Annotated in this window: 54 protein-coding genes and 1 pseudogene (1 of these 55 cut by a window edge); 29 read left to right on the forward strand and 26 right to left on the reverse strand. The window is 61.3% G+C overall.

From position 1 onward, the window contains the following. Positions 1–370, forward strand: partial view of a transporter substrate-binding domain-containing protein gene (locus tag NBG89_RS00850; RefSeq protein WP_431321314.1) — the 3' end only. 506 nt of this gene lie to the left of the window's left edge; the window shows 370 of its 876 coding nt (coding positions 507–876); its start codon lies off the left edge, out of view; it ends in the stop codon at positions 368–370. Here the strand turns inward: NBG89_RS00850 and NBG89_RS00855 are convergent. The 5 genes from NBG89_RS00855 to NBG89_RS00875 all read right to left on the reverse strand — a co-directional run bounded on the left by NBG89_RS00855 (position 367) and on the right by NBG89_RS00875 (position 3,483). Then, positions 367–780: a tellurite resistance TerB family protein gene (locus NBG89_RS00855; protein ID WP_088691275.1), complete on the reverse strand. Its 414-nt coding sequence runs from the start codon at positions 778–780 to the stop codon at positions 367–369. The two genes, NBG89_RS00850 and NBG89_RS00855, sit on opposite strands and share 4 nt — an antisense overlap. A 52-nt stretch (positions 781–832) precedes the next feature. Further along, positions 833–1,570 (reverse strand): thermonuclease family protein, encoded by a 738-nt coding sequence (locus NBG89_RS00860; RefSeq protein WP_431321315.1) that lies wholly within the window; start codon positions 1,568–1,570, stop codon positions 833–835. 11 nt (positions 1,571–1,581) lie between these two features. After that, a complete protein-coding gene (locus NBG89_RS00865) occupies positions 1,582–2,247 on the reverse strand; it encodes a S24 family peptidase (RefSeq protein WP_183752876.1) in 666 nt (221 codons plus the stop codon). A 100-nt stretch (positions 2,248–2,347) separates the two neighbouring features. Further along, positions 2,348–2,995, reverse strand: coding sequence for a response regulator (locus tag NBG89_RS00870; protein WP_431321316.1), 648 nt, complete (start codon positions 2,993–2,995; stop codon positions 2,348–2,350). An 89-nt stretch (positions 2,996–3,084) separates the two neighbouring features. Beyond that, positions 3,085–3,483 carry a hypothetical protein gene (locus NBG89_RS00875; protein ID WP_431321317.1) on the reverse strand — a complete coding sequence of 133 codons (399 nt, stop codon included), beginning with the start codon at positions 3,481–3,483 and terminating at the stop codon, positions 3,085–3,087. A gap of 48 nt (positions 3,484–3,531) precedes the next feature. On the opposite strand from NBG89_RS00875, the gene NBG89_RS00880 reads away from it, so the two are divergent. Both NBG89_RS00880 and NBG89_RS00885 read left to right on the forward strand, forming a co-directional pair. Further along, positions 3,532–3,945, forward strand: coding sequence for a DUF952 domain-containing protein (locus NBG89_RS00880; protein ID WP_431321318.1), 414 nt, complete (start codon positions 3,532–3,534; stop codon positions 3,943–3,945). Further along, entirely contained in the window at positions 3,942–5,030 is a 1,089-nt protein-coding gene (locus NBG89_RS00885) for a quinone-dependent dihydroorotate dehydrogenase (RefSeq protein ID WP_431321319.1), read from the forward strand. Before NBG89_RS00880 ends, NBG89_RS00885 begins: the two co-directional genes overlap by 4 nt. Here the strand turns inward: NBG89_RS00885 and NBG89_RS00890 are convergent. Genes NBG89_RS00890 through NBG89_RS00900 form a run of 3 tightly spaced genes read right to left on the reverse strand, consistent with a single transcriptional unit; the run spans position 5,006 to position 7,149 of the window. After that, positions 5,006–6,352 (reverse strand): MATE family efflux transporter, encoded by a 1,347-nt coding sequence (locus NBG89_RS00890; protein ID WP_431321320.1) that lies wholly within the window; start codon positions 6,350–6,352, stop codon positions 5,006–5,008. The genes NBG89_RS00885 and NBG89_RS00890 overlap by 25 nt on opposite strands. Positions 6,353–6,383: 31 nt before the next feature. Beyond that, entirely contained in the window at positions 6,384–6,881 is a 498-nt protein-coding gene (locus tag NBG89_RS00895; RefSeq protein WP_431321321.1) for a CAP domain-containing protein, read from the reverse strand. Position 6,882: 1 nt separating this feature from the next. Further along, positions 6,883–7,149: a DUF6460 domain-containing protein gene (locus NBG89_RS00900; RefSeq protein WP_431321322.1), complete on the reverse strand. Its 267-nt coding sequence runs from the start codon at positions 7,147–7,149 to the stop codon at positions 6,883–6,885. A gap of 146 nt (positions 7,150–7,295) precedes the next feature. On the opposite strand from NBG89_RS00900, the gene NBG89_RS00905 reads away from it, so the two are divergent. Next, on the forward strand, positions 7,296–8,228 hold the full coding sequence (locus NBG89_RS00905; protein WP_431321323.1) for a methyltransferase: 933 nt from the start codon (positions 7,296–7,298) through the stop codon (positions 8,226–8,228). Between the two features lie 210 nt (positions 8,229–8,438). Next, positions 8,439–9,074 (forward strand): YitT family protein, encoded by a 636-nt coding sequence (locus NBG89_RS00910; protein ID WP_088691284.1) that lies wholly within the window; start codon positions 8,439–8,441, stop codon positions 9,072–9,074. A gap of 45 nt (positions 9,075–9,119) precedes the next feature. Here the strand turns inward: NBG89_RS00910 and NBG89_RS00915 are convergent, their stop codons facing one another. Further along, positions 9,120–9,581, reverse strand: a complete 462-nt coding sequence (locus NBG89_RS00915; RefSeq protein ID WP_088691285.1) for a carboxymuconolactone decarboxylase family protein — start codon at positions 9,579–9,581, stop codon at positions 9,120–9,122. Between the two features lie 27 nt (positions 9,582–9,608). Continuing rightward, positions 9,609–10,109, reverse strand: coding sequence for an RrF2 family transcriptional regulator (locus NBG89_RS00920; RefSeq protein WP_431321324.1), 501 nt, complete (start codon positions 10,107–10,109; stop codon positions 9,609–9,611). Positions 10,110–10,284: 175 nt separating this feature from the next. Between NBG89_RS00920 and NBG89_RS00925 the strand changes: the two genes are divergently transcribed. The 4 genes from NBG89_RS00925 to pdeM all read left to right on the forward strand — a co-directional run bounded on the left by NBG89_RS00925 (position 10,285) and on the right by pdeM (position 15,759). Then, positions 10,285–11,040 (forward strand): ABC transporter substrate-binding protein, encoded by a 756-nt coding sequence (locus tag NBG89_RS00925; protein ID WP_431321325.1) that lies wholly within the window; start codon positions 10,285–10,287, stop codon positions 11,038–11,040. A gap of 63 nt (positions 11,041–11,103) precedes the next feature. Continuing rightward, positions 11,104–12,354, forward strand: a complete 1,251-nt coding sequence (locus NBG89_RS00930) for an NAD(P)/FAD-dependent oxidoreductase (RefSeq protein WP_431321326.1) — start codon at positions 11,104–11,106, stop codon at positions 12,352–12,354. A 50-nt stretch (positions 12,355–12,404) separates the two neighbouring features. Further along, a complete protein-coding gene (locus NBG89_RS00935; protein ID WP_431321327.1) occupies positions 12,405–14,915 on the forward strand; it encodes a ligase-associated DNA damage response DEXH box helicase in 2,511 nt (836 codons plus the stop codon). Between the two features lie 118 nt (positions 14,916–15,033). Continuing rightward, positions 15,034–15,759 carry a ligase-associated DNA damage response endonuclease PdeM gene (gene pdeM, locus NBG89_RS00940; protein WP_431322750.1) on the forward strand — a complete coding sequence of 242 codons (726 nt, stop codon included), beginning with the start codon at positions 15,034–15,036 and terminating at the stop codon, positions 15,757–15,759. 29 nt (positions 15,760–15,788) lie between these two features. On the opposite strand, the gene NBG89_RS00945 is transcribed toward pdeM, so the two are convergent. From NBG89_RS00945 to NBG89_RS00955, 3 genes are all read right to left on the reverse strand, one after another. Beyond that, a complete protein-coding gene (locus NBG89_RS00945; RefSeq protein WP_431321328.1) occupies positions 15,789–16,019 on the reverse strand; it encodes a hypothetical protein in 231 nt (76 codons plus the stop codon). A 149-nt stretch (positions 16,020–16,168) separates the two neighbouring features. Next, positions 16,169–16,750, reverse strand: a complete 582-nt coding sequence (locus tag NBG89_RS00950) for a transglycosylase SLT domain-containing protein (RefSeq protein WP_088691292.1) — start codon at positions 16,748–16,750, stop codon at positions 16,169–16,171. A gap of 106 nt (positions 16,751–16,856) precedes the next feature. Next, entirely contained in the window at positions 16,857–17,321 is a 465-nt protein-coding gene (locus NBG89_RS00955) for a GNAT family N-acetyltransferase (RefSeq protein WP_431321329.1), read from the reverse strand. A gap of 175 nt (positions 17,322–17,496) precedes the next feature. On the opposite strand from NBG89_RS00955, the gene NBG89_RS00960 reads away from it, so the two are divergent. Continuing rightward, positions 17,497–18,564 carry a cyclic nucleotide-gated ion channel gene (locus NBG89_RS00960; RefSeq protein WP_431321330.1) on the forward strand — a complete coding sequence of 356 codons (1,068 nt, stop codon included), beginning with the start codon at positions 17,497–17,499 and terminating at the stop codon, positions 18,562–18,564. Between the two features lie 42 nt (positions 18,565–18,606). On the opposite strand, the gene NBG89_RS00965 is transcribed toward NBG89_RS00960, so the two are convergent. Then, positions 18,607–19,170: a dihydrofolate reductase family protein gene (locus tag NBG89_RS00965; RefSeq protein WP_431321331.1), complete on the reverse strand. Its 564-nt coding sequence runs from the start codon at positions 19,168–19,170 to the stop codon at positions 18,607–18,609. 94 nt (positions 19,171–19,264) lie between these two features. Here NBG89_RS00965 and NBG89_RS00970 point away from each other — a divergent pair, with 94 nt between their 5' ends. Further along, positions 19,265–19,771: a winged helix-turn-helix transcriptional regulator gene (locus NBG89_RS00970; protein ID WP_431321332.1), complete on the forward strand. Its 507-nt coding sequence runs from the start codon at positions 19,265–19,267 to the stop codon at positions 19,769–19,771. Here the strand turns inward: NBG89_RS00970 and NBG89_RS00975 are convergent, their stop codons facing one another. Together NBG89_RS00975 and NBG89_RS00980 are read right to left on the reverse strand one after the other, a co-directional pair. After that, the gene (locus NBG89_RS00975; RefSeq protein WP_431321333.1) at positions 19,772–20,578 is read right to left on the reverse strand and encodes a TIGR02186 family protein; all 807 of its coding nucleotides are present in this window, start codon (positions 20,576–20,578) and stop codon (positions 19,772–19,774) included. Further along, a complete protein-coding gene (locus NBG89_RS00980) occupies positions 20,578–21,498 on the reverse strand; it encodes a sulfite exporter TauE/SafE family protein (protein WP_431321334.1) in 921 nt (306 codons plus the stop codon). Before NBG89_RS00980 ends, NBG89_RS00975 begins: the two co-directional genes overlap by 1 nt. Before the next feature lie 262 nt (positions 21,499–21,760). Here NBG89_RS00980 and NBG89_RS00985 point away from each other — a divergent pair, with 262 nt between their 5' ends. Further along, complete coding sequence (locus NBG89_RS00985) at positions 21,761–22,372, forward strand: DUF922 domain-containing Zn-dependent protease (protein WP_431321335.1); 612 nt, start codon at positions 21,761–21,763, stop codon at positions 22,370–22,372. Positions 22,373–22,395: 23 nt separating this feature from the next. Here NBG89_RS00985 and NBG89_RS00990 read toward each other — a convergent pair whose 3' ends face one another. After that, positions 22,396–23,031 (reverse strand): TerC family protein, encoded by a 636-nt coding sequence (locus NBG89_RS00990; protein WP_088691300.1) that lies wholly within the window; start codon positions 23,029–23,031, stop codon positions 22,396–22,398. A 281-nt stretch (positions 23,032–23,312) separates the two neighbouring features. On the opposite strand from NBG89_RS00990, the gene NBG89_RS00995 reads away from it, so the two are divergent. The 5 genes from NBG89_RS00995 to NBG89_RS01015 all read left to right on the forward strand — a co-directional run bounded on the left by NBG89_RS00995 (position 23,313) and on the right by NBG89_RS01015 (position 28,962). Then, the gene (locus tag NBG89_RS00995; RefSeq protein WP_431321336.1) at positions 23,313–24,935 is read left to right on the forward strand and encodes an ABC-F family ATP-binding cassette domain-containing protein; all 1,623 of its coding nucleotides are present in this window, start codon (positions 23,313–23,315) and stop codon (positions 24,933–24,935) included. A 362-nt stretch (positions 24,936–25,297) separates the two neighbouring features. Beyond that, positions 25,298–26,707, forward strand: coding sequence for a DUF1254 domain-containing protein (locus NBG89_RS01000; protein ID WP_431321337.1), 1,410 nt, complete (start codon positions 25,298–25,300; stop codon positions 26,705–26,707). 70 nt (positions 26,708–26,777) lie between these two features. Continuing rightward, a complete protein-coding gene (locus NBG89_RS01005; RefSeq protein ID WP_088691302.1) occupies positions 26,778–27,251 on the forward strand; it encodes a VOC family protein in 474 nt (157 codons plus the stop codon). Between the two features lie 34 nt (positions 27,252–27,285). Then, a complete protein-coding gene (locus NBG89_RS01010) occupies positions 27,286–28,401 on the forward strand; it encodes a flavin-containing monooxygenase (RefSeq protein ID WP_431321338.1) in 1,116 nt (371 codons plus the stop codon). A gap of 132 nt (positions 28,402–28,533) precedes the next feature. Continuing rightward, positions 28,534–28,962 carry a plastocyanin/azurin family copper-binding protein gene (locus tag NBG89_RS01015; protein WP_431321339.1) on the forward strand — a complete coding sequence of 143 codons (429 nt, stop codon included), beginning with the start codon at positions 28,534–28,536 and terminating at the stop codon, positions 28,960–28,962. Positions 28,963–29,031: 69 nt separating this feature from the next. Here the strand turns inward: NBG89_RS01015 and NBG89_RS01020 are convergent, their stop codons facing one another. From NBG89_RS01020 to NBG89_RS01035, 4 genes are read right to left on the reverse strand one after another with little or no spacing between them, the layout of a single operon-like run. After that, positions 29,032–31,248 (reverse strand): 3-hydroxyacyl-CoA dehydrogenase NAD-binding domain-containing protein, encoded by a 2,217-nt coding sequence (locus NBG89_RS01020; protein WP_431321340.1) that lies wholly within the window; start codon positions 31,246–31,248, stop codon positions 29,032–29,034. Between the two features lie 34 nt (positions 31,249–31,282). Next, positions 31,283–31,498 carry a hypothetical protein gene (locus NBG89_RS01025; protein ID WP_431321341.1) on the reverse strand — a complete coding sequence of 72 codons (216 nt, stop codon included), beginning with the start codon at positions 31,496–31,498 and terminating at the stop codon, positions 31,283–31,285. 10 nt (positions 31,499–31,508) lie between these two features. Continuing rightward, positions 31,509–32,717, reverse strand: coding sequence for an acetyl-CoA C-acetyltransferase (locus tag NBG89_RS01030; RefSeq protein ID WP_431321342.1), 1,209 nt, complete (start codon positions 32,715–32,717; stop codon positions 31,509–31,511). A gap of 36 nt (positions 32,718–32,753) precedes the next feature. Further along, a complete protein-coding gene (locus NBG89_RS01035) occupies positions 32,754–34,550 on the reverse strand; it encodes an acyl-CoA dehydrogenase C-terminal domain-containing protein (RefSeq protein ID WP_431321343.1) in 1,797 nt (598 codons plus the stop codon). 140 nt (positions 34,551–34,690) lie between these two features. On the opposite strand from NBG89_RS01035, the pseudogene NBG89_RS01040 reads away from it, so the two are divergent. Together NBG89_RS01040 and NBG89_RS01045 are read left to right on the forward strand one after the other, a co-directional pair. Then, positions 34,691–34,918, forward strand: a pseudogene (locus tag NBG89_RS01040) (VOC family protein); the annotation flags it as partial. Between the two features lie 148 nt (positions 34,919–35,066). After that, positions 35,067–35,438, forward strand: a complete 372-nt coding sequence (locus tag NBG89_RS01045) for a hypothetical protein (RefSeq protein ID WP_431321344.1) — start codon at positions 35,067–35,069, stop codon at positions 35,436–35,438. Between the two features lie 30 nt (positions 35,439–35,468). Here NBG89_RS01045 and NBG89_RS01050 read toward each other — a convergent pair whose 3' ends face one another. Continuing rightward, positions 35,469–36,752 (reverse strand): cystathionine gamma-synthase family protein, encoded by a 1,284-nt coding sequence (locus NBG89_RS01050; RefSeq protein ID WP_431321345.1) that lies wholly within the window; start codon positions 36,750–36,752, stop codon positions 35,469–35,471. A gap of 120 nt (positions 36,753–36,872) precedes the next feature. On the opposite strand from NBG89_RS01050, the gene NBG89_RS01055 reads away from it, so the two are divergent. From NBG89_RS01055 to NBG89_RS01085, 7 genes are all read left to right on the forward strand, one after another. Further along, positions 36,873–37,331 (forward strand): Lrp/AsnC family transcriptional regulator, encoded by a 459-nt coding sequence (locus NBG89_RS01055; RefSeq protein ID WP_431321346.1) that lies wholly within the window; start codon positions 36,873–36,875, stop codon positions 37,329–37,331. A 302-nt stretch (positions 37,332–37,633) separates the two neighbouring features. Further along, positions 37,634–40,066, forward strand: a complete 2,433-nt coding sequence (locus NBG89_RS01060) for an arylsulfatase (protein WP_431321347.1) — start codon at positions 37,634–37,636, stop codon at positions 40,064–40,066. After that, complete coding sequence (locus NBG89_RS01065; RefSeq protein ID WP_431321348.1) at positions 40,063–40,722, forward strand: hypothetical protein; 660 nt, start codon at positions 40,063–40,065, stop codon at positions 40,720–40,722. Before NBG89_RS01060 ends, NBG89_RS01065 begins: the two co-directional genes overlap by 4 nt. Before the next feature lie 47 nt (positions 40,723–40,769). Beyond that, complete coding sequence (locus NBG89_RS01070; RefSeq protein ID WP_431321349.1) at positions 40,770–41,117, forward strand: hypothetical protein; 348 nt, start codon at positions 40,770–40,772, stop codon at positions 41,115–41,117. Between the two features lie 141 nt (positions 41,118–41,258). Further along, a complete protein-coding gene (locus NBG89_RS01075) occupies positions 41,259–41,960 on the forward strand; it encodes an SDR family NAD(P)-dependent oxidoreductase (RefSeq protein WP_431321350.1) in 702 nt (233 codons plus the stop codon). 333 nt (positions 41,961–42,293) lie between these two features. After that, a complete protein-coding gene (locus NBG89_RS01080) occupies positions 42,294–46,043 on the forward strand; it encodes a peptidoglycan-binding protein (protein ID WP_431321351.1) in 3,750 nt (1,249 codons plus the stop codon). Between the two features lie 308 nt (positions 46,044–46,351). Further along, entirely contained in the window at positions 46,352–46,567 is a 216-nt protein-coding gene (locus NBG89_RS01085) for a hypothetical protein (RefSeq protein ID WP_431321352.1), read from the forward strand. 125 nt (positions 46,568–46,692) lie between these two features. Here the strand turns inward: NBG89_RS01085 and NBG89_RS01090 are convergent, their stop codons facing one another. Beyond that, positions 46,693–47,193 carry a MarR family winged helix-turn-helix transcriptional regulator gene (locus tag NBG89_RS01090; protein WP_431321353.1) on the reverse strand — a complete coding sequence of 167 codons (501 nt, stop codon included), beginning with the start codon at positions 47,191–47,193 and terminating at the stop codon, positions 46,693–46,695. Between the two features lie 53 nt (positions 47,194–47,246). On the opposite strand from NBG89_RS01090, the gene NBG89_RS01095 reads away from it, so the two are divergent. After that, a complete protein-coding gene (locus tag NBG89_RS01095) occupies positions 47,247–47,651 on the forward strand; it encodes a GFA family protein (RefSeq protein WP_431321354.1) in 405 nt (134 codons plus the stop codon). Positions 47,652–47,726: 75 nt separating this feature from the next. On the opposite strand, the gene NBG89_RS01100 is transcribed toward NBG89_RS01095, so the two are convergent. Next, positions 47,727–51,230: a hybrid sensor histidine kinase/response regulator gene (locus NBG89_RS01100; protein ID WP_431321355.1), complete on the reverse strand. Its 3,504-nt coding sequence runs from the start codon at positions 51,228–51,230 to the stop codon at positions 47,727–47,729. Positions 51,231–51,446: 216 nt separating this feature from the next. Here NBG89_RS01100 and mscL point away from each other — a divergent pair, with 216 nt between their 5' ends. Continuing rightward, positions 51,447–51,887 (forward strand): large conductance mechanosensitive channel protein MscL, encoded by a 441-nt coding sequence (gene mscL, locus NBG89_RS01105; protein WP_431321356.1) that lies wholly within the window; start codon positions 51,447–51,449, stop codon positions 51,885–51,887. A 122-nt stretch (positions 51,888–52,009) separates the two neighbouring features. Then, on the forward strand, positions 52,010–53,176 hold the full coding sequence (locus NBG89_RS01110) for a pyridoxal phosphate-dependent aminotransferase (RefSeq protein ID WP_431321357.1): 1,167 nt from the start codon (positions 52,010–52,012) through the stop codon (positions 53,174–53,176). Between the two features lie 136 nt (positions 53,177–53,312). Here NBG89_RS01110 and glf read toward each other — a convergent pair whose 3' ends face one another. After that, positions 53,313–54,470 (reverse strand): UDP-galactopyranose mutase, encoded by a 1,158-nt coding sequence (gene glf / locus NBG89_RS01115; protein WP_431322751.1) that lies wholly within the window; start codon positions 54,468–54,470, stop codon positions 53,313–53,315. 46 nt (positions 54,471–54,516) lie between these two features. Further along, positions 54,517–55,770, reverse strand: a complete 1,254-nt coding sequence (locus NBG89_RS01120; protein WP_431321358.1) for a hypothetical protein — start codon at positions 55,768–55,770, stop codon at positions 54,517–54,519. Positions 55,771–55,774 lie beyond the last annotated feature (4 nt).

The raw sequence follows: 55,774 nt of genomic DNA on the forward strand, positions 1-55,774 counted from the left end.
TTCGGTTGGCGTGGTCAAGGCGACGGCGCACGAAGCCATGCTGTCTGCCTATTTCCCGAAAGTGAAGGCCGTACCCTTCGACAGCAAGGATGCCCTTTTGGCGGCATTGAGAGACGGCAAGGTGGATGCCGCCTTCGCCGATTCTCTCCAGCTTTCGTTCTGGGTTTCGTCGCAGGCTTCGACGAAATGCTGCGCGCTGTTTGACGGGCCTTATCTCTCCGAGCAGTTTCTTGGCGAAGGCATGACGATCATGCTGCGCGAGAAGGACGATGTGCTGACGGCCGCGCTGGACCACGCCCTGGCAGCGCTCTCGCGCAGCGGCCGGCTGCAGGAAATCTATCTGCGCTATTTCCCTTACGGCTTGTATTAGCCCTTGCGGAAGCGTGCGATCGCACTGCGCTCGATGGCGGCGCAGGTCAACTTGTCGAGACCGAGGCGGTCACGCAGCAGGCTGAGAAGCCGTAGTTCTTCCGCCTTTACCGAGAGGTCGGCCGAGGCAACTTCGACAGCGAGCGCATAGGCCGTGTCGTAAAGGCGCGAAGGAAGGGTGTCCTTGACGATTTCAAGCACGATGTCGAGTCCCTCGGAGCCGGCCAGCAGTGCGGCGCAATCGCGCGCAACCGAAATCAGCTTCTCGTCGTCGAAATCACGGAAGACCGGCAGGAAACCGATCAGTTGGCCGATACGTTCCATCTCGCGATCGTTCATCGTGCTGTCGACGGCGGATGCCATAACCATCACGTAGATCAGTGCGTCATGGGCGGAAAGCGGCTTGCTCATATCTCGATGTCCCTCTGGAATGAGCCAAGAGTCTAGGAACTGACCGGCGACATTACAAGCCGTCGGGCGGCAGATCGGCGGGCAGATTCTCAAGGGTGCCGGTTTCCGCGACGCTGCGAGGGTCATCACCATAGATGCCCTTGCCTGCCTGTCTTGCCGTCTCGCCCGCCTCGGTAAGCGCTGATCCTTTTTCTGCCTCTGCCCAGCCGCTTTCGACCAGCCACCGCGAAATGTCCTGCGTGCCGATCCGGCAGGCGGTCGTCACGGTGCCGGTCCAATCGGCGCCGTCGAGATCGCAGCGGACGGTTCTCAAGCGCAGAAACAGTCGCACATTGGTTTTTGCCAGCATCCCGCATGGCCATTCCCGGCCCTTGCTGTCGGTGCATGTCTTGTCCGCCACCGTGGGGGTGATGCCGGCAAGCCGTAGGCGGCGGTCGCCAAAGGCAAGGACGCCGGCGCTTTCGGCGATCGGACGAACGAGGTCCACGCCTCTGTTTTCGGCAGCCTTCGCCGGTCGCTGCGGCTTCACCGCCGCGATGCGTTCAAGTGGCTTGCCGTTGATAACAGCAGGATAGAACTGGCTGGCATCGTCCACGCGCCGGGCATGCATGCTGGCCTCGGGATTTGTCGTCGGCTGAGCAACTGGCGCGGGCGGCGGCGCGTGGATTTCCGTCGGAGCTGCTGTTTCCACCGGATCAATGGCCGAGCCAAGCCTTTGTCCGCCCGCCGCGATCAGACCGGCGACCGTTCCGATTCCTGCAATAGCCGTCAGAATGGCCGCAGGACGCATGGAATATCTTCCTACTGACTGGCCCAGATGATGCGGGCGATCCAATCGACGTCGGAAAGCTCGATCGTCCGGTTCGGATGTTCTGGATTGAGCGACATCAATTCGATCGATCGCGGGCTCTGGCGCAACAGCACCTTGGCCATGACCTCGCCTTCGCGGGTCTTGACGACGACGCGATCGTTGCGGCGAACCTGCGCGCCAGGCTCGACGATCAGCACGTCGCCGTCGCGGTAGAGCGGCATCATGCTCTCGCCCTGCACCTCGAGCGCGTAGACGCCCGCTTTCTGCGATGGCGCCGCGGGAAATTCCACGACATCCCAGCCTTGCCCGGCCGGAAAACCGCCATCATCAAAGAAACCGCCGGCGCCGGCCTGCGCAAAGCCGAGCAGTGGGATCGAGCTGCCCTGTGGCGGGAAGGCGCCGTCCGGAAGGCTGGAAAAACTGCCGGCCGGGCGCATGAAGGTCAGGAACTGCTCCATGCTGGCGCCCGTTGCATCCAGCACCTTGGCGATCGATTCCGTCGACGGCCAGCGCAACCGCCCATCGGCAGAAAGCCGCTTGGACTTGTTGAAGGAGGTTGGATCGAGCCCCGCCCGCCGGGCAAGACCGGATGGCGTCAGGTCATGCCGTTCGGCAAGCCTGTCGATCGCGCCCCAGATCTGCTCGTGTGACAGCATGTCGCCTGATTCCTGCGCGCCTGCGCCATCCTTCAACCACGAAATATTAACCGCAAGCCCTGTGGGAGTAAAGAGAAGAAAGGAATAAAATCCTGTCTCGTCAGGCGACCATGGCCATGTTGATTTTGCCGAGCTGGATCACCGCCTGCGTACGGCTATCGACATTGAGCTTGAGGAGGATCGCCGAAACATGCGCCTTGATCGTTGCCTCGGAAACGCCGAGCTCATAGGCGATCTGCTTGTTGAGAAGGCCTTCCGCCAGCATTGTCAGCACACGGCTCTGCTGCGGCGTCAGCGTATGCAGCCGGTGGATCAGGTCGGCGACGTCAGGGTCCTGCTCCTGTCCGCCGCGGTAGCTTTCGGGTGTGGCGATGTCGCCGGCGAGAACCGTCTGGATGCCATGGCGAATATCGTCGATCCCCGAGGATTTGGAGATGAAGCCCGATGCGCCGAGTTCCAGCGCGCGGCGGATCGTGGTGGTATCGTCAGTAGCAGAAATGATGACGATCGGCAGCCCGACAAATTCGGAGCGCAGCGCCATCAAACCGGAAAAGCCGCTGACACCTGGCATCGAAAGATCAAGCAGCATCAGGTCTGCTTCAGGGTGCTTCCCGGCGGCCATCCGTGCCGCAGCAAAATCGCCGGCCTCGACGATAACAGGGTGGCCTTCCATGCCGATCACCGCCTGGCGCAGCGCATCCCGGAAAAGCGGATGGTCGTCGGCAATGATGATTGTCTGTTCCTGCATCGATAACTCCCTCCCAAGAGCTCGATTGCCGCATCATGCCGCGCGCTGCCACGCGATACATGCCGCCATTCTGATATGACTATACCAAATCATGTCTTTTGCGGAAGGGCGTTGCGCTCCTCTTCGCTTTGGAATTCCTTGACTATCCCCATGAAGCTGCGCATCCAGCGCTCCATGATGCCGATCGAGCGATCGATTTCGGCATCCGAGGGCAGCGCCTTGTTGACGATGCTTTTGTTCTCCAGCGCCGTGACGCGGGCTGAAAGCCGGTCGAGTTCCTGCTCGTAGGCCGCCCGCTCATCGGCTGCCATCCGGCAGACGAGCGCGCCATCCTTCTCCTCGCAAAGTGACATGGCACCGGTCTGCTTGTCGAGACGCACGAAGTGATCGCCGCTGCGCTCCAGCTGGAAGCGCGACGCGTCGGTTTCGGCCGCATGAACGCTAAGCGGCAGGAGAAGCGCAAAAAGGCCGATTGCGATATTGTTCATGGTTTCCTCCGGAAATCTCGGTGGCCACCGCATTTTTCACGGCGAGGCGTGGACATCGCCGCCGCTTTGCGGCAAAGCCCGGGAAAGACCAGCCATTCTGAGGCCATCATGACCCTGACACCCACGCTTTACAAGATCGTGACGGAAACGCGTTGGCAGGAGGCAAGGGCGGCCGGCGTTTTTCGCGGCGCTCCGATCGACCTTACGGACGGCTACATCCACTTCTCGACCGCCACGCAGGTCAAGCAGACGGCGGCGCTATATTTCGCTGGCCAGACGGGGCTTCTGCTCGTTGCCGTCGATAGCAGCAAGTTCGGCGACGAGCTCGTTTTCGAACCCTCGCGCGGCGGTGCTCTCTTTCCGCATCTCTATGCCGAACTGCCGCTTTCGGCCGTGTTGTGGGAGGCGCCGCTGCCGCTCGATGTCGCCGGCCAGCACATCTTTCCGGACCTTCAGCCATGATCGATCTTTTCAAGCTCGCCGCCCGCAAGGGCCTGTTCCTCTTCGACCCCGAAACGGCGCACGGCATGTCGATTGCCGCATTGAAGGCGGGTGCTGTGCCTGCCTGCCGGATCGCGCCCGATCCGCGCCTGGGACAGAGCGTTGCCGGGCTCGATTTCATCAACCCGATCGGCATGGCGGCCGGTTACGACAAGAACGCCGAGGTGCCGGAGGCGTTGCTGAAGATCGGCTTCGGCTTCACCGAGATCGGCACCGTGACGCCGAAGCCGCAGTCCGGCAATCCGCGCCCGCGCATCTTCCGGCTGGTCGAGGATGAAGGCGTCATCAATCGCCTCGGCTTCAACAACGAGGGCCACGATGCCGCCTTGGCGCGTCTGTCGGCCATTCGCGGCAACGGTATGATCGGCGTCAACATCGGCGCCAACAAGGACAGCGAAGACCGCATCGGCGACTACGTCCTCGGCATTCGCCGCTTCTATTCCGTCGCCCGCTATTTCACCGCCAACATCTCATCGCCGAACACGCCGGGCCTGCGCGATCTGCAGGCGCGGGAAAGCCTCGCCCTGCTCTTGTCGGCAGTGCTTGCCGCCCGCGACGCCGAAGCCGAGAAGGCAGGCAGAAAGATCCCGGTCTTCTTGAAGATCGCCCCCGATCTGACGGAAGAGGGGCTGGACGATATCGCCGCCGAAGCGCTGTCGCATGCCCTGGACGGCTTGATCGTCTCGAACACGACGCTCTCCCGCGAAGGCCTCAGGGACCAGCATCAGGCGAAGGAGGCGGGCGGGCTTTCCGGCAAGCCGCTGTTCGACAAATCGACCGCCGTTCTTGCCAAGATGCGCAAGCGTGTCGGTCCGGCTCTACCGATCATCGGCGTCGGCGGTGTATCGTCCGCCGAAACGGCGCTCGAGAAGATCAAGGCCGGCGCCGATCTTGTGCAGCTCTATTCCTGCATGGTGTACGAGGGGCCGGGCCTGCCGGGCGCGATCGTTCGCGGCCTCTCGAAGCTGCTCGATCGCGAGCAGGTGAGATCCATCCGCGACCTTAGGGATACGAGGACGGATTATTGGGCGGCACGGAACGTCTGATCGGCCCGCGGCCGCACGAGCATCGCCAGGAAGACGCCGCGAAACAGCAGGAAGCCGTTCATCGCCAGCCATAGGCCATGGTTTCCGAACAGCGGCACGAAGACGGCCAGCGCTATCAGGTAGCCGGCAAACGACATGAGCATCCAGTTGCGCATGTCGGTCGACCATGTTGCGCCGATGAATACGCCGTCCATCAGGAAGGCGAGCGCCCCGGTAAGCCCGGTGACAGCGGCCCAAGGCAGATAGGTTTCGGCCGCCTGCTGCACCTCCGGTGACGTGGTCAGCACGGAGATCAGCCATGGACCGGCCAGCAGGAAGAATACCGAAATGATGCCGGCGAGCCCGAAAGACCAGAGCGCCGTCAGTTTCAGGCCGCGGTCGAACGCCGGCCGGTAGCGCGCGCCGATCGCCCGACCGGTGATCTGCTCGGCCGCGTTGGCAAGTCCGTCGAGATAATATCCGGAGAGCAGGAAGAAGTTCATCAGCAGGGCGTTGGCGGCCAGCGTGACCGCTCCGAAGCTCGTGCCGATCCGCGTCATGAGCGTGAAAGCAGCAAGCAGCACGAATGTGCGGATCAGGATGTCGCGGTTTAGCGCGAAAAGCTCGGCCAGGCGATGCCGCGAGAAGATCTCCGTGCGTGTCGGGCGATGCGCGCGATCGAAGCCGCGAAGGACGATCAGAAGGCCGACGACAGCACCGGCCGTCTCGCCGACCATTGTGCCCCAGGCGACGCCCGCCACACCCCAGTCAAGCCAGAGGCCGAGGTAGATCGCCAGTATGATGTTGATGCCGTTGATGATCGTCTGCAGCAATAGGCCGACGGTGCCCTGGCCGCGGCCGAGCACGAAGCCGAGGATCGCGTAATTGGCAAGCGCTGCCGGGCCGGCGAGGATGCGGATGGAGAAATAGGTGCTGGTGGCGGCCGCAACGGCGCTCTCCGGTCCCATCAGCTTTAGCCCGGCCGCGAGCAGCAGTGGCGACAGACAGAGAAGCGCTATTCCGCAACCAAGCGCCGAGATCAGCGCTCGCCAGAAGACGCCCTGCTCGGCGTGTCGGTCGTGCCGCCCGAAAGCCTGCGCCGTCAGACCCGTCGTTGAGGCGCGCAGGAAGTTGAAGCTGCCGAGGATCAGGTCGAAGAGCATGGCGCCGATCGCAAGCCCCGCCAACGCATCCGGCTGACCCATATGGCCGACGACGCCCGTGTCCACGAGGCCAAGGAGCGGTGTCGTCATGAAGCCGAGCGTCATCGGGATTGCGATCGATAGCACCAGCCGGTGCGTGACGTCGAATGCCAGCCTGTTCTCGTGACCGTGAGTATCCATGTCTGCCCCTGAGAGGCGAGGCGGAATCGCCTCAGCCGGAAAGCACCATGGCCCAGTAGGGGACGTTTCTGGAAGTGGAATTGCGCGCCACCGCAACGCCCAGGCCATTGTAGCGACCGAGCATGTTTTCCAGGTGGTGCGGGGAGTTGATCCAGGCAGTCACCACGGAGGGAACCGACTGCTGGCCGGCTGCGATGTTTTCCGCAGCTGGCATCTGCACACCGCTTGCCTTGACGCGCGGTGCAAAGCCGTCGCCGATGCCCATCACGTGCTTCATTTTGCCGGCCGATGCCATGCGCTTGGCCTGGAACATCGCCGCGTCCTTGGCCGCGGGATCCGCCGAAAGCGGCGGCAGTCCATTCTTGGCGCGCAACTGGTTGACCAGTGGCAATGCGTCGGCCGTTTCGTCTTCGCCGTCCGAAGGCGTGGAAGCGAACTTGGGCGCCGTGGTGCAGCTTGCAACACCAGCGACTAGCACGAGGCCGGAAATGTGCAGCAGCCCGCGCCGCGAGAGGATGAGAGAGGTCATATTATCGCCGATAGCTGAAGAGACGGATGACGAGGAAGACGGGGATCACGACGGTCGCGCCGAGCAGCAGATAATCACCGACGCGTCCCAGCGCGGCAAAGCCGCGATGCCAGACTTCCAGAACGAAATTGCGGAAGCCGTAGATGAAATCCAGCGGCGCCCAGCCGAACACGGCCATGATGAAGCCGACGATCAGCGATACGACCAAAAGCTTGACCAATGTGCGGCCGAGGGAATCGCCGAGAAACTTGTTCATCTGATCGGACATGCGCCATCTCCTGTTTATCCCTGAAATACGGGCGCGAACTGTCGCTCGCAAGCCTTTTTCAGGTCTGGCGTTCCCGCCTCTGAAATAGGACTTGAGTTTTTTTGTGGCCGCAGCCAAATGCGGACCGATCCCAACAGGTCTTCAACATGCAGCCCAACCAGTTCACTTCAGGCGACGTGATCGCCGACCGCCGCGCCGACTATGCCAAGATGCTCGACGAAAGCGGCGAGCCGGATGCGGCCGCCGAATTGATGGAACAGGCGCTGGAGCTGGCGCCGCGTTGGGCTGCCGGCTGGTATCGGCTGGGGGGCTACCGCGAGAAGGCAGGCAACAAGGTGGGCGCGATCGAAGCCTACCGGCAAACCTTGGAGGTCAGTCCGGACGATATTTTCGGCGCTGAACTCAAGCTCGCTTTGCTTGGCGATGTCGAGGCGCCGGACCAGCCACCAAGCAGCTACGTCGAACGCCTCTTCGACGACTATGCCGATCGATTCGAGACTTCATTGGTGGAGAAACTGGATTACAGCGTTCCAGCCAAGCTTGCGGCACTCGTTGCGACGACCGGCAGGAGCTATGCGCTGGCCGTGGACCTTGGTTGCGGCACCGGCCTGCTGGGGCCGCAAATCCGTGATCGCGTTGCGCGCCTCGAGGGGTTTGACCTATCGCAGAACATGCTTGCCAAGGCCGTCGAGAAGCACGTCTACGATCATCTGGCACAAGCCGACCTGTCGCTGGCTCCTGAGGCGACGGGCCTCTTTGCCGAGGGCACGATGCATCGTGCCGCCCTCGTCACCGCCGCTGACGTGTTGATGTATCTCGGCAATCTCGAGAGTGTGTTCGAGGCGGTTTCAGCACTTGCTTTGCCGGGTGCCGATTTCGCTTTTTCCGTCGAGGACGCGGGCGAGGGGGATGGTTTCCACCTCGCGCAGTCATTGCGCTACGCCCATTCCGAAGCTTATGTCCGCGCGCTCTGCGCCCACCATGGCTTTGGGGTCATCGCCGTCAGCAAGACGGCCATTCGCAAAGATGGCGCAAACATCATTTCAGGCATTCTGTTCCTTACGCGCAAGGCGACATAGCGGAACGATTCTTGCGAAGTGATAATAGGTCAGCATTACTTACGTATTTCGCTTGATTGCACGGCAAAAACCACTGATAATGCTGGCTAATTCACTAGGAATGTCCTCAGGAGTTTGAGGCGTCCGACATCATTCATCAAGCACGTTTCGTTACGCTCGGGTCTTGCTCGGGCGCATTTGAACATGTCTGCCGTTTGGGGATCAATAGCAATGGCACAACTTTTCAACGCCCTCGGCTTCTGGAACACCAGCGCCAGCCGCCATACCCCGATCGAAGACGTTCAGGGGATTTTCTCTGGCAGCCTCGTTGCGGCGCTCGGGCTTTATGTTCTGGCCAGCGCAGGTCTTTTGACCGGCAGCACCGCCGGTATCGCGTTCCTGCTGCATTACGCCTTCGGGGTAAACTTCGGGCTTGCCTTCTTCCTGCTTAACCTGCCGTTCTTTTATCTCTCATGGACGCGGCTTGGCGTGGCCTTCACGATCAAGACCTTCATCGCAATCGGCCTGACATCTCTGATGACCAGCCTGCAGCCGAAGGTCATGGACATTTCCGCCATCCATCCGGCCTGGGCAGCGCTTCTCGGTGGGCTGTTGCTGGGCTTCGGCCTTCTGGCGCTCTACCGCCACCGTGCCAGCCTCGGCGGAGTCGGCATTCTCGGCATCTACATGCAGGAGCGCTTCGGTATCCGTGCCGGCCTCGTGCAGATGGCGATTGACCTCTGCGTACTGGCCGCCGCCTTCTTCGTCGCCACACCGCCGGTGGTCTTCTATTCCGTGCTCGGCGCGGTGGTGCTCAACCTCTTCGTGGCTATCAACCACCGCGCCGATCGCTATATCGCGCTGTAAAATACACTCCCTCTCCCCGTGGGACGGGGAGAGGGGCTGCGATTGTCACGCAGCCTGTGCCGGCTTGTCGATCGGGTGCTGCGAGCGGAAGCCGACGGCGAGCCGGTTCCAGATATTGATCGTGCCGATGGCGACCGTGATCTTGGTGATCTCTTCTTCGGTGAAGTGGGCCTTCAGGGCTTCGAAATCGGCGTCCGGCGCGCCGGTTTCAGCAATGCGGGTGACGGCATCGACCCAGCCGAGCAGGGCGCGTTCCCTGGCGTCGTAGACCGGGGATTCCCGCCAGACGCACATCAGGTTGATCCACTGTTCGCTAAGCCCGTCGTGCCGGGCTTCCTTGACATGCATGTCGACGCAATAGGCGCAGCCATTGATCTGCGAGGCGCGCAGCTTGATCAGGTGGATGAAGCGGCGCTCGAGGCCTGATCCTTGAACATACTGCTCCAGTGCGGCGACAGCCTTGTAAGCGTCCGGCGATGCCTTGGCGAAGTTGAAACGTGCTTGCATGATTCATTCTCCTTTTGGGTTCGGGGCTCAGCGAGCCGTTCTGCGTTCATTCATTTCAAGGAAGGCGCAGCCGCGGGCGGCGATCCCGCCGTCGTCATCAGCAGCGAGCTGCGCCAGGATGTCGGCGATGCTGGTCTTGGCAAGTTCGGCGCGGTAGGCGCGCTCGGCCTTCAGCATCGCCGCGCTGATCTGGCATGGTTTCGTGAAATAGCGCCCCGGCAGCTGGTTTGGCCCGCGCTGGCGGATCTCGCTGCAACGAAACGCCGGCTCCGGCCCTTCAACGGCAAGGACGATGTCCAGGAGGCTGATCTCTTCTGTCGGCTTCGCCAGCTTGTATCCGCCCTTCGGCCCGGGAACCGTGTTTACGATGCCGGCACCGGAGAGTGCCTGCAGGTGCTTCAAAAGATAGCTCGTCGAAACACCGTGAAACTCCGCCAGCGCGGCGGCTGAAAGCACGCCGCCTTCTGACAGACCGGCCAGCATCGCGACGCTGTGTATCGCCTGCTCGACGCCATCACCCAGTTTCATTGAACCACCTTTTCAATTCGTGGATAAAAAATATCCATGATTGTGAGCTATGTCAAGCAGGTATATGCAAGGGATCGAATGCAAGGTGTGTTGCACGCGTCTGGGGTTGTGAAGCGGCAAGGATTCGCTAAAGTCGAAGTTGTTGGGCAAAAACAATTCCAATAAGGGAACCGCAATGAGAAAGACCATTTTTCTGACGGCCGCTGCCTTGCTTGCGGCGACACACCTCGCATCCGCCGAGGACACGATCCGCATCGCAACCGAGGGTGCCTATCCTCCCTTCAACTACGTCGAATCCGACGGCAGCCTGAAGGGCCTCGACGTCGACATGGCCAATGCGCTCTGTGAGGAGATGAAGGCCAAGTGCACGATCGTCGCGCAAGATTGGGACGGTATCATCCCGGGGCTTCTGGCCAAGAAGTATGATGCCATCATCGCGTCGATGAGCATTACCGACGAGCGCAAGAAGCAGATCGACTTCACGAACAAGTACTACACGACGCCGCTTGCGATCGCCGTGCCGAAGGATAGTCCGCTCAAGGGCGTCACGGTCGACGACATGAAGGGCAAGGTCGTCGGCGCGCAGGCTTCGACCACGCAGGCCGACTATGCCAACGACGTCTACGCCAAGGGTGGCGCTGAAGCGAAGATGTATCCGACGCAGGACGAAGCCGTAGCCGACCTCCAGAACGGCCGTATGGACGCGCTGATCTCCGACAAGTTCGTGGTGGTCGACTGGCTGAACAAGGCCGGCAAGGATTGCTGCAAGCTGCTCGGCGATGTCCCTGGTACGGAAACGCAGGCTGGTATCGGCATCCGCCAGGGCGAAACAGAGCTGAAGGAGCGCTTCAACAAGGCGATCGACGCGCTTGTCGCCAATGGCAAGTATCAGCAGATCACCAAGAAATACTTCCCCTTCGACATCTATTGATCGCTCGTCGATCCAATCGCGCGGAGGCCGAAAGCCTCCGCGCCCTTTGACCAAGTCCATCCGATGAAAACAGATATTCTCGTTCTTGGTGCCGGCATTGTCGGCGTCAGCGCGGCCATTCATTTGCAGGATCGCGGCCGCTCCGTCGTGCTTGCCGATCGCGGCGAGCCGGGTGGCGGCACCAGCTACGGCAATGCCGGGCTGATCGAGCGTTCCTCCGTCGTTCCCTACGCCTTCCCACGGCAGCTCGGCACCATTGCCAAGTATGCGCTGAACGGCTCGTCGGATGTCCGCTACGATCCGACCTACCTTCCGCGCATCGCCGCATGGCTGGCGCGCTACTGGTGGCATTCCTCGCCGACCAATCTGGAGAAGGCGACGCGGGCCCTGCTGCCGTTGATAGAAGCCAGCGTCACCGAGCACGACAAGCTGATTGGCCGCGCCGGCGCATCGGACCTCATCCATGCACGCGGTTGGGTGTCGTTCTACAAAAATCCAGGCCGTTTCGAGGCCGCGCGTGCGGAGGCCGAAAGCCTCTCCGCTCATGGTCTGGCGATCCGCATTCTCGACGCCCGCGAGTTTCTGGCGCTGGAGCCCGCTTTCGCCGCGAGCGGCCGCATCGCCGGCGGCGTCCACTGGCTCGACCCGAAGACCGTGACCGACCCGCAGGCGCTGACGGCAGCTTATGCGAACCTCTTCACGACTGCCGGCGGCACGGTCGTCCGAGCCGACGCCTCCGCTCTTCGCCAGGAGAAGAACGGCTGGTCGATTACGACCGATGAAGGCGAGGTCATCGAAGCCGCCGAGGTCGTCATCGCGCTTGGACCGCAATCCGGTCTGATCTTCCGCAAGCTCGGCTACCCCTTACCGCTGGCGGTCAAGCGCGGCTACCACCGGCACTATGCGCAGCGCGAGGGCCAGCCACTCGGCCATTCCGTGGTCGACGAGGAAGCCGGCTACGTGCTGGCGCCGATGGCGCGTGGCATCCGGCTGACGACGGGCATCGAATTCGCCGCGCCCGATGCGCCGCCAAATACCATCCAGCTCCGTCGTGATGAGAAACATGCCCGCGCTCTGTTCCCGCTCGGCGAGCCGGTAGAGGTGACGCCCTGGCTGGGCCTGCGTCCCTGCCTGCCTGACATGCGCCCGGTGATCGGCCCGGCGCCGCGCCATCGCGGCCTCTGGTTCAATTTCGGCCACGCCCATCACGGCCTGACGCTTGGCCCGGCAAGTGGCAGGCTGCTGGCGGAACAGATGGCCGGCAATGACACGTTTGCCGATCCCAAGCCTTTCCATCCGCATCGCTTCCTCTAGTTCGCCACCCGCCATTCTATTTCGGCAACGCGTGCACTACCTTTAGCGCCGTGGACCAGATCGATTCCGAAGCCCGTATTGTCCTGCCTCCGCCTTTCACCCGCTGGTTCGCGGACAAGGGATGGCGCCCGCGTGCCCATCAGCTGGAATTGCTGGCACGCGCAGAGGCAGGCGACAGCACGCTGCTGATCGCGCCAACCGGCGCCGGCAAGACGCTCGCCGGCTTCCTGCCGTCACTGACCGATCTGACGCGCCGCGGCAGGATCCCCCCGGGCTCCGCCTTCACCGGTATCCACACGCTCTACATCTCGCCACTGAAGGCGCTTGCCGTCGACATCGAGCGAAACCTGATGAAGCCGGTGGAGGAAATGGGCCTGCCGGTGACGGTCGAAAACCGCACCGGCGATACGCCCGTTGCCAAGCGCCAGCGCCAGAGATTGAGCCCGCCCGACATTCTGCTGACCACCCCCGAGCAAGTGGCCTTGCTGCTCGCCAGCCGCGAGGCCGAGCGCTTCTTCAAGGACCTCAAATACGTCGTTTTCGACGAGCTGCATTCGCTCGTTACCTCGAAGCGCGGCCACATGCTCTCGCTCGGCCTCGCCCGTCTGCGCCGCTTGGCGCCAGCCCTGCAGACGATCGGCCTTTCGGCCACAGTCTCCGACCCGATGGACCTGCAGAAATGGCTCGTCGCGCAGCAGGAAGGCGAAGACCATCATGCCGGACTGGTCATCGTCGAAGGCGGCGCCAAGCCCGACATTTCGATCCTGTCGACCGAGGAGCACATCCCCTGGTCCGGACATTCGGCGAAATACGCGATCCCCGATGTCTACAAGCAACTCCTCGATCACCGCACGACGCTGCTCTTCGTCAACACCCGGTCTCAGGCCGAGATGCTGTTTCAGGAACTCTGGACGGTGAACGAGGAAAACCTGCCGATCGCGCTGCATCACGGCTCGCTCGATGTCGGCCAGCGACGCAAGGTGGAGGCCGCGATGGCGGCAAACCGTCTGCGCGCTGTCGTCGCTACCTCGACGCTCGACCTCGGCATCGATTGGGGCGATGTCGATCTGGTCGTCCATGTCGGCGCGCCGAAGGGCGCCTCCCGGCTTGCCCAGCGCATCGGCCGCGCCAACCACCGTATGGACGAGCCCTCGAAGGCGATCCTCGTGCCCGCCAATCGCTTCGAGGTGATGGAATGCCAGGCGGCGCTCGACGCGAACTATATCGGCGCGCAGGACACGCCGCCGGTCGGCAAGGGAGCGCTGGATGCACTGGCGCAACATGTGCTTGGCATGGCCTGCGCCGAACCGTTCGACATGCTTGAGCTCTACGACGAGGTCACCAGCGCCTCGCCATACGCCGATCTCTCCTGGGAAACCTTCGAGCGCGTCGTCGATTTTGTTGCGACGGGCGGCTATGCGTTGCGCACCTATGAGCGCTATGCCCGCATCCGCAAGACCAAGGAAGGACGCTGGCGCGTTTCCAATCCGCAAGTCGCGCAGCAATACCGGCTGAATCTCGGCACCATCGTCGAAAGCCCGATGCTCAACCTGCGCATGGTCAAACGCGGCGAAGGCGGCCGGATCGGTCGGGGCGGCGCGACGCTGGGCAAGGTCGAGGAATATTTCCTCGAACAGCTCTCACCCGGCGACACCTTCATCTTCGCCGGCAAGGTGCTGCGTTTCGAGGGCATCCGCGAGAACGAGGCGCTTGCCTCGCAGGCCTTCTCGATGGATCCGAAAATTCCATCCTATGCCGGCGGCAAGTTTCCGCTTTCCACCTATCTGGCGGACCAAGTGCGTTCGATGATCGCCGATCCCGATCGCTGGCGCCGCCTGCCGGACCAGGTGCGCGACTGGCTGGCGATCCAGCAGGAAAAGTCGATACTGCCGAAGCGCGACGAGTTGCTGATCGAAACCTTCCCGCGCGGCAGCCGCTGCTACATGGTCATTTATCCCTTCGAGGGGCGCCTGGCGCACCAGACGCTCGGCATGCTGCTGACGCGGCGGCTCGAGCGGGCCGGCGCCAAGCCTCTCGGCTTCGTCGCGACGGACTATTCGCTCGGCATCTGGGGCTTCGAAGACATCGGGCTGATGATCCGCAACGGCCGGCTCAGCCTCGCCGATCTCTTCGATGAGGACATGCTGGGCGACGATCTCGAGAGCTGGCTTGAGGAATCCTTCCTTTTGAAGCGCACCTTCCGCAATTGCGCCGTGATTGCAGGCTTGATCGAGCGCCGTCACCCAGGCAAGGAAAAGACCGGGCGACAGGTCACAGTCTCAGCCGATCTGATCTATGATGTGCTCAGAACTCACGAGCCGGATCACATCCTCCTGCAGGCGACGCGGCAGGATGCGGCAACCGGGCTTTTGGATATTTCCCGGCTTGGCGATATGCTCAGGCGAATCAAAGGCCACATCACGCATCGTGCGCTCGACCACATCTCGCCGCTGGCGGTGCCGGTCATGCTGGAGATCGGCAAAGAGCCGGTGCATGGCGAGGCCCACGATGCGGTGCTGGCGGAAGCAGCAGATGACTTGATCGCGGAAGCGATGGCGTGAAGACGATTTAACGGCGAAAGCCGGCGTGACACTGGGTTTGCGTTTGGATCCTCGGGCAATCGAACAAAAGGAACCGACGGCAACACACCACCCGCACACTGGAAAGATACGAGACGTGATGAACCGCTTGGCGCTCGCGCGTGAACTGAACGGACTGGCCGCGCTACCGGGCGTCGAGACCTCCGTCCATGGCGTCGCTGCTGTTTGCGATCCGCTCGGCGCGCTCTACATGCCCGATGCCGGCATTCTCGTCGTTTCCGATTTGCATCTGGAGAAGGGCGCGGCGTTCGCCCGCCGCGGCATGATGTTGCCGCCCTACGACACGCTGGCAACACTGACCGTGCTTTCGGCCGTCATCGCCCGCTACGACCCGAAGCTGGTGGTGTCGCTCGGCGATAATTTCCACGACCGCGTCGGTTCGACGTATCTGCCCGAGGCGTTCCGAAGCCTGATTGCCGAAATGGCGCGCGGTCGCGAATGGATCTGGATCAACGGCAACCACGATCCGGATGGCACAGTCGATCTGCCGGGCACATCTGCCGATGAAATGCATTATGGCGGCCTGACCTTCCGCCACGAGCCGAAGGGCGGCCTGCAGAAAGGCGAGATCGCGGGACACCTGCATCCTGCCGCAACCGTGCGCCGCCGCGAAAAATCGGTCCGCCGCCCGTGCTTTGCCACCGACGGCGCCCGCTTGCTGATGCCTGCGTTCGGCGTCATGACCGGTGGCCTCGACCTTCGCCACAAGGCGATGAAAGGTCTGTTCGATCACACCGCGCTGATTGCCCATCTCCTCGGGCGGGACCGGATCTACTCCGTCAGATTTTGCAACCTCGTGGGCTAAACACCCATAGGCTGCCGGCCGTCTTCACCTCAGTCACCGAAATAGTAGAGAGGCTGGCGCGTCAGCTCGCCGCGGCCGAGATGGCCGTACACATCGTTTCCCAGGATCCAGAACGAAATCGCCTGGGTCTTCAGGCTGAAGATATAGTCGCCGGAGATCCAGTGGTCCGCCTTGCTGCCAGAAAGCGCATAGAGATAGTCGCCAACCTCATACATGACGGCTTGGTGCGAGCTGTAGTCGTATAAGTAGCGCTCGGCCATCTATTCTCCTGATTCTATGTCAGAAGGAATCCCACGATAAGTCTTATAGTGTCAAACAATACTGTCGCTATGTGCCGATCAACCCAATTTTGTTTCGTACTGGGCATTCACATACGACTTTTACTAGGTTTCAGTTCGCTCCGAAGAGTTCAGTTGCATTCCTGCAACTGCCGCTGATAGGTCACTGCCATGTTGTTGAACCGCTGCGCCGTCTTCTGCAGTTGCGCATTCGAGCGCCAGTCGCCGCGCATGTAGCCTTTCGGGCCGGAATAGTAGGCGAGGTAGAGGTTGTAGGCATCGTTCAGCGGGATGCCCGTCAACTGGCTGTTTTGTGAATGGTACCAGCCGATGAAATCGATCGCATCGGCGAAGTTGGTGCGGCGCGCCGCCCAGCTGCCGGTGGCGGATTGATAGTGATCCCAGGTGCCGTCGAGCGCCTGCGAATAGCCGTAGGCGGTGGACGGGCGCGTCCAGGGAATAAAGCCGAACAGCTTGGTGCGCGGCGGTCGCGCATAAGGCTGGAAGCCGGACTCGGTGTACATAGTCGCCATCAGGATCGGAACCGGAACCCCATATTTGCGCTCGGTCTTTTCCGCCGCGTGCTGCCAGCTCGTGAAAAGCCCGTCGCGCTGGTCGAAAACGGCGCAGATGTTTCGGGTCTGTTTGGGAGCCGTCGCGCAGCCGGCAACAAGTGCCAGAAGCACGAGAACGGGGAGGGCACGGATACGCATTACAAGGAACCTCTCGTTTCCGAGAGATTACTAACTCGTAAATATTAACGAGCGGTTTTTAGTCGATGCGAGTTGCCCCAGCAAATGGCGACAGGGGCCAGTCGATTTATGAGAGCGGCTTTTCCATCCGGAAATTGGCCAGCGTCTGTCCGCGCTTCTCGACGCTTTGTCGTGCCAACACGACCAAACCTCGCCGTTCGAAGAAGGGCCTGGCCGTCAGGCTTGCTTCGGTAAAGATGCGTTTGAGGCCGAGTTTCTGAGCTTCTGCCTCTATCCTTTGCAGCAGCGTACGCGCCGCACCGATCCCTTGATGGTCGGGGTGAACGAACATCATGTCCAGATGCCCGTCGGGCTCCAGGTCGGCAAAGCCAATCGGCAGATCCTGCACTTCGGCAATCCAGGTTGGCCGGCTTGCCCGGCGCTCCGCCCATACCTGTCGGTCGTCTACCTTAGCCCAGGCTTCGATCTGCGCCGGCGTGTAGTCCCGGGATGCAACCTCGAGGATCGCGCGGAGGAAAATCTCCACCGTATTATCGCAGTCTGCCGGCACATAGCGTCGCAAAGTCAGCATCGTCGCAAGCATCCGTTTCGCTTTCTGGATGATCTACACTCTTAGGGAAATGCTGTAACGCGATTCAGGTTGCCAAATTGCTTGGCGCGGAGGACACAGGGCAGTCCCTGTGTCCCTTGCGTGTGGCCCGAAGGCATCTATTGTCGACCAATGCCTGGGCGGTTGGGAGTATGTGATGTCGGCAGTGCCTTTCTCGAAAATTTCGACGCCGCTCAATGCGCTGCTCGCTACAATCGGTCTCTTGGTCGTTGCCGCATTGACGACGCAGGGCCTTGCTGAACAGGAGAGGCTCGCCTTTGAGTTGCTACTTGCGGCAATTTGGCTGGCCTATGTCCTTCAATTGAGCGGCACATTGCTTTCACGGCGACACCGCCTGTCGGACGGGATGCCAGCCCTTGTGATTGATTTGCTCGCGGTTCTGGTTCCGGCTGCTGCATTCTTGTTCGTCGGGTCCCGTGATCGAAACCTCTTTTGCGCCATTTGGCTTCTCAAGCCATTGCGGGATTCGACCTTCTTCAGGCTGCTGGCAAAGGTGGTCGCGAACGAATCGCGCAATTTGCTTGGCGTGACATCGGTGTTCGGTATCGTTCTCTTTGGCGCTGCGTTGGCCGGTTATGTCATCGAGCGAGACGTCCAACCGGATAAGTTCGGCAGCATCCCGCAGGCGATGTGGTGGGCGGTCGTGACGCTGTCGACGACCGGCTACGGCGACGAGATCCCGCAGAGCCTCGCAGGTCGAGTTCTGGCCGGATTGGTGATGATGAGCGGGATCGGCATTTTTGCGCTTTGGGCCGGCATCCTCGCCACCGGCTTCTACGAAGAGGTTCGCCGCCAGGACTTCGTTCGCAACTGGCAATTGGTCGCCGCCGTGCCCCTGTTCCAGAAGCTTGGCTCCGCGGCACTGATCGAGATCGTTCGGGCGTTGCGACCGCGCATTGTCCCCGCCGGTGCTGTGATCTGTCGCAAGGGCGATGTTGGCGATCAGATGTTTTTCATCGTTGAGGGGCGGGTCAGTGTGGCGACACCCGACCATCCGGTGGAACTCGGTGCCGGAAGCTTTTTCGGCGAGATGGCGCTCATCAGTGGCGAACCGCGCTCAGCGACGGTCAGCGCAGCAACGGAGGTGTCGCTGCTGTCGCTCTACGCGGTGGACTTCCAGATGCTGTCGAGCAGTAGTCCGGAGATCGCGGAGATCATCCGCAAGACGGCGCTGGAGCGACGGGGCGGGATGCCGAAGGATTGATTCAAGCCTGGGATGGCTGCGGCATTGCCGCAGCCGGCGGGGTTACGCCTTGGCCGGCTCATAGCGCAGGATAACTGCGCCAGCCGCGGTCGTCGCGCTGTCGAGTAGCTTCAGTGGAAGCCGCTGCTTGGCCGGTTTGAAATGCGGATTGCCGCCGCCGAGGATGATAGGCACAAGGCAGATGCGGATTTCATCCACCAGTCCTTCCTTCAGGAGTGAATCCGCCAGTTCGGCGCTGCCGAAAATGAAGATCGACTTGCCGGTTTCGGCCTTCAGCTTCTTGAGTTCCGAGACGGGTTCACTCACGACGCGGGTATTGTTCCAGTCGGCTGTCGTCATCGACCTCGAGACGGCTATCTTGGCAATGCCGTTCATATAGGTCTTGATCTTCTCGCCTTCCTCGTCCGTGGCCGTCGGCCAATAGGCGGCCATGCCCTCATATGTCTTGCGGCCGAAGACGAGCAGGTCGCCCTCTTCGCCAAGACGCTCGAAGTACTGTTGCAGTTCGGGACCCCAGACAAGAGTGTGAAAATCGATATCCCAAGGCTTCGTGCCTTCGAAATAGCCGTCAAGCGTCATCAGATTCCAAACGATAAGCTTTCTCATCTCCTCGTCCTCTCTCGAAACTGATTGCAATTAGCAACTGGTTGAAAGCTAGATCGACCGGTGGCAAAATGCAAGCAGTTTTTGGAAGGTGCTAATGGACGACGCTCACCGCTCCGGCTGCCCGATCAATCTGACGCTCGAGGTTCTCGGCGATCGCTGGAGCTTGATTATTATTCGCGACATCATGTTCGGCAATCGACGCTATTTCCGCGAACTGCTGCAGAATTCGGAGGAGAGGATTGCCTCGAACATTCTGGCCGATCGCTTGCGTCGCTTGGTCGACAGAGGATTGCTGACCCGTGAGGACGATCCAAGCCATAAGCAGAAGGCAATCTACAGTCTGACCGAAATGGCGATCCAGCTGGTGCCGATCTTCGCGCATATGGGGGCCTGGGGCAGACGACATCTCCCAGTTTCCGAGGAGCTTTCCATCCGGGCCGAGCTTCTGGAGACCGGAGGTGCAGAGCTCTGGGACGCTTTCATGGATGAGTTGCGCGCCAAGCATCTAGGCAAGAAGCTGGCCGCTGGAACGCCGTCCGTGCTCGCACGCCTGACCGAAGCCTATCTCGATGTCGTGGCCCGCAAGGCGAAATCGGCCTGATCAATCCTTGCGGAACACCACGCTGGCGCCCCAGCCGGTGATCAGCGCCAGGAAGACAGAGAGCAGGCCGTAGGCGATCGGCTGCGCGTGCGCCGCGTCGGTAATCATTTGCTCGATCCCGGTCTTGATAACGCGCAGCGGAACCGACTTCTCAGTGACGAAGCTACCACTCTTGAAGAGATAGGCGCGTACGGTGTGCACCCCGTTCGGAATGTTTGCCGGTAGTCGCAGACTTGCCTTGAAGAGGCTGGAACTGACGAAACGCACACCGCTCGGGTCGCGATCGTAGAGCCCCCCGTTTTCCTGCAGCCGGCGAAAGGCCTGCCGAAACTCGCCGAGATTGCTGGCATTGCCGACGAAGCCGACCGGTGTCAGCGGAATATGGTCGATTCCGATCCCCATGTCCGTCAGGTCGAGCGGCGTGGTGATATCATCCAGCATGCGCGAACTCGACATCGAATAGGAGTGCGGCACAGCCTCAAAGGTCATCGAGCGCGTGTTGACCCAGATGCCGAACACGCGCTCTTTCCGGCGCACCGTAGCATTTTCCCGTGGCCCCTCAAGAACAACGACCACATCATACTGGCCGATCGCCAAGAGCAGGCTGTCGGTGTTGGTCACGGCTCCAAAGATCGTCAGATCCGCGCCGCGGAAATCCGAGGTGATGGCGATTTCGCTGGTGGACGTGCCGATCTCAAGCCCTTCGGCGGTCGCTTGCGTGGCTTGGCCCGGGAGCAGCATCTGCGCGGTCGCGACACCGGGTAGCATCGTGGCGCAAAACAGCAGGGCGGCGAGGAAGCGGCGCATCAATTCGCTCCCATGACCACGGAATAGACGTCCGCCGGCGTTACGACGAGCGCAACGGCAAGGCGAAGGCCAACAGCGAGTACGAGAAGCCCTAGCAGCGCACGCAGTTGCTCGCCGCGCAGCTTCTGTCCCACACGCACGCCATATTGTGCGCCGACCACGCCGGCAATCATCAGGATGAACGCGAGCACAATATCGACCGAGAAGTTGGTGGCGGCTTGTACGACCGTTGTATAGGCGGTCACGAAGATGATCTGGAACAGCGATGTACCAACAACCACATTCGTCGGGATACGCAGGAGATAGATCATCGCCGGCACCATGATGAAGCCGCCGCCGACGCCCATGACCGACGTCAGGATGCCGATGCCGAAGCCAAGGGCAACGACAGGGATCACGCTCAGGAAGATCTTCGACTTCTTGAACCGCATCTTGAGCGGTAGCTTGTGCACCCAATGATGATGGCCGGGGCGTCGTGGTGTCGGCGGCACGTTCTTCGCCGCCCGGCGCATGGCATTGATGCTTTCGAGCAGCATGAGCCCGCCAACCGTGCCGAGAAAGATGACGTAGAGCAGCGAGATGATGAGATCGAGCTGGCCGATTTGCCTGAGCAGCGAGAAGATCCAGATGCCGACCGTCGCGCCAGTCAGACCGCCGATGAGCAGCACGGTTCCGAGTTTCACGTCGAGCGTTCCGCGCCGGAAATGCGTGATGGCACCCGATATGGAGGAGGCGACAACCTGGTTGGCGCCGGTGGCGACGGCTACGACCGGTGGGATGTTGTAGAAGATCAGCAGTGGCGTGATCAGGAAGCCGCCGCCGACACCGAACATTCCGGAGAGAAAGCCGACGGCTGCCCCCATGCCGAGAATGATGAAGATGTTCACCGACAATTCTGCGATAGGCAGATAGATTGTCACAGCAGACCCCGATCTATGAACTGCCCCCGCAGGCAGGCGTTCCTACATCCCGTTCGAATGGCGCATCATACAGTGAAATCGTTGCCAGAGGATTTCGATACGCGACGTGCAATCCGCTCGATAGTGTGATCACTCTCGAATATTCAGGCTTTTTTTGGGTTTTATGACAGACCGTTAGATGGACGAGCTTCGCAGGATCCGTCGCTATGCTTGATCCGTTGCGGTTGAACGTGACGCACCTGCCGACTAGGGTCGACACGGCATGATCCAGGGGATTCGCGTGAAGGCAGGGTTGGTTCGTTGGTTGTTGGCGGCTTGTGTCCTGCAGCCGATCGCAGCAAGGGCGGAATGGCAACCGGTTGAACAGGTGCAGACCTATGCGGTGACCGGCAGTTCCGGTGCGGCGCTCTACAATTCCATCGGCGAGCGCGGTCCCGAGCTCGGCGGCGGTCGCGCGGTGGCGCATACGACGTTTAAGCTGACTTGGACCAGAAAATACGAGCGCCGGGGAAACGCCTGCGTACTTGCCGTGGCGCGGCCGAAGCTGATTATCACCTATACATTGCCGAAGCCCGCCACAAAGCTTCCCATGGCAACGCAGGCAAGCTGGGCGACTTTCATTGCCGGAATTGAAACGCATGAGCGGGTGCACGGCGACTATATCAAGGAAATGGTCAGGGACATCGAGGCGATGAGCATCGGTTTTTCCGCCGACGATGACCCTGACTGCAGCAAGATCCGGGTCGAACTGACGAAGCGGCTTGGCGAACTTTCCGCGCGACAGCGACAGCAGGGGCGCGATTTCGACAAGCTGGAGATGAGCGAGGGTGGCAATATCCGCCGTCTCGTCCTGCAGCTGGTGAACGGCCCCTGAGGGCCGTTCGAACCTAGGCCGGATCAGCCCAAGGCGGCAGCAGCGACCGGAGCCAGGTGCGGCCAGACTTCCAGGGTGCCGCGATAGATCATGTTCAGCGCCACATAGATGATGATGGCCAGACCAAGATAAGCGATCCAGTGGTAGCGGTTGAGCAGGCGTGCGATGAAGTTCGCCGCGATACCCATCATGGCGATCGACAGGATCAGGCCGATGACAAGGATCGTCGGGTGCTCGCGGGCGGCCCCTGCGACTGCAAGCACGTTGTCGAGCGACATCGACACGTCGGCGATGACGATCTGGCTGGCTGCCTGGAAGAAGGTCTTCTTCGGTGCCGCCGCGCCGCCCTCGGCACCATCTGCTTCGCCGCTGCTGCCGTTGCGCAGATCGCGCCACATCTTCCAGCAGACCCAGAGCAGCAGAATACCACCGGCAAGCAGCAGGCCGATGATCTCGAGAAGCTGAACGGTGACGCTGGCAAGCGCGATACGCAATACCGTGGCAGCAAGAATACCGACGAGAATCGCCTTCTTGCGCTGGTCGGCCGGCAACCCGGCCGCGGCAAGGCCGATGACGACGGCGTTGTCGCCGGCGAGCACGAGGTCGATGAGAACGACCTGCAGAAGCGCCAGCAAGCCGGCCGAAGTGAAGATTTCCATGATGTGACAATCCCTGACATATGCAAAACGCCCCCCGGCGTGCTGACAACGCATAAATGATCGCTGATCGGCTGATCAAGTGGCGCGGGCGCATTATGGAAAAGTTCTGCCGGCCGTTGCAGTTCCGTCCAGCCGACAAACGACCTTCATTTTGCTGACCTAAGCTTCTTTGCATGGGCCGGGATTGGCCATGACGCGGCGAACGTGCTAGCGAGAGCCGCAAAACGCCCCCGGCCCGCATGATCGAGGGGCATGGCAACGCTTTCGGACTCCACGCAGACATGATTCGTATCGAGAATATCAGCAAGCAAAACAGCCACCGGATCCTCTTTATCGAGGCATCCGCGGCCCTCAATAAAGGCGAGAAGATCGGTCTCGTCGGCCCGAACGGCGCCGGCAAGACGACGCTCTTTCGCATGATCACGGGGCAGGAGCAGCCCGACGAAGGCCAGGTCGCCGCCGAAAAGGGTGTGACGATCGGCTACTTCAATCAGGATGTCGGCGAGATGGAGGGCCGCAGCGCCGTGGCCGAGGTCATGGAAGGCGCCGGCCCCGTCAGCGTCGTCGCAGCGGAGCTGCGTGAGCTCGAAGCGGAAATGATCGACCCCGACAAACTCGACGAGATGGACCGGATCATCGAGCGCTACGGCGAAGTCCAGGCGCGCTACGAGGAGTTGGACGGTTATGCGCTCGAGGGCCGTGCGCGCGAAGTTTTGGCCGGCCTGAGCTTCACGCAGGAAATGATGGATGGCGATGTCGGTGCGCTGTCGGGCGGCTGGAAGATGCGCGTGGCACTCGCGCGCATTCTGCTGATGCGCCCTGATGTCATGCTGCTCGACGAACCGAGCAACCACCTGGATCTCGAGAGCCTGATCTGGCTGGAGGATTTCCTGAAGACCTACGACGGCGCGTTGCTGATGACCTCGCACGACCGCGAGTTCATGAACCGTATCGTCAGCAAGATCATCGAGATCGACGCCGGCTCGCTGAACAGCTACTCCGGCGATTACGGGTTCTACGAACAGCAGCGAGCGCAGAACGAGAAGCAGCAGCAGGCGCAGTTCGAGCGCCAGCAGGCGATGCTTGCAAAGGAGATCAAGTTCATCGAGCGATTCAAGGCGCGGGCCTCGCACGCATCGCAGGTTCAGAGCCGTGTCAAGAAGCTCGAGAAGATCGACCGGGTCGAGCCGCCGAAGCGCCGCCAGACCGTCGCCTTCGACTTCCTGCCGGCCCCACGCTCCGGCGAGGACGTCATCAATCTGAAAAACGTTCACAAGAAGTACGGCAGCCGGACCATCTACGAAGGTCTGGACTTCATGGTCCGCCGCAAGGAGCGCTGGTGCATCATGGGCATCAACGGCGCCGGCAAGTCGACCCTGTTGAAGCTGGTCGCGGGTTCCGCCGAACCCGATCAGGGCAGCGTCGCGCTTGGCGCCAGCGTCAAGATGGGTTATTTCGCGCAGCATGCCATGGATCTGCTCGATGGCGAGCGGACGGTCTTGGAATGGCTGGAGGATTCCTTCCCTCAGGCAGGGCAGGCGCCGCTGCGCGCACTTGCCGGATGCTTCGGCTTCTCCGGCGACGACGTCGAAAAGAAGTGCCGCGTGTTGTCGGGTGGCGAAAAAGCGCGGCTGGTCATGGCCAAGATGCTCTTCGATCCGCCAAACTTGCTCGTCCTCGACGAGCCGACCAACCATCTGGATCTCGATACCAAGGAAATGCTGATCAAGGCGCTGTCGCAATATGAGGGCACGATGCTGTTCGTCTCGCACGACCGGCATTTCCTCGCGGCGCTCTCCAACCGCGTGCTGGAGCTGACGCCTGACGGCATCCATCAGTATGGCGGTGGCTATACGGAATATGTCGAGCGCACCGGTTACGAGGCACCCGGCCTGCGGGGCTGAGGAGAACGTAGCGACCGCCGGCCTGTGGGTTCGATACAAAGCAGATGCCTCGCCGGGATGCCGTCCTTTGAGGTCGGCCCGGCTATCCCTCGCCGCCTCGGCCAAGCGGCGCTCCAGATCACGGTATTTCGCCGTGAATGATCTGGCGCCGGTCCTCGTTGGAGCGCGGAAGGCGGGAATAGAGGTGATAGCCGGATCGTGCTGCATCTGTGCCGTCGCCAGCTTGCCCTGGCATGCGCGGCCGCGGCAGCAGGCGGGGATGGCGGCCGCCTTTTGCGGGCCGATTTACCGTAACGTACTTCCGATTTGCGTTTCTCAGGCATTCACTCCCCAAAGCGCATCAGGATCGGAGGAATGCCATCATGAGGTTCATCGCTTTACTGTGCACATTGCTCCTCGCGGGCCCCGCGCTTTCTGCGGACAAGGCGATGCGGCAGACATTTGACCAGGAAATAGAGCGCAAGGCGGTCCAGGCCGTCGTATGGGGAATACCGGCAGTCAACTACGATCTGATGCGGCAGGAAATGCTTGCCAAGACACCAGGGAAGGTCGGACAGGTCATCTACTGGGGGCGTCCGCTGGATTGGAGAAATCAGACGCTGACGCCCAATCCGGACGCCCTGTACTTCATGGTTTTCTTCAGCACGAAGGATGGCCCTGTCGTTCTCGATCTGCCACCGGCCGAGGAAAAGGCCTCCTTCAATGGCAACATCGTTACCGCATGGCAGTTGCCGCTCGAGGATGCCGGCCTGCTTGGATACGACAAGGGCAAGGGCGGCAAGTTCGTCGTCCTGCCTCCAGGCTACAAGGAAAAGCTGCCGGACGGGTTCATTCCACTGCAGTCCGAAGTCTACGGCGGCTACATGCTGTTTCGTTCGAACCTCGCAAGCCATGACGATGCCGATGTCCAGGCCTCCATCGACTACGGAAGGAAGCTTAGGGTCTATCCCCTGTCGACCGCAGGCAATCCGCCGGAGACCGTCTTCTCCGACGTCAAGGATACCGTGTTCGACTCCACGATCAGATGGGACGAGAGCTTTTTCGACAATCTGAATCGTGTCATCCAGGAGGAACCGTGGATCGCCCGCGACCGCGTGATGATCGACCAGCTGAAGTCCCTCGGAATCGAGAAAGGCAAACCATTTGAGCCGGATCAGCACACGAAATCCTTGTTGACCAAGGGCATCAAGGAGGCCGAGACGCTGCTGGAAGCAAAATACGATGCCGGCCTGCCGCCGTTCTTTACCGAAAAGAGCCGATGGACTTTCCCGGCCTATCCGGATCTTATCACAGCCGCGCAATCCAACTTCGATGCGCCGGACGCCTATCCGGTCGACCATCGCGGCGTCGCCTACAGCTACGCCTATATCGGCATCAAGAGGTTGGGGGCCGGCCAATTCTATTCGATCTCGATCTGCGACAAGAACGGCGACGCCTTCGACGGCAGCAGGACCTATCACCTGAATATACCCGCGAATGTTCCCGTTCAGCAGTATTGGTCGGTGACGGCCTATGACCGGCAGACGCACGCGCTGATCAAGAATGTCGCACGTGCCAGCCGCTCATCGCAGATTCCCGATCTAGTGAAGAACAGCGATGGTTCCGTCGATCTCTACTTCGCTGCCAAGGCCCCGAAGGGCAAGGACGCCAACTGGGTGCCGACCGATCCGAAGCGGTCGTTCGAACTGATGTTCCGCGCCTATGGTCCGACGAAGGAGTTCTTCGACAAGAAATGGATTCTACCCGATGTGGTCAAAATCACCGCGCCCTAGGTGGAGAAAGGTGGCTTGCCGCTTATGTCAAGGAAGGGAACAGCAAGCGAAGAGCGAAAGGACTCGCGCAATGGCCAAGAACACGATCTGCCTGTGGTACGACAAGGACGCCGAGGCTGCAGCCCGGTTCTACGCGGAAACTTTTCCCGACAGCGCGGTGGGTGCCGTCATTCGCGCGCCCGGAGATTATCCCGACGGCAAGCAGGGAGATGTGCTGGTGGTCGAATTCACCGTTGCCGGCATTCCCTGTATCGGCCTGAACGGAGGGCCTGTGTTCAAGCACAACGAGGCCTTCTCGTTTCAGATCGCCACCGACAACCAGGAGGAAACCGACCGCTATTGGAACGCGATCGTCGGCAACGGCGGTCAGGAAAGCGAGTGCGGCTGGTGCAAGGACAGATGGGGTCTGTCCTGGCAGATCACCCCACGGGTGCTGACCGAAGCGCTGGCGATCGGCGGTGACGAGGCAAAACGCGCCTTCGATGCGATGATGACCATGAGGAAGATCGACGTCGCGGCGATCGAGGCGGCGCGGCGTGGCTAGCCCATAGTATAATTCGCGCAGCTTCGAGATCTCCATGACGGATGCAGAGACGATCATCATCGGAGCCGGACCGGCGGGATTGGCCTGCGCCGCGGCGCTGCACGCGCGGGGTCGCTCGTTTCTGGTGCTCGAAAAGGGCGATACGTTGGCAGCGTCCTGGCATCACCACTACGACCGCCTTCGTCTGCACACCCACAAGATGCACTCGGCGCTGCCGGGAATGCCGATGCCGCGGCGGTTTCCGAGGTACCCGTCGCGGCTGCAGGTCATCGAGTATCTCGAAACCTACAGCTCGTCGAACGACATCGAGGTCAGATTTGGCGTGCGCGCGACGGCGATCCGAAAGGACAACATGTGGACCGTGGAGAGTTCCGATGGACCATTCGAGGCAAGCAACATCATCATTGCGACCGGCCTCGCGAACGCGCCGATACGACCGACCTGGGAAGGGCAGGGCCGGTTTGCCGGCAAGCTTCTACACTCCTCGGAGTTCAGGAATGCTGCGGAGCTTGCGGCCGGGCACGTCCTCGTCGTCGGTTTTGGCAACTCGGCCGGCGAGATCGCGCTCGAATGTGCCGAGGATGGCCTTGATGTCGCGATGTCCGTGCGCGGCCCGGTCAATGTCGTGCCGCTCGAGCTGTTTGGTGTGACGAGCGCCAGTATCGCCATCGCCGAGCAGTTCCTTCCCTATCGGCTGGTCGATGCGGTAAACGCGCCGATCCTCCGCCTGCGGTTCGGTGATCTCGGGAAATTCGGGCTGGTGCGGGCAAAAGGCGGGCCACTGGCCGGTATCATCGAAAGGGGCCGCACGCCTCTGATCAATATCGGAACGATCGAGCGGATCCGGTCGGGGGACATCAAGGTGTTCCCCGCAATCACGAAATCCGAGGATCGGCGCGTGCATTTCGCCGACGGCCGATCCGGCATGTTCGACGCGATCGTCCTGGCGACCGGCTACCGGCCGGCGCTCGAGGCGCTTCTGCCCGATTTCGCGCAGCGATTTGGCGGCGCCGACGGCCCCGGCCGCGGCGAGCTTCAGCCGGCCAATGACGGCCTCTACTTTTGTGGCTTCACCGCCGTGCCGACCGGCCTGCTCCGGCAAATCGGACTAGAGGCGGAGAAGATCGCGGCCTCGATCGCCGGCAGATGACGCGTCGTCCGCTGCTCGATCTCAGCGCCGATTTTTGTGTTGTGGAGCTTGCGACGGTTGCACCAGCCCTTCAGGTTAGCGTCAGTCGCGCTGCCTACACGAAGCACGGGCTGCAACGGAAAGGCTGATTTGATGAACAGGTTCACATGGTACGCTATCGCCGCATCTGCCACGCTCGCAATTGCCTCACCGTCATGGGCGGCTACGACGGTGAAGGTCACCGAAGGTGGCGAGGGCGGCGGGCCGATGACCCTGACGCTTGACCAGACCACGATCAAGGCGGGCGAAACAATCTTCGCCGTTCACAACGACGCGATGACCGAGGAGCACGAGATGGTGCTCGTCAAGCTGAAGTCCCCCGACCAGAAGATCCCGGTGATTGCTTCCAGGCATCGGGTCGACGAAAAGCAGCTCAAGAGCGTTGGCGAAGTCTCGGACCTCAAGCCGGGCGCGGACGGGCAGTTGAAAGCGAAACTCGCCCCTGGCGCCTATCTGCTTTTGTGCAATATCAAAGGGCATTACGAAGCTGGCATGCAGGCCGGCCTGACGGTGACGAGATAGCCGTCAGGGAGACCAAAAGCCAGCCGAAAGCATCCGGCTGGCTTAGATGAAAGGTACCCGGAGGCGGCTTCAGGCCGCCTCCTTCTCCTTTGCGTAAGGATCAAACCGACCGTAGAAGGTCTCGCCCTTGTCGGCCATGTCCTTGAGCAGCGCCGTCGGCTTGAAGTGTACGCCACAGCTTGCCGCAAGCTTCTCGCAGAGCGTCACAAAGGTCTTCACGCCCATACCGTCGATGTAGGAGAGCACGCCGCCGGTGTAGGGGGCGAAGCCGAAGCCGAGGATGGAGCCGACGTCGGCCTCGCGCGGATCGGTGACGATACCTTCCTCGATGGTGCGCGCCGCTTCGAGCGCGATGGTGACGAGGAAACGCTGCTTCAGCACTTCGACATCGACCTCCTCCGCCTTCTTCTGCGGGTAGAAGGTCTTCAGCTCCGGCCATAGCGACTTCTTGGCCGGTTTCGCCGGATAGTCGTAGAAGCCCTTGCCATTCTTGCGGCCGCGACGGTCGAGCTCGTCGACCATCTTGTTGATCAGCGCCATGTGCTTCGGATTAACGGCGGCCTCGCCGAGATCGGCGACGGTGGCCTTGAGGATCTTCTGCGAAAGATCGATCGCCACCTCGTCATTGAGGGACAGTGGTCCAACCGGCATGCCGGCCATCTTGGCGGCATTTTCGATCATCGCGGGCGGAACGCCCTCGATCAGCATGTCATAGGCTTCGTGGATGTAGCGGAAGACGCAGCGGTTGACGAAGAAGCCGCGGGTGTCGTTGACGACAATAGGCGTTTTCTTGATCGCGGCGACATAATCGAGCGCCACGGCCAACGCCTTGTCGCCGGTCTCCTTGCCGAGGATGACCTCCGTCAGCATCATCTTCGCGACCGGCGAGAAGAAGTGCACGCCGATGAAATCGGCCGGGCGCTTGGAGTTCTTGGCAAGACCAGTGATCGGCAGAGTCGATGTATTGGAGGCGAAGATGGCGCCTTCCGGCAACACGGCTTCAACGGCCTCGATCACAGTCTTCTTGACCTCGCGATCCTCGAAGACGGCTTCGATGACGAGATCGGCTTCCTTGAGGTCAGCATAATCGGCGGAGGGGACGATGCGCGACAGCAGTGCCGCACCGTCATCCTGCGTAAGACGTCCCTTACCGATCGAGTCCCTCACCAGGCCTTCGCCGACGGCCTTGCCCTTGGTCGCCGCTTCGATGTCGCGGTCGATCAGGGTGACGGGGATGCCGGCGGCGGCGGTCACATAGGCAATCGAGGCTCCCATGAAACCGGCGCCGACGACACCCACCTTCTTCAACTCCGTCTTTGCAACGCCGCCGGGGCGGCGGGCCCCTTTGCCGAGCTCCTGCATGGAGATGAAGAGCGAACGGATCATCGAGAAGGCTTCGTTGGTCTGCAGGATCTCGGTGAAGTAGCGCTGCTCGATCTTGAGGCCGGTGTCGAAGGGCACCTGCAGGCCTTCATACACGCATTTCAGAATGGCGAGTGCTGCCGGATAGTTGCCTGATGTCTCGCGGCGCAGGATCGCCGGTGCGGCCGGCCAGAGCTGCGCTGCCGCAGGCGTCCAGATGCCGCCGCCGGGCGCTTTGAAGCCCTTCTCGTCCCAGGGGGCGACGGGCTTCAGCCCGTCCTTGATCATCTGCTTGGCGGCGGGGATCAGCTGATCCGGCTCGACCACCTGATGCACGAGGTTCATCGCCTTGGCGCGCGCTGTCGTCAGCGATTGGCCTGTTGTCATCATCTGCAGCGCTGACTGGGCATCCGCCAGGCGCGAGACGCGCTGCGTGCCGCCGGCCCCGGGGAAAATGCCGACCTTGACCTCGGGCAGTGCGATCTTCACCGACTTGGCATTCGAGGCGACGCGGCCGTGGCAGGCGAGCGACATTTCGAAGGCGCCGCCCATGCAGGTGCCGTTGATCGCCGAGACCCACGGCTTGCCCGAGATTTCGATCTTGCGGAACAGGCCGGTCATGCGGCCGACGAGATCGAACAGCTTCTGCGCTGCGCCATCGGGGTTGGTGGCCTTCTCATGCTGATAGAGCGAGAACATCGACCTGATCATCGAGAGGTCCGCGCCGCCGGAAAAGCTCGGTTTGCCCGAGGTGATGACCGCGCCCTTGACAGCGCTATCGGCAACCACGGCGTCGACGATAGCATTCAGCTCGTCCATCACCTCCTCGGTGAAGACGTTCATGGACTTGCCGGGCATGTCCCAGGTGACAAGGGCGATGCCGTCGGCGTCTGTTTCGACGGTGAAGTTCTTGTAAGTGCTCATGATGGGATTTCCTCTTCCCTCAAATTCGTTTTCGTCAATAGACGGCGATAACGACCGCAAACACGATGGCAATCACGGCGAGAAGGACCAGCAGCGCACGGTTTGCCGACTTGAGCTCACGCACGCGTGCGCCGGCATCCGCCTTTGAGAAGGCGGCAGCGTAGTCCGCAGCCATGTCCTTCTCCAGATTGTGCTGCGCGAACTGCCGTTCGATCCGGTTCATTTCTCGCCGGTAGACCTCGCGTTCCATCCGGTCTTCCTCAGACGCGTTCGATCACCGTCGCCGTGCCCATGCCGGCGCCGATGCAGAGCGTGACGAGCGCGGTGTTCAAGTCGCGCCGCTCCAGTTCGTCCAGCACCGTGCCCAGGATCATCGCGCCGGTGGCGCCGAGCGGATGACCCATGGCGATCGCGCCGCCGTTGACGTTGATCTTGTCGTGCGGGATCGCGAAGGCCTGCATGAAGCGCAGCACGACGGCGGCGAAGGCTTCGTTGAGCTCGAAGAGATCGATGTCGGCGAGCGTCATGCCGGTGCGCTTCAGAAGCTTCTCGGTGACGTCGACCGGACCGGTCAGCATCAGCGCCGGGTCCGAGCCGATATTGGCGAAGGCCTTGATGCGGCCGCGCGGCTTCACGCCCATGCTTTCGCCGCCGGCCTTGGAGCCGAGCAGCACGGCGGCTGCGCCATCGACGATGCCGGAGGAATTGCCGGCGTGGTGGACATAGTTGAGACGCTCGACCTCCGGATGGGCCTGAATGGCGACGGCTTCGAAGCCGCCCATCTCGCCCGGCATCTGGAAGGAGGGGGTGAGCGCCGCCAGCGCCTGCATGTCGGTGCCTGGGCGCATGTGCTCGTCATGGGCAAGGATCGTCAGGCCGTTCTGGTCCTTGATCGGAATGACGGAATTCTTGAAGTAGCCCTTGTCCCAGGCGTTCGCCGCGCGCTTCTGGCTCTCGACCGCGTAGGCGTCGACATCGTCGCGCGAGAAACCGTATTTGGTGGCGATGAGATCGGCCGAGATGCCCTGCGGCATGAAATAGGCAGGGAAGTTCACCGACGGGTCCATGAACCAGGCGCCGCCGGACATGCCGAGGCCGACGCGCGACATGCTCTCGACGCCTCCTGCGATGACGATGTCATCGGCGCCCTGGGCGATCTTCGCTGCGCCGAAATTCACCGCATCAAGCCCAGAGGCGCAGAAGCGGGAAATCTGCATGCCGGGCGCCCTGGTGGAATAGCCCGCCTCGAAGGCGGCACCGCGCGGGATCACCGCGCCTGCTTCCATCACTGGATCGACGCAGCCCATGACGATGTCGTCGACGGTTGCGGTGTCAAGCCCGTTGCGGTCGCGGATCGCCTCCAGTGTCTTGGCGGCCAGCCGTACCGACGGCACCTCGTGCAGCGAACCATCCTTCTTGCCGCGGCCGCGTGGCGTACGCACGTGGTCGTAAATGAAAACCTCGGTCATTCCTCTATCTCCCTATCGGCGCGGGTGCCGTTGAACTCAAAAAGCCTCGGCGGCTAAGGTCATCATCGTTTCTGCGCCGGTCTCGATGCGGGCCTTGCGCAGCGCCGTTTCCGGCATGATCCGCTCCATGAAGAAGCGGGCGGTGATCAGCTTGTTGCGAAGGAACGCCTCGCGCTCCGCCTCTCCTGCCGCAAGGCCGTCCTCTGCAGCCTTCGCCATCTTCGCCCACATATAGCCGAGCACGACGAGCCCGAAGAGGTGCATGTAGTCGGTCGAGCCGGCGCCGGCATTGTCAGGCTTGGCCATGGCGTGCTGCATGAACCACATGGTCGCCGCCTGCACGTCGTTCAAGCCCTTCTTCAGGTTCTTGGTGAAGAAGGTCATCTGCTCGTCGTTGCGGTTCTCTTCGCAGAAATCGCCGATCTCCTTGAACAGCGCCATGACGGCGCGACCGCCGTTCTGTGCAAGCTTGCGGCCGACAAGGTCGAGCGCCTGAATGCCGTTGGCGCCTTCGTAGATCATGGCGATGCGCGCATCGCGCACATACTGGCTCATGCCCTGTTCTTCGATGTAGCCATGGCCGCCGAAGATCTGCTGAGCCATGACCGCGTGGTCGAAGCCCTTATCGGTCATCACGCCCTTGAGGATCGGGGTGACGAGGCCGAGAATGTCATCGGCTGTCTGGCGCTCCTTCTCGTCCGCCGAACGGTGGGCGATGTCGGATTTCAGAGCCGTCCAGAGGAGGAAGGCGCGGCCTGCCTCGTTGAAGGCACGGATCGTCATCAGCGAACGACGAATATCGGGATGCACGATGATCGGATCGGCTTGTCTGTCCGGCGCCTTCGGGCCGGAGAGCGAGCGGCCCTGGATGCGCTCGCGGGCATAGTTGACCGCGTTCTGGTAGGCGACTTCGGAGATTGCCAGTCCCTGCAGGCCGACGCTGAGGCGCGCCTCGTTCATCATCACGAACATGGCGCTGAGGCCCTTGTTCTCCGCGCCGATGAGGAAGCCGGTCGCTCCGTCATAATTCATCACGCAGGTGGCGTTTCCGTGAATGCCCATTTTGTGTTCGATCGCACCGCAGGAGACCTGGTTGCGCTCGCCAACGGTGCCATCCGCCGTGACGAGATATTTCGGCACGATGAACAGCGAGATACCCTTGGTGCCCTCTGGTGCGCCCTCGATGCGGGCCAGCACCAGATGCACGATGTTGTCGGTCATGTCGTGCTCGCCGGCCGAGATGAAGATCTTCTGGCCGGAGATCTTATAGCTGCCATCCGCCTGCGGCACGGCCTTGGTGCGCAGCAGGCCGAGATCGGTGCCGCAATGCGGCTCGGTGAGGTTCATGGTGCCGGACCATTCGCCGGAGATCATCTTCGGCAGATAGGTCTGCTTCTGCTCGTCCGAGCCATGCACGAGGATTGCAGCGATTGCACCCTGGGTTAGCCCCGGATACATCATCAGGGACATGTTGGCGGCGGAGGTATATTCGCCGACGGCGGCATGCAGCGCATAGGGAAGGCCCTGGCCGCCGAATTCCTCGGGAACGGCAAGTCCGGTCCAGCCGCCCTGGCAGTAGGCGTCGTAGCCGTCCTTGAAGCCCTTTGGCACAGAAACCGAGCCGTCTTCGTGTCGCACGCAGCCTTCCTGATCGCCAGAGTAGTTCAGCGGAAAGAGCACTTCCTCGGCAATCTTTGCCGACTCGCCGAGGATTGCCTCGATCATGTCAGGCGTCGCATCGGCAAACCCCGGGAGATTGTTGTAGCGTTCCAGGCCGAGCACGTCGTTCAGGACGAAGAGCGTGTCGTTAACCGGGGCCTTGTAGACTGGCATTGTTCGAATTCCTCCAATTCGGCACACCGGACGAAACCGGCATTTGAGAGTCTCTTACAAAATATTGACGTTTGCGTAAACGTCAAATGTCGATGACGCGCGATTTTGTAAAAATGATCTGCGCCATTGTCGGAAAGAAAACGCAGGCGGAGATCGACAGGATCTGGGCCGCCTTCCTGAAGAACGGCGGCGTGGAAGAACAGTGCGGCTGGTTGCGGGACCGTTGGGGCCTCTACTGGCAGATCGTTCCACGCGTACTGATGGAGATGATTGCCGATCCCGACCGCGAACGCGCAAAACGGGTTACCGAAGTCATGCTCGGCATGGTGAAGCTCGACATCGCGAAGCTGGAAGCCGCGTATCGGTGAGAGGCGGGACGACAGACGCGAGAGCGTCGCACCGACTTCCACAATCACCAACCCTCGTCCTCCTCGCCACGCAACCGGGTTGCGTCCGAGCGAAGACGCGCTAGACTTCGCGTGCAGACCGATGAAAGAGCTTTGGAGGAGCGATTTTATGAGACGGATGTGGCCGGAGGAGTTCAATTCCATTCTCGACGGAGCCGAGGAAGTCACGCTGGAGCTGCCGGCGGTGGAGCATGAGGACGGCTCGCGCAGCGAAGCGGTCAGCCGCAAGGCACTGAAAGTCCGCATTTCAATGGATGACTATGAGCGTATCTGGCCGCTCGCCGAGATGCGCTACCGGCTCGACGGCAAGATGGTCGGCAAGGCGATCACGTTGATCACCACTAGCCCGCACTATCATCGCTGGCACCCCGCCGATGGCGGCAGCGTCAACAATGTCTCCGACAGCGGCCGCCACTACACGACGAAATATGTCGTCGTGCATTTCCTGCTCGACGACGTGAGGGAAACGGCGGCCGCCTGAGCCGCCGCTAGAACCTGAACGGCTCTACGTTCACGCAGCGTCCAGCGCCTGTTGCAGATCGGCGACGAGATCGTCCGGATGCTCGATGCCGATCGACAGGCGGATGGTTGATTCCAGGACGCCGATTCGTTGGCGAACGTCGGCCGGCACGCCGGAATGCGTCATCGTTGCCGGATGGCTGGCAAGCGATTCCGTACCGCCCAGGCTGACCGCCAGCTTGAAGATCTGCAGGGCGTTCAGGAACTTGAAGGATGCCGGCTGGCCGCCCTTGATGTCGAAGGAGAAGGTCGACCCGGCGCCGCTGCACTGCGCCGCGAAGACGCGCCCGACCGGCGACTTCGCATCGTGATAGGGCAGGTAGTGAATCCCCTCGACCTTCGGGTGCTCGCGCAGGAAATCGGCGACCACACGCGCGTTACTATCGGCTCGCTCCATGCGAATCTGAAGCGTTTCCAGCGAACGGCCGAGCATCCAGCAGGAATGCGGATCAAGCTGCGTGCCGATGGCGCCGCGTAGCGCCTTGACCTGCTTCATGACGGCCTTCGAGCCAAGTGCCGCACCGGCGATCAGATCGGAATGGCCGCCGACATACTTGGTCAGCGAATAGAGCGAGATATCGGCGCCGTGTTCGATCGGCCGCTGGAAGACGGGGCCAAGCAGCGTGTTGTCGCAGGCGATGATCGGCGTCAGGCCCTGCTTTCTGCCGATCGCGTCGGCGACACGGCGGATCATTGCGACGTCGACGAGGCTGTTCGTCGGATTGGCCGGGGTCTCGACGAGGATCATCGACACGCGGCCCTTGGCCAGGGCGTCTTCTGCAGCCGCCTGGACCGATGCCTCGCTGACGCCATCGGCAAAACCCACGGCCGCAACCCCGAGATTGAGGAACGTCTTTGCCAGCAGGGTCTCCGTTCCACCGTAGAGCGGCTGGGAGTGGAGCACCGCATCACCAGGACGAACAAAGGCCAGGAGCGTCGTGGCGATCGCCGACATGCCGGACGAGAAGAGGGCGCAGCTTTCGGTCCGTTCGTAAACGGCAAGCCGGTCCTCGACGATCTCGCTGTTGGGATGATTGAAACGCGAATAGACGAGACCCGCACCCTTGCCGGCTGGCGGCTCCTTGCGGCCGGATACGTAGTCGAAGAAGTCGCGACCATCCTCGGCGGATTTGAAGACGAATGTCGACGTCAGGAATACCGGCGGCTTCACCGCCCCTTCCGATAGTTCCGGGTCGTAGCCGTAGTTCAGCATCTGCGTCTCGGGATGCAGGGCATGATTGCCGATATGGGTCTTGGAAGGGTGCGGTGCGGTCATTGTCGTCTCCTCGAGAGATGCCGTGATGCTCGCAAATTATATCAGAACGCGAGGACTGTTCTTGCTATTTGCCGCGGCGCCATGCTCTCTTGAGCAACTTAGTGCGGAGAATGGCGAATTGTGACGCAGAAAATTGCTGACGATATGGACCGGAAGATTCTCAAGGAGCTGATGGGCGATGCCCGCCTTCCGAACAACGAGCTTGCGGAACGCGTGGGGCTTTCCGCATCGGCCTGCCTTCGTCGCCTGCGCCGGCTTGAGGATGCGGAAATTATCCAGGGCTACACCACGCTCGTCGATCCAGCCGTTGACGGTTGGACAATGACGGCGCTGGCCTCCATTCGCCTCAGCCGCCAGCACGAGGACGAGATCGAGATGTTCGAGAGCGCCGTGCGCGCGTGGGACGAGGTGCTCGAATGCCATCTGGTGACCGGGTCGCGCGACTATGTGCTGAAGGTGATGAGCTCGGGCCTCGAAGACTATGAGCGGTTCATCAAGGATAAGATTGCCCGCCTGAAATGTGTTGATACGATCGAGACCAGCTTCGTGATGAATACGATCAAGGCGCGGCGGGTGTAGTCTCCGCAGCCCGCGCCGCTTGAAAAAGGCTAAGCCGCAGCCTTCCCAGTCGACTTGTCACGATCCCGGCCCCGTTAGCCCCGGATGCTGCGGGTAGATCTCTGACTGGTGCCCACAGGCGTGTTTCAACACAATCATTGCGGCGCGGGTTCTATGTGGTCGATCGGGCTGCCGTCACTGCTTGGGGGTTGTTGACCTAAAGGCAACGCTCGACCTGGCTTCGCCCCGATGTTATATTAGAAATTTCTAATTATGCGAGTTGTGCGAGAAATCCGGTTGCAACGCTTGAGGGGGCTGCCGAGATGAAGATCGTTCGCAGTTTGCTGGCATGTGCGGGTTTTGTTGCTCTCGGCTGCACACCGGGACTGGCTCAGCAGGTCACCGGCGCGCTCGGCTCGCCGGGCGCCACGACCACCATCGAGGGAAAGCAGATCCCTCAGGCTGATCCGAAATTCGGTGGGGTGATCAAGGAAAAGGCAGATGAATCGCAACCGTGGTGGCGGCCACGCATCGTGCCGCCAAAGGGGGCGCCGAACGTGCTCCTGATCATGACGGATGACCAGGGTTTCGGAGCGCCCAGCACCTTCGGGGGCGTCATTCCCACGCCGACGATGGATCGTATCGCGAAGGAGGGGCTGCGCTTCACCAATTTCCACTCCACGTCGCTCTGCTCGCCGACGCGGGCCGCCCTGATCACCGGGCGCAACCATCATTCGGTCGGCTTCGGCGTCGTGGGTGAAATCGCGACGGGCTATCCCGGCTACGATTCCATCATCCCGATCGGGAAGGGCAGCATCGGCACGATCCTGAAGGAAAACGGTTACGCCACGTCGTGGTTCGGCAAGAACCACAACACGCCGTCCTATCAGTCGAGCCAGGCGGGACCCTTCAACCAGTGGCCGAACGGCATGGGCTTCGATTACTTCTACGGCTTCGTCGGCGGCGATGCCAGTCAGTGGCAGCCGAACCTGTACCGCAACACCACGGCAATCTACCCCTTCGAAGGCAATCCCGGCTGGAACCTGGAGACAGCAATGGCCGATGAAGCGATCGGCTACATCAAGCAATTGAAGGAGATCGCCCCCGGCAAGCCATGGCTCGTCTACTATGTCCCGGGCGCCACCCACGCGCCGCATCATCCGACGCCAGAATGGATAAAGAAGATCAGCGACATGCACTTGTTCGACGATGGCTGGAACAAGGTGCGGGAGACGATCTTCGCCAATCAGAAGCGGCTCGGCATCATGCCTCAGGACGCCAAGCTGACGCCCTGGCCGGACGGGCTGCCCCGGTGGGATTCCTTGAGCTTCGACGAGAAGAAGCTGTTCATCCGGCAAGTGGACATCTACGGCGCCTACCTCGCCTATGCCGACCACGAGATCGGACGCGTCGTCCAGGCGGTCAACGACCTTGGCGAACTCGGCAACACGTTGATCATCTACATCGGTGGCGACAATGGCGCGAGCGCCGAGGGCATGGTCAACGGCACGCCGAACGAGTTCACGACCTTCAACGGTGTCCCGGTGCCGGTCAAGGACCAGTTCCTCTGGTATCCTTTCTGGGGCTCGGAACGAACCTTCCCGCATTATGCGGCCGGCTGGGCGTGGGCGATGGACACGCCGTTCAAGTGGGTCAAGCAGGTGCCCTCGCATTTCGGGGGAACCTCGCAGGGCGTCGTCATGTCGTGGCCCGGCCATATCACCGATGCCGGGGGCATTCGCCGCCAGTTCCACCACGTCATTGACATCGTGCCGACCATACTCGAGGCGGCCGGCATCCCGGCGCCGGACATGATCAACGGTATTCCGCAGAGCCCGATCGAGGGTGTGAGCATGGTCTACACCTGGAACAAGTCCAGCGCGAACACTCCCACACGGCACGATACGCAATATTTCGAGATGCTCGGCAACCGCGCCATCTATCACGACGGCTGGGTGGCGGCGACGACGCCGGCCACGCTTCCATGGGAACTCAGCACCAAGACGCCGCCCGACGTGATCACCGGCTACAACTGGGAACTCTACAACGTCGTGGATGATCCCACCGAGGCCAACGACCTGGCGTCGGCCACGCCCGACAAGCTGAAACAGATGCAGGACCTCTTCTATTCCGAGGCAAAAAAGTACAACGTGCTGCCGCTCGACAACTCGACGCTTACCCGCTGGAACACGCCGCGCCCGAACCTCACGGCCGGGCGAACGCAATTCACTTATTCTGGTGAATTGAGCGGCGTGCCAGCGAGTGCGGCGCCCGACATCATGAACAAGTCCTACACGATCACCGCCGATGTCGACATTCCCGAGGGCGGTGCGGAGGGGATGATCGTCACGGAAGGCGGACGTTTCGGCGGCTACGGCCTGTTCCTCAGCAAGGGCGACTTTGGCGTAGGGCGAGGCAAAGTGGTGTTCCTTTACAACTTGCTCGACCTCAAGCGGACCATGTGGGAAGGGCCAGAACTGGAAGCGGGCAAGCACCGGATCACCTTCGACTACAAGGCGGACGGCACCAATCTGGGTACAGGCGGTAAGGGTGTCCTTTCCGTCGACGGAAAAGAAGTTGCCCGCAACTCGCTGGAACACGGCATTCCGGTGACGTTCCCTGAGGACGAGACCTTCGACGTCGGCCTTGATACGCGCACAGGCGTGGCGCTCGTGGAGTATCGCTACGACACGCCGTTCAGGTTCACCGGCAAGATCGACAAACTAACCTTCGAGCTAGGCAGGAGCAACCAATGAGCCTCAAACACACGATCAGCACCCTTGCGGTGGCCGCGACGCTCGGCATTCTCACACCGTCGACAGCGATGGCCGAAAATGCCATCACCGCGCCAGCGACGAAGTCCATCGGCACCTCGAGCACGCAGAAGACCGAACTGGTCCCGTCACTGATCGTGATGAATTCCGACGGCGCGACTTTGAAAGGCGACACGCTGACGCTGACGAGCATTTCCAACAACTCGATCTTGTTCGCCGACCGGCCGGTCCGCTCAGCCGGCCATGCGCTGACCACGCACTTGCTGGAAGAGTGGGCTGAGGGCGGCAGCTTCGAAAAGGATCCGCCGAACGCCACCGTCTCGGTGCTAAACAAGGATGCGTCGAGCGTTGAGGACGCCGTCGTCGTTCTTAAGGCGCCGAAGCTCGAGGGCACGAACCTGACGTTCAAGGTGGACGTGCTGGAAGACAGTCTCGCCAGGGCCGATGGCCCAGCATCGATCTTCATCGATATTATTGGAATGCCGAGGACGCCGATGTCTGTTGCAGGCGTGGCGCGCCGCACGGCCTACCGGGGAGCCTGGTACGGTGCGGCTGCGGCGGGAGCTGCCGCTGCCGTCTACGATCGTCCTTACTATCCGCCACGGGCCTGCGGCTACTATCCGCTGCCTCCGTGCTAGTGTCGCAGCGTCTTCGTGACGCCGTGTTATGGAGGAGGATCGGCACGATGAACAGGGCGTTGGCTGTCGCGGCCATCGGTGAAATCGTGACCGGCCTCGCGTTGGTCGCCATTCCAGCGCTCGTCGGTGTGTTACTGCTTGGGGAGGCGCTGGTGGGCGTAGCGGCGGCCGCCGCGCGCGTCGCCGGCATGGCGCTCATCGGACTGGGGATCGCCTGCTGGCGGAGTCGGCCCCTCGAAGGCATGCTCTTCTACAGTGCGCTCGTTACGCTCTATCTCGCCTATCTCGGCCTCGCCCATGGGCTGACGGGCGTTTTGCTTTGGCCAACAGTCGTCCTGCATGCTGTCCTGTCGGTCCTGCTCGCACGCGCTTGGCGTGGCGGTGCAATCAAGTGAAGGTCGGCGGATCATGCAGGCGAGCGGCACAATACGCGCTTACCCGCCATTCGCTTCAAATCCTGGTTCGCCTGGTATCCGCAGGCAAACACGACGCGTATTCTGTGCCCAGGTTTCGGCGATATCGACCGGAGGACAGCCATGACCGAGTTTCCTTACAGCTCCGCTCTCATCGTCGGCGCAGGCCCGGGGCTCAGCGCCTCGCTTGCGCGTCAGTTAACGGAGCGCGACGTCAAGGTTGCGCTGGCGGCGCGCGATACCGACAAGCTGAATAAACTTGCCGGAGAAACCGGGGCGCTGACCTTTGCCGCGGATGCCGCGCAGCCGGCTTCCGTCGCTGCACTCTTTGACGGCGTCGCGGCTGCGATCGGTGATCCCGAGGTCGTCGTCTATAACGCCAGTGGCCGCCTGCGCGGTCCTTTGGCAGAACTCGATCCAGCCGCTGTCGAACAGGCAATTGCGATCAGCGCTTACGGCGGCTTCCTGGTCAGCCAGCAGGCCGCAAGGCGCATGCTTCCGCATGGGCGCGGCGCGATCCTGTTTACCGGGGCGACGGCGAGCATCAAGGGATATGCCCTGTCGGCCGCTTTCGCCATGGGTAAGTTTGCGCTTCGCGGTCTTGCCCAGAGTGCCGCCCGTGAACTAGGGCCAAAGGGCATTCACGTTGCCCATTTCATCATCGACGGTGGAATCCGTTCGCAGATGCGCCGGGAAGACCCGGCCAAGCCGGATGCGACGCTCGATCCTGACGCCATCGCGCAGACCTATATCAATGTGCTCCTGCAGCACCGGAGCGCCTGGTCGCAGGAAATCGAGGTGCGGCCGTGGACGGAATCCTTCTGATGTCTGCCTAACATAGTCGCTGGATGCGCCCAGAGCGCTTGCGGCCCACTTCAGCACGGAAACGGCTGAAAATACTGAAAAGTTAAAAAAAATCTCACGCCGATTAACGGGTTGTTTACCACGTTTCGTGAAAGGTGCTGTCTGAGCATTGGCGACTTGCATTCCTTTTTTCAGTCTCGCGTTTCATGGAATGCCGCTACGCCGCACAGGTTGAGGAAAGTCTAATTGATTATCCCTTCATGAACGGTGCTCACGTCCGCATTCGGGTGCGGCGCTGACGGAAGCCAATGATCGGCCCTGACGAGGGTTCGGACAGATGAAGCGAGCAAGAAGATGAACGGATCGCGATCAAATTCCCCCCGGCATTCCGACAGGGCGTCGCTTGATGCATTGAACCGCACCATCGAAGGTCTGGAAGCGAGGATCGAGGGTTTGCTGGGCGCGAGCGTTCGCGACCAGCGCCAGCGCGCCCCGTCGCCGGAGCGCGAGGATCCGTATGCCGGCCACGCGCCCTATGCCCCTGAAGCTCGGCCGGATCCTTTTGCGGAAATTCGCCAGCGCCAGCGCATTCTGGAGGCAAGCCGGGAACGGCCGGCGGTGCGCGAGCAGCCAGCCCCATCGCGTGTTGCCGAACGCGCAACGCGTCCGGCCGATCCAAAGCCGGCCTATCGCGCCGCAGACGACACCATGACCGAGATCGCCCAGGCGCTCGTCAATCTTCGTCAGGATCTGAAGCGCGACATCTCCGATGGCGTGACGCGCGAGATGAACGCACTGCGCGAGGAGATCCGCAGCATCAAGGTCGGCGCGGAAGACCGTCGCTTTGCTGATGACATTCGCGCCGATATGGGCCGTCTCGCCAGCAGCATCGACCAGCTTGCTGGCCGCTCCAATGCGCCCGAAGCGCAAGGATTGCGCGGCGAGTTCGAAGAGCTGCGCTCGCTGATGGACGGGCTGGCGCGCGAAGATTCAATCCGCAATATGGAGACGCGCTGGGACGGCTTCGAGAACCAGCTGCATGCGCTCGATACGGCGGGCCTGCAGGAAGAGCTGGTGGCGCTTGCCTACCGGCTCGACGACATCAAGCGCCATATCGGCGGCATGGGCGAAAGCCCGGCCGTGCGGGCGCTGGAAGACAAGCTTCTCTCCATTGCAACGGCGATGGAGCAGTTTGGCACGATGATCCAGCCGCATGATCGGGCGATGGCCGAGCAGTTTGCAGCGGTCGATGGCCGGCTCGACGAAATCAGCCGCGCCATTGCGGCAACCGGCCGCGCTGCCACCAGCGGCGACCCCGCCATGATGCATCGCCTCGAAGGCCGCCTGAACGCCTTGGGCGAGCAGATCGATATGATGGGCCATAGCCTCGCGAGCCGCGTAGGCCCGACCGATGCTCTGGCGGATCGGCTCGAAACGCTGACGCTGCGCGTTGAGGAACTCGCCAACGCCGAGGCCGCCTCGCGCCTCGACGAACGCCTGGAGCATCTGTCCTACCTGCTCGAGCGAAGCCACACGGCCGCGCCGCGGCCCGAACTGACCGGAGCGCTCGCCGATATCTCGCGCAAGATCGATGCGCTCGAGGTCGGCTCGGTTAACGACGCGCTGGCGCAGCGCCTGGACTATCTCGCACGCCGCATCGACGAAATGGATTTCCAGCCGCTTCAGCCTGTCGCCGCTCCGGCGGATGATAGCGCCATCCGTCGCATCGAAAGCCGGCTCGGCGATATCGCCGCGCGCATTGAGGAAAGCGCCGCCGCGCCAGCGGCCGATTCCTATGCGCTGAAGAACCTTGAAGACCAGATCGCAAACCTCTCGGCCCTGATGAGCGAACCGCGGCCCGCAGCGGAGTTGCCGCTGGATTTCGACCGCCGCATGGGCGCGATCGAAGACTACATGGCGACCAGCGACGAATATATCATCGAGGCCGCCCGCCAGGCGGCGGAAGCGGTGGTCGAGGCCTATGCAAGAAGCGGCGTCCTCCACGGCGGTGCGCCGGCTGTAGCCGACATATCGGCGCTCACTGCGCTTGCCGAAGACCTGCGCCAGCTCGAGGACCTCAGCCGCAGCAGCGAGGAGCGCACGCACAAGACCTTCCAGGCCTTGCACGAAACGCTGGTCCAGATCGCCGAGCGATTGGACACGATGGAAGATCGCGCCGCCGCAAGGCCTGCGCCGAGAATGCCGAGCGCCGACGTCGATTTCGCGGTCGATACCTTCGCGATGATGCAGGCTGGAGCCGAGGATGCGCAGAAGCCGGCGGTGTTCGGAACTCGCGCCCCTGCAGGCCGTCAGCCCGAGGCCGCCGAACAAGCGCTCGCCATACCGGTCATGGCTGCGACCGATACCAGCGTGGTCGCCATTGAGGCGGCGACGAAACCTGCCGCATCCGCTGATGCCTCAAAGAGCAGCCTCCTCGCGAGCCTTGGCAAGCGTCTGCTGCCAAGCAAAAAGGTGAAGGCGGAAACCGCTGCCGCCGAGCGCACGGTGATCGATCCGACTCCATCCATTGATCCCGTCGATGTGATGCCGCCCGAAGCCGCCAATGAGCCGCTGGAGCCGGGCTCAGGTGCGCCCGATGTCAAGAAAATCCTGGAACGTGTGCGCGCCAGCCAGAACGCTGCGCGAACGAACGCCAAGCCCGCAACGGAAAATGAGCGCGCCGACTACATTGCCGCCGCCCGCCGCGCCGCGCAGGCTGCGGCAATGGAGACCGAACCCGGCGCCAAGCCGCAGCCCGCCAAGGCCGACAAGAAGGCAAAGGTCAAGGACTCGACCAAGGGAGGCGCCTTGTCGCGCTTCCGCCGTCCGATTCTGCTTGCCGTCGGCGCCGTGCTTCTGGCGATCATGGCGTTTCCACTGGCCCGCACGCTGACGAGCGGTCAGCCGGCGCCGTCCGCCGAAGTTGCCATGCTGACGGATACTTCCAGCAATACGCTGCCGCCCGACAGCGAAACCGCGCCGGACCAAGTCGCGGCAATCGCTGCGGAAGTCCCGGCTGCAGCCCCTGTCGCGCCGATCGCGAGCAGCGATCCAGCGCCCGCGCCGGCAGCACCCGACCATCTGACTGCAACCGCGCCGCTGAACGGTGATGCGGCGGCGCCGCTTGCGCTTTCCGGTACTCCGCAGGACGCCTCCGGTTTCATTGCCAAGGATGCTGCGCCGGTTGCGGCTGGAGTGGCCACCACACCGACTGCGGAAACGGCAAGCATTGCCGTCCCGGATGTGGTGCAGCCGAAGTCGCTCGCCGATGCCGCCAAGAGTGGCGATCCACTGGCGCTCTTCGAAATTGGTGCCCGCTATAGCGAGGGCCGTGCCGGCGTCACCGTCGATGCGAAGGAAGCGGCAAATTGGTATCAGCTCGCCGCGAACAAGGGCTTCGCGCCGGCCGAATATCGTCTCGGCAACATTTACGAGAAGGGCACGGGCGTCGGACGCGATATCGCCAAGGCGAAGCAATATTACGAACAGGCTGCCAACCAGGGCAATGCCAGTGCGATGCACAATCTCGCCGTGCTTTACGCGTCTGGTGCGCTCGGCCAGCAGGACTATAAGGTGGCGGCGGGCTGGTTCATCAAGGCGGCCGACCTCGGCGTCACCGACAGCCAGTTCAATCTGGCGATCCTCTGCGCTCGCGGCAATGGTGTCGCACAGGATCTGACTGAATCCTACAAGTGGTTCGCGGTTGCGGCCAAGGGCGGTGACAAGGATGCGGCACAGAAGCGTGATGAAGTCGCCAACGCGATGAAGCCGGACCAGCTGGAAAAGGCGCGTGCCAAGGCAGACCTCTGGAAGGCCGCACCGCTCGACAGCAAGGCGAACGGCGTCGACGTTCCGGATGAATGGATCGGCAATGCCACCAAGACCTCGACCGTCGACGTGAAGAGGGCGATCCGCAACATCCAGGCGATTCTCAACAACAACGGCTTCGACGCCGGTCAGCCGGATGGCGAGATGGGCGCGAAGACCGTTGCGGCGATCAAGAGCTTCCAGAAGTCGATCGGCCAGGAGCCGAGCGGCAAGATCAACGACATTACCGTGAAGGCGCTCTTGGATCGCAACAAGGGCCCGGCCACCAAGGTCTGATTGCGGCACCCTCCCGGTCTTCCGTGCGCTTACGGGAGATCGATCAAAATGCAAGCCATGATGTGTGCAGGTCCGTGCAAGCTTCGCCAAATATATGTGATCAGAGCCCGGACTCAGTTTGTGCGGGCTCAGAGGCAGTGCGGTTGTATCTATCGCAGCTCAAGAAGAAATTTCGCATCCCGCGCGTATTCTTTGGAAAATGTTATTTGCAAGATATTGCAACTATGATTCTTCTTGCTGTGTAAGTGCTCTGTGTATCGTGATTCGGTGAATGTCGTTGATGCTAAATGATTTGGCGGAGATTCCGAATGATAAGTCTTGATATTGAAAGCTGGGCGCTAACGCGAGCTCACCATATCGTCCTGAACGAGGGATTGAATCTTGCAAAGGCGGCGCAGGATCTGGATCGTAAGCGCTCGCGCATGCTGGTTTACGAGCTTCAGAAGGTCATAGCCGCCGCGATCCTCGAAGCGCATGCAGCCAATGCCCGTTCCAATGGGTCGCAGGCCGTTCAGGGAACCTGATATTGCGTTGCTCTATGTACGGCAGCCTCCGGCTTAGGGGCCTGCTCCGCGACTGCTCGCGTTTTTTTGGCAGATATCCATGAGCTAATTTAATTGCTTCAGGCCGATCGGGCGCCATAGCCGGCCTATGCCTTGCCGGTTTCCGCGTCGAGGGTTTCGATCAATCTGGTCATGACGGCCAGGGCTGCCTCCATTTCAGCGGCGGTAAAAGACTGCCCGAGCCTGTCGGCCCACTCCGCCTGCGCTGTCTCGATCGCGGCGAGGCGGGATTCGCCTTCCTCCGTCAATTTTACCAGTTTGGCGCGCTGGTGCTGCGGGTTGTCGACGTAGCTGATCAGCCCGTCGCCTTCGAGTGCATCCGCCAGCCGTTGCACGCCCTGCCGGGCAATCCCGAGCAGGCGGGCAATCTGTGCGACGGAATGCGCGCCACTTCGTGCACCTGCAAGGACCTGCCAGCGGGCGCTCGTCTGCCCGGCGGGCTTCGCCAACTCGTCGCCGGCGGCGGTCAACCGGCCTGCGAGCCGCAGCGCAGCGATCGTGAACAGCGAGAAGGCATCGCCTTCGGCGGTCCGTTGCGGGCGATTTTGTTTGACAACATGTTGTCGTGTTGGTATCTCATTGGTCATGACAACATATTGTCATTACCAATGACCCTTGCAAAGGGCGAAGGAGGAAATCCATGAAGAAAACCTACACGGGCAGCTGCCATTGCGGCAAAATCCGCTACGAGGTCGATGCGGATCTCCAGGCCGGCACTGGCCGCTGCAATTGCACCGTCTGCGGCAAGCGGCGCTATTGGGGCGCGGTCGTGAAGCCCGAGGATTTCCGTTTGCTGTGCGAGGAGACGGCGGCCGCTGACTATCAGTTCGCAACGATGAGCGGCCACCACCGCTTTTGCCCGACATGCGGCCTCCATGCCTATGGGCATGGTCATATTCCAGAGATTGGCGGAGACTATGTTTCGATCAACATTGCCTGCCTTGATGACATATCGCCAGAAGAGCTTGCCGGTCTGCCGGTTCGCTACATGGACGGGCGTCACGACAATTGGTGGAACGAACCTGCGGTGACGAGCTACCTTTAATTCAGACCGGTAGCCTCGCAACCCTGTCGCGTTCGGCGACTTGCCATCCCGGGGTCATGACGACGAACGAGAATGTCATTCCGCCGCCGCACGCTTCTGAGCGGAAATCTGCGTGATGTAGGCCCTCAGTGCCGCCGGGCGGACCGGTTTGTGCTGGAGGCCGATGCCGTGCCGCTCGACTTCGGCGCGAACCTCCGGCGTGCGATCCGCGGTGACGATCAGCGCTGGAATGAACGCCATGAACCGCTCCCGGAGCGTCAGAATGGCGGAAACGCCGGTGCCGTCGCCAAGATGATAGTCGGCGATAACAAGGTCGGGCGGCGCCTGGCGCGCATCGAGTGCGTCGACCTCGGCCAGCGAGCCCAGGCATCGAACTTCGCAGCCCCAGCCGCTGATCAGGAGCTGCATGCCTTCCAAAATATGCGGCTCGTTGTCGACGCAGAGGACCTTCAGCCCCTTGAGGTTCTGCGCAGAATGTTCCACCGCTTGAGCAGCACCCAAACGCTCGGGAAGTCGCGACGCGTCGCGCGGCATGATGATGCGGAAATCCGTGCCCTTGCCGTGTGTCGAGTGCAGTTCCACCGGATGGTTGAGGACGCGCGCGATGCGATCGACGATCGAAAGGCCAAGGCCGAGCCCCGAGGCTGTCTTGGCGCCTTCATCGAGGCGGGCGAATTCCTTGAAGACCGTCCGGAACTTCGACGGCGGAATTCCGATCCCCGAATCCATCACCTGAATGACGACCTGGTGTCCACGCCGGCGCGCGCCGACCAGCACCTTGCCGTCGATCGTGTATTTGATCGCGTTGGAGACCAGATTTTGCACGAGGCGGCGCAACAGATTGGGGTCGGAGCGAACCCGCAGCGAGGTCGGCATCACCACCAGCTTCAGCTTTTTCTCGCGGGCGATCGGTGCGAAATCGGTCTGGATTCGCTCCAGCAGATCGGAGAGGGGCACGGGGGCGAGGCGTGGCCGCATGGCCCCGGTGTCGAGCCGCGAAATATCGAGCACGGCGCCAAGGATGGTCTCGACCGATTCCAGCGCGGAATCGATATTGCGCACGATGGCGCTGCTTTCGGATTGGCCCATGCGCTCGACCAGCGCAGAGGAATAGAGCCGGGCGGCATTGAGCGGCTGCAGGATGTCGTGGCCGGCTGCAGCGAAGAATCGCGTCTTGCCGAGATTGGCCTCATCAGCCGCGGCCCGCGCCTCGCCGAGTTCGTGGTTGACGCGGGTGAGCTCTGCCGTGCGCTCGACGACGCGCTGTTCCAGCGTTTCATTTGCCTGCTTCAGGGCCCGGTCGGCGGCGACCCGCTGAGTGATGTCGGTGAAGGTCGCAACGATGCCCTTATCAGGCATGGCGTTGGAGCGCACTTCGATGATGCGCTCGCCGCCGCCAAGCACGAGCGCGAAGGGTTTGTCCAGCGTCAGGAAATGGCGGACTGTCTGGTTGACGTCGCCGGCCGCAATGTCGCCGCGCTCGCTGAGGATCGCCACGATGTCGGCCAGCGGGAAGCCGACTTGTCCGGTATTCTCCGGCAGATCAAGCAATTGCCGGAAACGCCGGTTCCATATCGTCAGGTTGTTCGAGCTGTCGAACACCGCGATCCCTTGGTCCATCTGCGAAAGCGCGGTCTGCAGCATGTCCTGGTTATATTGCAGCGCCTCGCTCGCCTGGTCGAGCAGCCAGGCGGTATCGGCGGAGGCGTCTTCCACCTTCTGGAGGATCAGCGACAGCACGAGCCGGGCCGACGAGGAACCGATCGCGCTGCCGAGCAATTGCTCGGTAAAGTGGATCAGCGCCATATCTGCTGGCTGATCGTCCTCGAGCTCGCGTCCCGAATTCTGCTGGTAGGTCTGGAAGGAGCGCTCCATGCGCTCTTCGCCGAGATAACGGGAGACCGTCGCCTTCAAATCGCCGACGCTGATGCGCGTTTTCCAACCACGGGTGGCAAACTGCGAGCGGGATTGCCGCTTGACGAAAATACCGGCCTGAATGCGCTCGAGCGGTCGCGCGTTGCGGGTTACCGAGCCGATGACGAAGAAGGCGGTGTTGACGAGGAGGCTCATCGCCGTGGCATTGACCAGCGGATCGGCATCGGGCGCCGCAAAGATTGTCGTCCCCGGAAAGATGAAGCCGAGAACGGCGCTTGCGACGCCCGAATAGTCCGGCCCGCCAAGCGAGGGCAGGAACAGCAGATAGACCCAGATCACGAAACCCGACGTCAGCCCCAGGATGGCACCGCGCGCATTGGCCCGCCGCCAGATCAGGCCGCCGAACAGGGCAGGGGCCATCTGCGCAATCGCGGCGAAGGAAAGCAGTCCGATCGAGGCCAGTCCCGCTGTGCTGTCGGTTGAGCGATAATAGCAGTAGCCGAGAAGAAGCACGGCGAAGATCGCGCTGCGCCTTATGTTGAGCAGCGTCTTGGCGAAGTCGCTGCGCTGCCCTGTGCGATCGGTCAGCTTCCGGTGCAGGAAGATAGGCATGATGATGTCGTTCGACACCATGATCGAGAGCGCGACGGACGCGACGATCACCATGGCCGTCGCCGCGGAAAAGCCGCCGATGAAGGTAATCAGCGAGACGACGGGCATCTGCCCCGCAAGCGGCAGCGAAAGCACGTAGAGGTCGGCATTGCCGCTGCCGCCGAAGGTCAGCAGGCCGCCGATTGCCACCGGCAGCACGAAGAGATTGATGACGATCAGATAGAGAGGGAAGAGGAAGCCGGCGAGCCGAAGTTCCCGTGCGGTTCTGTTCTCGACAACCGTGACGTGGAATTGTCGCGGCAGCATGATGATCGCGAAGGCCGATAGCAGCGTCAGCGTGATCCAGCGGCTGATCGGCGTCTGGTAGTGCAGAGCCGAGAGCACAAGCTGGTTTTCGCTCGCCTTTTGCCAAAGGTCGAGAGGGCCGTCGAACAGGAACCAGATCACGCAGATGCCGGCCGTGAGAAAGGCGAAAAGCTTGACTACGGATTCCATGGCGACGGCGAGGATCAATCCATCCTGGTGCTCCGTCGCATCCGTATGGCGTGTGCCGAACATGATTGCGAAGCAGGCAAGCACGAGCGTTACGAGTAGCGGCAGGTCGAGAAAATAGAGATTACCGCTGCCGATGCCATAGTCCGACGGGTTGAGCATCGCCGTCATGGTGCTCGACACGGACTTCAGCTGCAGCGCGATATAGGGGATGGCGCCGACCAGCGAGATCAGCGCCACGATGGTCGCGACCGCAGGGTTCTTGCCGTAGCGCGCGGAAATGAAATCGGCGACCGACGTCAGTTTCTCGGCTTTGGCAAGCTCGGTGATCCGTCGCAGCACGGGCATGCCGAGCGTGAAGACGAGGATCGGGCCGATATAGATGCCGAGGAATTCCAGTCCGCGCTGAGAGGCCAGCCCGACGCTGCCGAAATAGGTCCAGGATGTACAGTAGATTGCGAGGCTGAGCGCATAGACGGCCGGGCGGCCGCCGGCCGGCGTTCCGAACATTCGCCGTCTGCGGTCGCCATGGCTCGCCACTGCGAAAAGCAGGAGCAGATAGCCGAATGCGGATGCAATTATGACCCAGCCTGGCAGCATAAAACCTCCACCGGCGCACCACGCGCCAGTCCTCCCGGAGCACCAAGACTAAGGCAATTCCCAAAGTTTGAACATTGGGCGGGCTCTAGGCCTTAAGTCAAAGACGTTCGAAGGCTGTCGATAATTGATTATTGCCAATTGATTAATTGCATCGAAGATGTAGCTAATGAAAACAATGACCTGTCAGCGAGACTGCATCAGAGGGAGACGGATCGGATGCTCAATGAGTTCAAAGCATTTATCGCCCGCGGCAATGTCATGGACCTTGCTGTCGGTGTCATCATCGGCGGTGCCTTTGGCGGTATCGTGAAGTCGCTGGTCGACGATGTCATCATGCCGATCGTCGGCGCCGTCTTTGGTGGGTTCGACTTTTCGAACTACTTCATCGGCCTGTCTTCCAATGTCAACGCGCAGACCCTGGCCGCCGCTCGCCAGCAGGGCGCGGTGCTTGCTTATGGCAGCTTCATCACGGTTCTTATCAACTTCCTCATCCTTGCCTGGATCATCTTCTTGATGGTCAAGGGCGTGAATACGCTGCAGAAGCAGGTGGACAAGCAGCTGAAGATCAAGCAGGCGAATGAAGAGGCCGCTGCGCCGCCGGCCGATGTCGCGTTGCTAACGGAAATCCGCGACCTGCTGGCCAAGCGCCCGGCATGAGTTCAAGGATTGGTCCTGCCGTTGTGGCGGGACCAATCATCACAGAAATCGATGCGGCTTCACCGATTGTCATGAGATTTCCGGCCGCCTTTGCTTTATGTAGGCGCAAACCGGAGTGATGCATGTCGATTGTCAGCAGCCTTAGCCCGCGCGCCGTTATGGCACCTGAAAGCGGGATCGTCGAAGTCGTCAACTATGCCCGTGGCCGCGATGGGCTTCTGCCGCTTTGGGTCGGCGAGGGCGATCTGCCGACGCCTGAGTTCATCAACAAGGCGGCGATTGATGCGCTCGCAGGCGGCGAAACCTTCTATACCTATCAGCGCGGCATCCCCGAGCTGCGCCAGGCGCTCTCGGACTACTACGCCCGGCATTTCGACATCACTCTGCCGGTCGAGCATTTTTACGTCACCGGTTCCGGCATGCAGGCGATCCAGATCTCAGTGCAGGCATTGACTTCGCCAGGTGACGAGCTCGTCTATCTGACGCCCGCCTGGCCGAACATTGCGGCCGCCCTGGAAATTGCCGGCGCCCGTTCGGTCGGCGTGCAGCTGACTTTCGAGGGCGGCAGATGGTCAGTCGATCTCGACCGTATCGCGGCGGCGATCACGCCGAGGACGAGGGGGCTGTTCATCAACACGCCGTCCAACCCGACCGGCTGGACAGCAACCAGGGACGATCTGGCAGCCATCCTCGCGCTCGCGCGCAAGCATGACCTGTGGATCATGGCTGACGAGATCTACGCGCGCTATTACTTTGCCGGCGGCCGGGCGCCGTCCTTCCTCGACATTATGGAGCCGGACGACAAGATCATGTTCGTTAACTCCTTCTCGAAGAACTGGTCGATGACCGGCTGGCGCATCGGTTGGATCGTTGCCCCGCCGCAGACCGGCCAGGTGCTTGAGAACCTCATCCAATATTCGACCTCGGGCGTGGCGCAGTTCATGCAACGGGGGGCAGTCGCCGCCTTGAATGATGGCGACGCGTTCGTGCAGTCCAACATCGAAAAGGCCAGGCGTTCCCGCGACATCCTTTGCGACGCGCTGATTGCGACGAACCGCGTCGAAACGCTGAAGCCGGATGGCGCGCTCTATGCCTTTCTGAAGATCGATGGGGTGACCGACAGCCGCAAGGCAGCGATCGACATCGTCGACAAGACAGGTGTCGGGCTAGCGCCGGGCGCGGCTTTCGGCCCGGGTGGCGAGCTTTTCGTGCGCGCCTGCTTCCTGCGCGATCCGGCCCAGATCCGGATGGCGGCGAACCGGCTCTGCGACTACATCCTGACGCTCTAGCTGCCCGCTCGCGCTTTGGTGGTGTGCGGCAACTCCGCACGGCAGCTTGAGGGCTGTTGCAGAAAATCCGGCTGATTGGCACAAAGCGCCTGTGAGGTCTCGGCGGAATATTTTCAACTGAGCCTCACTCGGGCGCCTAAATCGGCGAGTGCTGAAAGACCGGCATCAACGTGCCTTCTGACAATCGGCTAAGGTAAAGCCGCGCAGTATCAAGCGCTTCGCGAATGGTCACATCCATATCAAGATAGCGATAGGTTCCGAGGCGTCCAACAAAGGTGATGGATGTTTCGGCGTTTGCACGTTGTACATATTGGGCCAGTTGTTCTTTGTCCTTGACGAGACGGATTGGATAGTAGGGGATGTCATCATCACCGCAAATGCGGGAGAATTCCCGGTAACAGACGGAACCTGTATGGTTCTCCCAGGGTGAGAAATGCTTGTGCTCGGTGATGCGCGTGTAGGGCACGGACGCGTCGCCATAATTCATGACCGCGCAGCCCTGGTAATCGCCGTCATAGTCGAAGCGCTCGAAGTCAAGCGTTCGATATCCCAATGGGCCGAACTCGTGATCGAAATAGCCGTCGAGCGAGCCGGAGTAAAACACATGCGCAAATTCTTCTTTTTGCGTGCGTAGAAAGCGCGTCTTGAGGCTCACATGGATGTTGGGATGGTCCAGAATGCGACCGACCATATCGCTGTAGCCGTTCTCAGGCATTCCCTGGTATTTATGCGCGAAATAGTTGTCGTCATAGTTGAAGCGCACGGGAAGTCGTTTGAGAATGGACGCCGGCAATTCCGTCGGCGAGCAACCCCACTGCTTCTGTGTATATCCTTTGAAGAAGGCCTCGTAGAGGTCATTGCCGACAAAGCGGAGCGCTTGCTCTTCGAAGGTTGTCGGGTCCTCGATCGTTTTGTCCGCCTGCGTCTCGATGAAGGCACGGGCATCGTCTGGGCGGAAAGTTTTCCCGAAGAACTGATTAATCGTGTGCAGATTGACGGGCAATGAATAGACTTGGCCCTTCGAGGTTGTCTTCACCCGATTTTTATAGGGCATGAAGGTCTGGAACCTATTCACATAGTCCCAGACTTCAGTGTCATCCGTATGGAAGATATGCGGCCCGTACACATGGACCATCACCCCGGTTTTTTCGTCGCGCTCGGTATGGCAGTTTCCTGCAATGTGGGCGCGCATATCAAAGATCTCGACCTGATGGCCAGCCAGCGCAAGTTCCCGGCCGATCACCGCACCGGACAATCCTGCACCAACGATACCAATTCTTCCATTTGCCCGCATTCCAGGACGCTCCACTCTTGTATCGAGAAACTCTTTGCTAAAGGTGTTACGCCGCAATCGAGCTGCGCATCAGTTCGTCATAAGCGCCGATCAAATGATCCAGAGCGAGACCTTGCTCCTGGGGGCCGAAGCTGAGGTGGCTGACAGTGAAATCCGAATAAATCGCCGTGGGCCGGTCGAGGAGTTCCGGCAGATCGACTGTCAATGCGCGCTCGTCGTCCCCTTTCGGCAGGGCCATATGCACGAGGTCCTTGCCAAGCCAGGCAATGAAGTTGATCGATTGGCGCTCCTTCCATTCGATTACTTTGCTCGGCAAAGGCAAATGCTTGCTGTTGGTTTGCAGGAAGTAGTCGTGCAGTTCGTTCGCACGATCCGCGCTTTGCCACAGGCTTCCGCCAAACCCACCCGGCGGGCGCTCGAAGTGACCGACATATTCGGGGATGGAACCGGCCACTTGCTGCCAATGGGCGCAGACCCCGTTATTCACCACATTGGCGGAGACAATCACGTATTTTGGGTTTGTTCGCCGGAACTCAATGAAATCACTGAGTTTTTCGAGATCCAAATAGACGATGTCGTCATCACACTTCAAGAATATCGAGTCTGAAAATGCCCGCAACCGTGTCGCGTAGAAGTTATAGGCTTGCCAATAGGGCATATGCTCGTTCCGATTGCCCACGAAGCGCTGTATCCGCGAGCGTACATTTCCGAGCTCCAGGGAAGCACCCCAGCCGCCGCGGACCATGATCGACGCACCGGCAGAGATATCCAGGTCACTCCAGGTCCCGACAGCCACGTTGTTGACGTGGAGCGAGGGGATACCCGCCGCATCGACGTTGAGTACGATCTGGTTTGGAGTGCCTGGCGACAGAATACCGGGGGTCGCTCTGCTCCAGATGGCAGGAATACCGTCACGATCGAAATTGCTGAGCCCGCTCCGCGACAGCTTCCTCAGGACGGAGTGCGAATTGTTCCAGCCGCCCACCACCAGCTCGAAATACTCTTCACCGCCGTCGTTGGGAATGATTGCGATGTGAAGGTCGTTGGTGATTGTTGCGCTGAGGCGGAGCGGCTGATTGGGCCCTACCGAGCCCTTCGACTGGTATGGAGCATCCGACCCCATAAAGCGAACCGGGCCGAATTCACGCGTGACCCATTCGTGGTCTTCCTGCGAGCGCGTGAAATCCCAGACATGCCACTCGTCTATGATCCCGACATCCATGGCTGAATGAATGTATCGGGTCAGGATTTCCATTCTTTTCTGCCTGCCCGCAAAGGTGACAAGTATAACTGGAGCCATTTCA

Origin of the sequence: Rhizobium sp. YTU87027, from assembly GCF_050644135.1 — a bacterium.
Classification (GTDB): Bacteria; Pseudomonadota; Alphaproteobacteria; order Rhizobiales; family Rhizobiaceae; genus Rhizobium.

What these genes read in the sequence shown, in the direction of transcription:
- NBG89_RS00945 (WP_431321328.1), bottom strand. Translation starts at nt 16,019, where the DNA reads ATGGCCGAGCGCTACTTATACGACTACAGCTCGCACCAAGCCGTCATG.
- NBG89_RS00960 (WP_431321330.1), top strand. Translation starts at nt 17,497, where the DNA reads ATGTCGGCAGTGCCTTTCTCGAAAATTTCGACGCCGCTCAATGCGCTG.
- NBG89_RS00925 (WP_431321325.1), top strand. Translation starts at nt 10,285, where the DNA reads ATGAGAAAGACCATTTTTCTGACGGCCGCTGCCTTGCTTGCGGCGACA.
- NBG89_RS01020 (WP_431321340.1), bottom strand. Translation starts at nt 31,248, where the DNA reads ATGAGCACTTACAAGAACTTCACCGTCGAAACAGACGCCGACGGCATC.
- NBG89_RS01085 (WP_431321352.1), top strand. Translation starts at nt 46,352, where the DNA reads ATGATAAGTCTTGATATTGAAAGCTGGGCGCTAACGCGAGCTCACCAT.
- NBG89_RS00870 (WP_431321316.1), bottom strand. Translation starts at nt 2,995, where the DNA reads ATGCAGGAACAGACAATCATCATTGCCGACGACCATCCGCTTTTCCGG.
- NBG89_RS01010 (WP_431321338.1), top strand. Translation starts at nt 27,286, where the DNA reads ATGACGGATGCAGAGACGATCATCATCGGAGCCGGACCGGCGGGATTG.
- NBG89_RS00965 (WP_431321331.1), bottom strand. Translation starts at nt 19,170, where the DNA reads ATGAGAAAGCTTATCGTTTGGAATCTGATGACGCTTGACGGCTATTTC.
- glf (WP_431322751.1), bottom strand. Translation starts at nt 54,470, where the DNA reads ATGCGGGCAAATGGAAGAATTGGTATCGTTGGTGCAGGATTGTCCGGT.
- NBG89_RS00860 (WP_431321315.1), bottom strand. Translation starts at nt 1,570, where the DNA reads ATGCGTCCTGCGGCCATTCTGACGGCTATTGCAGGAATCGGAACGGTC.
- NBG89_RS00875 (WP_431321317.1), bottom strand. Translation starts at nt 3,483, where the DNA reads ATGAACAATATCGCAATCGGCCTTTTTGCGCTTCTCCTGCCGCTTAGC.
- NBG89_RS00900 (WP_431321322.1), bottom strand. Translation starts at nt 7,149, where the DNA reads ATGTCCGATCAGATGAACAAGTTTCTCGGCGATTCCCTCGGCCGCACA.
- pdeM (WP_431322750.1), top strand. Translation starts at nt 15,034, where the DNA reads ATGAACCGCTTGGCGCTCGCGCGTGAACTGAACGGACTGGCCGCGCTA.
- NBG89_RS00950 (WP_088691292.1), bottom strand. Translation starts at nt 16,750, where the DNA reads ATGCGTATCCGTGCCCTCCCCGTTCTCGTGCTTCTGGCACTTGTTGCC.
- NBG89_RS00915 (WP_088691285.1), bottom strand. Translation starts at nt 9,581, where the DNA reads ATGCAAGCACGTTTCAACTTCGCCAAGGCATCGCCGGACGCTTACAAG.
- NBG89_RS01100 (WP_431321355.1), bottom strand. Translation starts at nt 51,230, where the DNA reads ATGCTGCCAGGCTGGGTCATAATTGCATCCGCATTCGGCTATCTGCTC.
- NBG89_RS00905 (WP_431321323.1), top strand. Translation starts at nt 7,296, where the DNA reads ATGCAGCCCAACCAGTTCACTTCAGGCGACGTGATCGCCGACCGCCGC.
- NBG89_RS01015 (WP_431321339.1), top strand. Translation starts at nt 28,534, where the DNA reads ATGAACAGGTTCACATGGTACGCTATCGCCGCATCTGCCACGCTCGCA.
- NBG89_RS00910 (WP_088691284.1), top strand. Translation starts at nt 8,439, where the DNA reads ATGGCACAACTTTTCAACGCCCTCGGCTTCTGGAACACCAGCGCCAGC.
- NBG89_RS01070 (WP_431321349.1), top strand. Translation starts at nt 40,770, where the DNA reads ATGAACAGGGCGTTGGCTGTCGCGGCCATCGGTGAAATCGTGACCGGC.
- NBG89_RS01045 (WP_431321344.1), top strand. Translation starts at nt 35,067, where the DNA reads ATGAGACGGATGTGGCCGGAGGAGTTCAATTCCATTCTCGACGGAGCC.
- NBG89_RS01120 (WP_431321358.1), bottom strand. Translation starts at nt 55,770, where the DNA reads ATGGCTCCAGTTATACTTGTCACCTTTGCGGGCAGGCAGAAAAGAATG.
- NBG89_RS01035 (WP_431321343.1), bottom strand. Translation starts at nt 34,550, where the DNA reads ATGCCAGTCTACAAGGCCCCGGTTAACGACACGCTCTTCGTCCTGAAC.
- NBG89_RS00885 (WP_431321319.1), top strand. Translation starts at nt 3,942, where the DNA reads ATGATCGATCTTTTCAAGCTCGCCGCCCGCAAGGGCCTGTTCCTCTTC.
- NBG89_RS00955 (WP_431321329.1), bottom strand. Translation starts at nt 17,321, where the DNA reads ATGCTGACTTTGCGACGCTATGTGCCGGCAGACTGCGATAATACGGTG.
- NBG89_RS00995 (WP_431321336.1), top strand. Translation starts at nt 23,313, where the DNA reads ATGATTCGTATCGAGAATATCAGCAAGCAAAACAGCCACCGGATCCTC.
- NBG89_RS00895 (WP_431321321.1), bottom strand. Translation starts at nt 6,881, where the DNA reads ATGACCTCTCTCATCCTCTCGCGGCGCGGGCTGCTGCACATTTCCGGC.
- NBG89_RS01080 (WP_431321351.1), top strand. Translation starts at nt 42,294, where the DNA reads ATGAACGGATCGCGATCAAATTCCCCCCGGCATTCCGACAGGGCGTCG.
- NBG89_RS00890 (WP_431321320.1), bottom strand. Translation starts at nt 6,352, where the DNA reads ATGGATACTCACGGTCACGAGAACAGGCTGGCATTCGACGTCACGCAC.
- NBG89_RS00985 (WP_431321335.1), top strand. Translation starts at nt 21,761, where the DNA reads ATGATCCAGGGGATTCGCGTGAAGGCAGGGTTGGTTCGTTGGTTGTTG.
- mscL (WP_431321356.1), top strand. Translation starts at nt 51,447, where the DNA reads ATGCTCAATGAGTTCAAAGCATTTATCGCCCGCGGCAATGTCATGGAC.
- NBG89_RS01030 (WP_431321342.1), bottom strand. Translation starts at nt 32,717, where the DNA reads ATGACCGAGGTTTTCATTTACGACCACGTGCGTACGCCACGCGGCCGC.
- NBG89_RS01110 (WP_431321357.1), top strand. Translation starts at nt 52,010, where the DNA reads ATGTCGATTGTCAGCAGCCTTAGCCCGCGCGCCGTTATGGCACCTGAA.
- NBG89_RS01025 (WP_431321341.1), bottom strand. Translation starts at nt 31,498, where the DNA reads ATGGAACGCGAGGTCTACCGGCGAGAAATGAACCGGATCGAACGGCAG.
- NBG89_RS00975 (WP_431321333.1), bottom strand. Translation starts at nt 20,578, where the DNA reads ATGCGCCGCTTCCTCGCCGCCCTGCTGTTTTGCGCCACGATGCTACCC.
- NBG89_RS01065 (WP_431321348.1), top strand. Translation starts at nt 40,063, where the DNA reads ATGAGCCTCAAACACACGATCAGCACCCTTGCGGTGGCCGCGACGCTC.
- NBG89_RS00920 (WP_431321324.1), bottom strand. Translation starts at nt 10,109, where the DNA reads ATGAAACTGGGTGATGGCGTCGAGCAGGCGATACACAGCGTCGCGATG.
- NBG89_RS00970 (WP_431321332.1), top strand. Translation starts at nt 19,265, where the DNA reads ATGGACGACGCTCACCGCTCCGGCTGCCCGATCAATCTGACGCTCGAG.
- NBG89_RS01075 (WP_431321350.1), top strand. Translation starts at nt 41,259, where the DNA reads ATGACCGAGTTTCCTTACAGCTCCGCTCTCATCGTCGGCGCAGGCCCG.
- NBG89_RS01060 (WP_431321347.1), top strand. Translation starts at nt 37,634, where the DNA reads ATGAAGATCGTTCGCAGTTTGCTGGCATGTGCGGGTTTTGTTGCTCTC.
- NBG89_RS01095 (WP_431321354.1), top strand. Translation starts at nt 47,247, where the DNA reads ATGAAGAAAACCTACACGGGCAGCTGCCATTGCGGCAAAATCCGCTAC.
- NBG89_RS00865 (WP_183752876.1), bottom strand. Translation starts at nt 2,247, where the DNA reads ATGCTGTCACACGAGCAGATCTGGGGCGCGATCGACAGGCTTGCCGAA.
- NBG89_RS01050 (WP_431321345.1), bottom strand. Translation starts at nt 36,752, where the DNA reads ATGACCGCACCGCACCCTTCCAAGACCCATATCGGCAATCATGCCCTG.
- NBG89_RS00990 (WP_088691300.1), bottom strand. Translation starts at nt 23,031, where the DNA reads ATGGAAATCTTCACTTCGGCCGGCTTGCTGGCGCTTCTGCAGGTCGTT.
- NBG89_RS01090 (WP_431321353.1), bottom strand. Translation starts at nt 47,193, where the DNA reads ATGACCAATGAGATACCAACACGACAACATGTTGTCAAACAAAATCGC.
- NBG89_RS00930 (WP_431321326.1), top strand. Translation starts at nt 11,104, where the DNA reads ATGAAAACAGATATTCTCGTTCTTGGTGCCGGCATTGTCGGCGTCAGC.
- NBG89_RS00855 (WP_088691275.1), bottom strand. Translation starts at nt 780, where the DNA reads ATGAGCAAGCCGCTTTCCGCCCATGACGCACTGATCTACGTGATGGTT.
- NBG89_RS01000 (WP_431321337.1), top strand. Translation starts at nt 25,298, where the DNA reads ATGAGGTTCATCGCTTTACTGTGCACATTGCTCCTCGCGGGCCCCGCG.
- NBG89_RS01005 (WP_088691302.1), top strand. Translation starts at nt 26,778, where the DNA reads ATGGCCAAGAACACGATCTGCCTGTGGTACGACAAGGACGCCGAGGCT.